The sequence below is a fragment of the Bacillus sp. ME78 genome, from assembly GCF_903970865.1.
GTDB lineage: Bacteria > Bacillota > Bacilli > Bacillales > Bacillaceae_G > Bacillus_A > Bacillus_A cereus.
In genome coordinates this window covers 229,341-287,011 of record NZ_CAJCKK010000001.1, presented here as the reverse complement: position 1 = coordinate 287,011, position 57,671 = coordinate 229,341, and the positions used below count along the sequence as shown (strand labels likewise).

The following is a 57,671-nucleotide window of genomic DNA, read 5'->3' as shown; positions in this document are numbered from 1 at the left end:
ATTGCTTCATGTGCCCCTTCTACAATCTTCTCCTGCGTTAACCATGCATATTTATCAATCGGTGCTTCTGAAATAATAGACTGTGAGCAATATCCACAATCTTCAGGACATAATCCAGATTTCGTATTAATAATCATATTCAATTTTACTTTCTTACCAAAGTGATGATGGCGAATAATGTAAGCCGCATTCATAATTTCTAAAACTTCTGTATCATCAGCTTCTAATATCGCTATTGCATCTTCTTTCGTAATCATCTTCTCTTCCACTACGTCGTATGCAAGTTTTTTCCAATCCCTTTTTGTTTGTACTTGTTTCATTTCATCTCTTCCCCTCTTTTGTTATATGTATAAATAAAGCATGATACGTTGCCATTATCCCTTCATTTCCCGTGAAGTCTCTTTCGTATATGCGTAGCATCGCACGAAAGAGTGAGGGACTTTGACAATATGATCCTTCATTGCTATTAGTCGCTCCTACTTTTCGAATAGAATGTAGAAATTCCTTAACTTCTGTAAAACTCTCTATGTAACATGTTTCAGAAACATGCACATCCCCTGTTTCTATCTTGCATATATGAAGCAACTGATCTTTCGAATAAAAACGTTGACCAATCGATGTTTCATTTTTTATATTTCTTTCTTCTTTCGCACGTTGGAACGAAGCATGCAATTCTTGAAATGTTTCATGTCCAAACGTTGAAAAGAGTAATATCCCATCTATAGACAAATGTTGAAATAAATTTCTTAACACTTGTTGTAAATTATTTAACCATTGAAATGTAGCATTTGAAATAATGACATCATATGATTCTTCTAATCGTAATCGCTCAATATCTTCACAGTGAAACGTTACATTTTTTACATTTTGTCTAGTTTGCGCAATTGCAATCATACTTTCAGCAAAATCAACTGCTGTAATATGTGCTTTCGGAAATAACTTTGATAATTGCTCTGTTACATACCCCGTCCCGCACCCCAGTTCTAAAATACGTATTGATGCCGTTTCACTATATCGTTCCTTTAAGATTGAAAGTAATGAATGTGCCATCTTTTTTTGTACATTTGCATATCGATCGTAAGATACGGCTGCCCCATTAAACCGTTTTTGTAGTAACGTTTTGTTGATCATGTCGTATCCCCTCTACAAATTGAATCATCTCATTTGCGCAATATTCAAAATTCGTTACACATAACGCATGCCCTGCATCACTTACTACTTTCAGCTCGCTGCTGCTATTCTCCGTCATACTACGTGCCGCAGACAATGGGCATATTACATCCTGTTCTCCGTGAATAAGTAGTATAGGTACTTTAATTTCTTTTAGTTCTTCTCTCATATCTGTTTCTATTAAATAATCCAAACCTAGTTGTAAAGACTGAATAGAATCACCTTTAAAACGGTCTACAATGTCTTCAAAGTTTTTATTCTCTTTTAACTCATCTTTCGTAAACATATTTTCATAAAACCGCTTGAGCGTATCTTCTTTCCTTCTCGCCAAATTCCTTTTCAGCCGTTCTACATGCAAAGCATTCCATCCGTTACTGTAATCGCTCGTATTTGTAAATTTAGCAGTACCACCAATTAATACGATGCCTTTTGCCTTAATCTTTTTATAAGCTTCAACTGCTGCTAACGCTCCTAGTGACCAACCAACTAAAATTACGTTGTCGTTATGCGCTACATCTATAATTCGTTCCACAAATTCACTTCGTTCGTTCACATTACGCCAATCTATGCATTGAACAGGATATCCTTTAAAATACGGAATTACTAAATCCCAAATATTCTCTTCCATTCCCCATCCGGGGATAAAAATAATCTTTAGCTCGTTCATACGAAAATCTCCTCTTCTTTCGCAATGTGAATAATTCGGTCAATAGCCCATTTTAAATCAGCTATTGTATGTTGCGATGTAACTGCAAAGCGAATTCGAGAACTATGAACCGGCACAGTTGGCGGACGAATTGCAATAGCCGCAATCCCTGCCTCTTGCAACCTTTTACTAAATCGTAAAGCATGTTCATTTGAACCGACTACAATCGGTACAATATGAGTTGAACTATTCCCAATATCAAAACCAGCATCCCTTAATTTAGTTCTGAAGTATTCTCCGTTTGCTATAAGGTTCTCTCTTCTTTCGTTATCTTCTTTTACAATTTCAATTGCTTTTTGCACTGCTCCTAACGTACTTGGTGGTAAAGCTGTAGTAAAAATAAAGCTTCTCATCATATTTTGTAAATACTCTATATAAATTTCATCACCTGTCAAATACGCACCATAACACCCTAAAGCCTTGCTAAACGTCCCCATATGTATATCAATTTTTTGAGCAAGATTTTTTTCTATATGAGATAACCCAGCTCCGCCGATTCCATATATTCCACTCGCATGTGCTTCATCGACTATAATGATTGCCCCGTATTTCTCTTTCAGCTGTACTAAATCTCTCAAATAAGCAGTATCACCATCCATACTAAAAATGGTATCAGTTACGATTAATTTCCGCTTTTCAGGTGACGCTGTTTTCAACAGCTTCTCTAAATGATCCAAATCATTATGACGATATCTTTTATGCTCTGCCCCGCTTAATATGATTCCATCAACAATACTTGCGTGATTTAACTTATCACTAAAAACAATATCGTGCCGAGAGGCTAAAGAAGATATGGCACCTATATTTGCCGTATACCCACTATTTACAATTAAAGCTCTTTCAGTACCTTTCCAGTCACATATGCTTCTCTCAACCTCTTCATATAATGGATGATTTCCTACAACGAGACGAGAGGCAGTCGCTCCAGTTCCATATCTTTTTGTACAGGCAATAGCAGCTTCTTTTAACCTTTCATCTCCAGCTAACCCTAAATAATTATTTGACGCTAAATTTAACATCCTTTTTTTATCTCGAATAAGCCAAGTCTCTTCTGCCTTCTCTGTTACATATAAATTTCGATACTGCCCTTGCTCATGTAATTGTTGTAATTTAGATTGAAGATGCGCCCGCCACGTTTGATTCATTTTGGATAAACTCCTCTAATTTTGAAATCATAATATGTTCTTTTGCAGATTCCAAGACTACTTCTTTTGTAAACTCACCTTCAAAGAATGGTAATAAGCCTAAAACCGGTACCCCGCTCAGCTCTTCAATCATTACTTTATTTTCTTGTACCCTTTCCATTTCGCATTCTTTGCAGCCAGATAAAATGACACCTGCTACTGTTAAGCCATATGCCTTTGCATAAGCAATGGTTAAAACTGTATGATTTACTGTTCCTAATGTAGGGCGTGCTACTACAATAAGGGGAAGCTGTAATTCTTTTGCAAAATCAATTACTAAAGCATCTTCTGTATATGGAACAGCAAGCCCACCTGCTCCTTCTACAAATAAGCTATTAAACTCTTTTAATAGTTCATTATAGCAATCAGTAATTTCTTTTAACTTTACTACTCTTCCAGCTCTTTTCATGGCAAGTCTCGGAGCAAGTGGTTCTTCAATAGAATAAGGGCAAATTTCATTTTCTTGTGTCGGTACACCTGATAGTACTTTTAATCTTGCCGCATCTCCCTCAGGGTTTGATGCAACATGCCCACTTTGCAACGGTTTATATACCCCTATGTTATATCCTAATTCTCTAAATACACCTGCTATAGCACCTGCAACTACTGTTTTTCCAACTTCAGTATCAGTTGCTGTTATGAAAAAACCACTCATTATTCTCCCTCCGTAACATCTGAGATTGCCTTATATAAAATGCGTAACATATCATCAATCTCTTCAAAAGTAGAAGCAAGTGGTGGCATAAATACAATCGTGTTACCTAGCGGTCGTAAAATCATACCCAGCTCTCTTGAGCGTTTACATACTTGAACACCGACTCTTTCTGTCCAGTCAAACGCTTCTTTCGTTTCCTTATTCTTCACAAGCTCAATACCAACCATTAATCCGCACTGACGAATATCACCTACATGTTTAAATGCAAAGAGCTCTTCTAATTGCGTCGCCACATATTCTGTTTTACGTGCCACTTCTTCTATTAAATTTGTTTTCTCGTATAGTTCTAGATTCGCAATTGCTACCGCACACCCTAACGGATTACCTGTATAACTATGACCGTGGAAAAACGTTTTTTGTTCTTCATATCCTCCTAAAAAGGCATTATAAATTTCATCTGTCGTTACGGTGATTGCAACTGGTAAATATCCGCCCGTTAAACCTTTTCCGGCTGTCAAAATATCCGGCGTTACATTTTCATGTTCACATGCAAACATTTTCCCAGTACGCCCAAACCCAGTCGCTACCTCATCTGTAATAAATAAAACGTTATATTTTGTACATAAATTACGTAGCCCTCTTAAGTATCCTTTTGGCATTGTAATCATACCGCCAGCACCTTGCATTAAAGGTTCCACAATAATCGCCGCAATTTCTTCATGTTTATCTTTCAGCAGCTCTTCCATTTCTTCTAAATGTTTTTTTACAATTTCGGCCTTATCATTTCCATAAGGAGAACGATATGTATATGGATAAGGCATTTTAATTGCCTCAAATAAAAGTGAATTATACACTTGGTGAAACAAGTCTATTGCTCCTACTGAAACAGCTCCAATTGTATCACCGTGATACGCTTCTTTTAATGTAACAAATCTTTGTTTCTTCGATTTTCCTTTATGCTGCCAATATTGAAATGCCATCTTAATTGCAATTTCAACAGCGCTAGAACCGGAGTCCGAATAGAATACTTTTTTCAAACCTTCTGGCACAACTTCAATTATTTTTTCGGCTAATAAAATAGATGGAACGTTAGCAAGTCCTAACATAGTAGAATGAGCAATTTTATTTAATTGCTCACGAATTGCTTCATCTAATTCCGGTACTTGATGTCCGTGAACATTTAACCATATAGATGAAACACCATCCCAATATTCATTACCATTTACATCGTATAGTTTTCTTCCCTCTCCACGTTCAATAATGACAGGATCTTCTTCTAAATAATCTTTCATTTGTGTAAATGGGTGCCATACGTAAGCTTTATTTTTCTCTGCTAATTCTTCATATGTATAAGATGATTTTTCAATCGTTCTACTATTTATTGTCACAACTGTCACCCCTAATGTTAACTTGTTTATAAATATAGTTAACATTAAATCCGAATGACTGTCAATTATTTTAAAATCAAATAGTTCTTAAAAAAGAACAACTTATCATACGATAAGTTGTTCTACTTTCCATGCTGTATCTTTCCAATTTCTAAAATAATTTCTTCATCTTTTTCCCCCTCTGTATCAATTCCAAGTTGCTTAGCGTGCTCAATTAATAAATCATGACGCTTCTCAAATCTAGCGGTATTTACTTCTTTCGTAACCTCTTCTTTTGTTTTCCCCTCAGTAGAAACTCCTAGTTTTTCTGCTGCTTTTTCCATTGATTTCTTCTCTTCTATTTCTTTTACTTTCTTCACTTCTGACTGTTGTATTTGCTTTTGTTTCAACTGCTCTGATTCAGCCGCAAAAGCTGTGTAAATTCCAGCACTTCCTCCAATAACTAATAAAGTGGTAAAAAGAATTATTTTTTTCTTCACTCTTTGCTCCCCCTTTCAAATTCATTATAACGTACATTTTTACAGCGTTAAAAACAATTATCCTTTATTTCCTTTAAAAAAAATTTAATATTTTTATTGACATGTAAGATGAAAATATGATAAAAATTTAACTAACATCATATGAATCGGCGTTGATAGGATTTAGTAGTATTTCGATTTCTGATTTCAGAGAGCTGGTGGTCGGTGCGAACCAGTACAGAGCGAATTATGAATTACCCCCTGGAGCTTCTTTTACGAAACGTGAGGAGTAGTGAAAGACGGTTATAGACCGTTATGTCTAAAGAGTGGTGAAACGACACTGTTTCACAATTTAGGGTGGTACCGCGAATTTTTCGTCCCTGCATATATTGCAGGGGCGTTTTTTATTTTATAAGCGCATATCATATGACCCTTTATTTTGTGACGCATTCATTTCACAAGCTAGGGTGGTACCGCGATTTCTTCGTCCCTGCATAATTATATGCAGGGACGTTTTTTTATCCAATCATTTCCGTATCATATAGAAGGACTAACAATTACCGATAATTTGTCACAAAATTCTAAATTTTAGAAGGAAATATACAATATTGGCGAATTTTATATAAAAAAGAGCTATTTTACATTACTTAGGAGGGGAAAACAATGGTTTCAAAAATTGAGTCTGTTCTTTTAACAATTTTTATCTTTTTCTGTATTGGTTTTAGTGTTATTCAATTAGAAGTTTCACCACACATCCCAATTTTATTTGGTATCGTTCTTTTATTAGCATTTGGATTCCTGAAGAGAATCTCTTGGTCTACTATGGAGAAAGGGATGATTAGTAGTATTTCAGCTGGTATTCCATCTATATTTATTTTCTTACTTGTAGGCGTATTAATTAGCGTTTGGATCGCAGCTGGAACTATTCCGACTTTAATGGTATACGGCTTCCAGCTTGTATCTCCAAAAATTTTCGTTCCAACTGTTTTTGTTGTTTGTGCAATTGTTGGAACGAGTATCGGTAGTGCTTTTACAACTGCTGCAACTGTAGGACTTGCTTTTATGGGAATGGGTACTGCCCTTGGATACGATCCAGCTCTTATTGCTGGTGCAATTATTTCTGGTGCATTCTTCGGAGATAAAATGTCTCCTTTATCTGATACAACAAACTTAGCGCCTGCTGTAACGGGTGTAGATTTATTTGAACATATTCGTAACATGCTTTGGACAACAGTGCCAGCTTTCATTATTGCATTTATCGCATTTTTCATTTTAGGAAGCGGATCTGGTGGAAACGTTGATTTCTCAGCATTTATTAACACATTAGAAAAAAATGCAACGATTTCTATCGTTACACTGATTCCTATTTTATTACTGTTCCTATTCGCATTTAAAAAGGTACCCGCAGTTCCAACATTACTTGCAGGAATTGTGGTAGGGATTATTATTCTCTTTATTTTTAAACCTAGCACTTCTTTAGCTGATTTAATGAAAATTATGCAAGACGGTTACGTTTCTAAAACTGGTATCAAAGACATTGATAGCTTATTATCTCGCGGTGGCCTGCAAAGTATGATGATGTCAATCGCTCTTATTTTCCTAGCTCTTTGTATGGGAGGATTATTACAAGGAATGGGTATTATAGCGCAGCTGATGAATATTATCTCTAGCTTCGTAAAAACTAGTACACGCTTAATTATTTCTACTGCTTCAACTGCAATCGGTGTAAACTTCTTACTTGGTGAGCAGTACTTATCCATCGTTTTAACAGGACAAGCATTTGCTAATAAATACGATGAAGTCGGTTTAGAACGTCGTAATTTATCACGAGTATTAGAAGATGCTGGTACAGTAATTAACCCACTCGTACCATGGGGTGTAAGTGGCGTATTCTTAACAAACGTTCTTAGCGTTCCAACATTCGATTACCTGCCATACGCAATCTTCTGTTTAGCATGTCCAGTCGTAACCATTATCGTCGGCTTTACTGGATTCGGTCTTTCATGGAAAAAAGAAAAAGCAGTACCAGTTTCATAATATAACAAAAAGGATTACCAAATCGGTAATCCTTTTTATATTTCTCGACTATCTATTCGCTTTCTTTCTTCTAAATAACATAAGTAATCCCGCTCCAACAAACGCAAGACCAGCTCCAATTGTAGAAGCAATACTTGCACCTGTTTTCGGTAAATCACGTTCATCTTTTTCAGCTTCTTTATTTTCACTTACAGTTGTTGTTGTTTCTTTTGTATTTTGATCATCTGTTGTAGTTTGTCCAGATCCGGTATTATTTCCATCTTGCTTTGGTTCATTACCATTATTACCTTCTTCTGTTGGTGGTGTTGGGTTTTCTCCATTACCTGTTGGCGGTGTCGTCGGGTTCTCTCCATCACCTTTCGGTGGTGTCGTTGGGTTTTCTCCATCACCTTTTGGTGGTATTGTTGGGTTTCCTCCACCATCGTTCTTCTTCGTTATATCAATTGCATATTTAGCAAATTCATTTTCAGATGGTCCAACATATGATATGTTCCCATCTTTCTTTATATACTTTTGTGCATTTGGTGAAGAATCAAATGTTGTATTTAATTTATCTGCAACAATCGGTTTAAACGTCCAATTTTGATCAGCTACTGGATCAATATCTTTTATTTTTTGCATATACTTCACAATGATTTGACGTGTTTCATCTTGTGATTGGTATACAACTTCCCCTTTACTTACACCCGGGAACGTTTGACTACTTCCACGATAGTTATTTGTAGCGACGATAAACTCTTGATCATCAGCTACTGGCTTACCTTCATATGTCATATTTACAATACGATTCGTATTTGCATTTACAACTTTTCCATCTTTATCGTATTTCGCCGGTTGTGTTACATCAATTTCATATTTTAAACCATCTATAATATCAAAGTTATATGTAGGATAGCCTATATTTACTAACGGCTGTTCTTCTGTTTTCTTTGGATCAATTTTATTAAACTGACCTGCAGACATTTCAAGCCATTCTTTCACTTGTGCCCCATTTACTTTTACAGCATATAACGTATTTGGATATACGTATAAATCTGCAACGTTTTTAATCGCTAACGTTCCAGCTGGAATATCCGTATAATATGTTGCACCGTTTCGGCCACCTGCTTTAAATGGTGCACCTGCAGATAAAACCGGAATATCTTTAATCTTTTCGTATTCTGGTTTTTTAAGTTCTTGTTCTACATACCATTTTTGCGCATTTGTCACAATTTGTACAGAAGGATCATCTTGTACTAATGAAAAATAACTATTAATTGGTGCTTTCGTTGTACCTACAGGTGTATTTACATATTCGATTGTCTTTTCATGTTCATCTTTAATTTCATTAACTAATTTTTGATCCGACTGTACTAACGGATTACCTTTACTATCAGCAATCTTACGAAGTGCTGGCTTAGGTTGATCCTTTTTTTGTACTTCCCATTTTCCGTTTACCTTTTTCAATTGCATATCAATAATACCTAAGTTACTGCCAAAAACGCCAGGCATTACAACTGGAACACCATTAAATATATCCTGCACTTCAGTATGTGAATGTCCCATTAATACTGCATCTACGTCAGGAACCTCTGTTAAATAATACGACGCGTTTTCCATACCAACGTTGTATCCACTTTTATCAACACCGGAATGAGCTAGTGCAACGATAACATCTGCACCTTCTGCTTTCATTTTTGGTACCATTTTCTTCGCTGTTTCAACTATATCTTTCGCTTTAACTTGTCCTTCTAAATTCGCTTTATCCCAATTCATAATTTGTGGTGGAACAAATCCCATTACACCAATTTTCACTATTTGTTTTTGGCCTGCTTCATCCACTACTTCTTTCTCTAAAATATGATATGGTTTATCAAAGTAATGCTTGTCATTCTCATCATTACCATCATGGTCATCTATATAGACATTCGAGTTAATAACCGGGAAATCCGTTTTTTTAATCACTTTTTTTAAATACTCTAAACCGTAGTTAAATTCATGATTCCCAAGAGAGATGACGTCATACTTCATTAAATTCATTACACGATATAATGGATGTGTATAACTAGGATCCACAGGATTCTTCGGATCTTTTATTTTATTTGCTACATAATCTCCAAGTGGTGTCCCTTGTAATGCATCCCCATCATCAAATAGGACAGAGTTCTTCACTTCTTCACGTGCTTTATTAACGAGTGTTGCCGTTTGTACGAGACCTACTTTATTATCTGTTTTCGTTTGATAATAATCGTAATTCATTAAGTTAACGTGAATATCTGATGTTTCCAGAATTCGTAAGTTAACTGTACTCTCCCCAGTGTTCTCATCTGCATGAGCTGTTGCTGGCATTACTTGCGGTGCTATAACACCAATCGCAAGAGTTGCTCCAGCTAGCATTTTTTTTGACTTTTTCACAAAAAATCCCCCTTATACAATTACCAGAAATAATGAAATGAATCCCTATCTGTCTCTAACCACATACCTTTTTTCTTCTATTAGAGACACAATTTTCATTTCACCCTGCGCTAACGAGTAGTCCCCTTAAACGCTCGATTGATGAAGACTAACAATTAATAGGAAATAAAGCTCCCACTAATTAAAATTTCACCTTATCTGACATTATCATATATAAAGTTCTTTCCTATCGTCAATATTTTTTGACAAACTTCAACAAATTTTCTGTAAAGTTATTATAAACTTTTCATAAACATATAATATGCCCTTACATTGCTAATACTGCTGAATATGATACAATTACCAATTACAAGGAGGATGAATTTATGAAAAAAGTCATCTTAACAATTGTTTGTCTCCTCCTTCTGATTATTTCTTATTCTTATTTTGAAAAGAACGACGAGACAAAACAAAATGAACCCGAAGAAAAAACAGAAAAAACATCTACTCCAAGTTGGATTGATAAGCAAACAAACGATTCATTTTATCATCTCGTACTAGGTGATTCGCTCGCCAAAGGATATGGATCAACACAAGGTGGATTTGCTGAATTAGCCTCTAAACAAATAGAAGCACAAATTCATAAACCAATTACTGTAGAAAACCTTGGGATAAACGGTCTTACAACAGATCGTCTCGCTAAAAAAGTTCAATCAGAAGATGTAAAGCAAAAAATTAGAGCAGCAAATATCATTACCATTAATATTGGAGGAAATAATTTATTTCGCTTAAATCGTGATGTCGGTGTTATAGACGGTATTAAAATGTTAAATAAAGAAAAAGCTCATTTTGAAGCGGATGTAAAAAATATTGTAAATACAGTCCGAGATCAAAATCCGGATGCTTTACTCATTCTTTCTGAACTCTATAACCCGTTACAACTCGATGACTCCATCGCAAGTTATGCAGATATGTTTTTAGACGGCTGGAATGAATCCGTTTATTCCATTGCAAAAGTGAATCAACCATCTATCGTTTTGCCAATTCGTAAATTAATATCGAATGATAAAAAAGATTTGCTCTTTGACCAAGTACACCCAAATGATAAAGGCTATACGATTATTGCCGATTCATTTACAAAAAAAGTGTTGGCCTACAAATATTAAAATTCCCATGAAACAATTCTATTTTTATAACATGTCTTTTTTGTTACAATGATAGTGGAAGGGGGCCTTTATATGGAATCACGCGAGTGGGAACGTATTGTTGATCATCTTCTTTCGCTAGTGCCTCTTTTTTATCGCAAATTTATGCTTCCTGGAGAATTTTCTTCTCAAAGACATATGCCGCCATCACATACACAAGTATTACTGCTTTTGCATGAAAACGGCACATTAGCAGTTTCCGAAATCGGCAAGCGGCTAGCGATTTCACGGCCTAACATGACACCTCTATTAAACAAACTTATTCAAGAAGAACTAATAGAGCGTCATTATAGCGAAAAAGATCGACGGGTCATTTTAATTTCTCTAACAGCTGAAGGGAAATTATTAGTAAATCAGTATCAGCAATTCATTTTAGACAAACTAAAAGAAAATTTCCAAACATTATCTGAGGAAGAGCGCGAAAAGCTCATTCATTCTCTTCAAACCATTCAAAATTTAATTTTGAAAACAAACGTATAAAGCTGCTTCTAAATAGAAGCAGCTTTATGATTCGTAATAATTACCATAGTACACATTGGAATATGGCCATGTTGTTAAATATGGTTTTTTTTCCTGTGTAGGCTGTTGTTGTGGTAATTGTGGTATTTGCTGTAATTGTTGTTGCCGATATAATTCGTATTGTCTACTCGTATTATAAACCGGATAATAATTTACATATGGATATACTTGAGGTACGTAATAATAATACATTATCCTCTCCTCCTTTTTCTTAAACATATTCAAAGGAGAAAATGAATGTGACATTGTTTATAATTGTACAAGTGGTTCTCTCACTCGTTTCTTCCTTTTCTTCAAGCGTAACTTACGGTTCTTTTCGTATAAATAATACACAACGAAATATGAAATGAGACCAAACACCACTCCTAAAATCGTCATTCCAATTAATACATACACTTCACTTTGTAATAAGCTCTTTAATATCGTAAAAATGTGACTTGAAAACAAGTCCGATATCGTAAATGGTTCATGATGAATTTTCTGTACATGAAATGGATAAATCATTTTTCCTAGCGCATACGCAAGCGGAAATAAAAATACTGGGAGAAACGATATTTTCCCAATAATATTGCCAATAACTGCCGCAGGAAAAGATCCCTTTGCTAACCTGACGATTGGATAAAATATTACATATACGAGCGATGCCGTATAAATGACTAACATTTCTAAGCCGAATCCTATAGCAAACCCTAACGATACTTTCTTTGCGCCTTCTGGCGATCGAAGCAACTTATAATATTGAAACTTTAATATTCTCCACATCCGCTGAAAAAACGAATATGTTTTCTTAGTTGTTTTCACCCTCATCATCTCTTTAACTATATTTTTATATGTAGTATGTCCTTACACACTCTGAAAAACAAATTTAGTTTTCTCTTTTATTATAAATGATATCGAAATGGTTAACTAAATATACATATGACATTTCACTATAAAAAAATACGTGTATCAACTTATTTCTACGCTGAAACCAAAAAAGCACTTGTTGCCTTTAATCGACAATCAAGTACTTTCAGTTCATATTGTTTTTAATTTGCACTAGATTTTATCTTAACCTTAAAACTTGTATATCTTGACAATTAATATCCATTTTCTTTTCTGTTCACTTCAAATATATTTTGCTCTGGCTGTATTAGTATTTATGTTTTTATAGCTGTACAGTAACAGACACTTAAAAAACATGATTGCATAAACTACCCCTTTAAAGCTAATATCTCTTCTCTATTATAGTCAATCATTACTAAAAAGTACTCGTCAAAATTCTCAAATCTATCTATTTCTTCACCCGCAAACCAAATTATTTCTCCTGGTCTAGAAGAATTAGGTAAACATAAAACAAATAAATCCCTATCAAATTCCGAAACTGCTATTGGTAATAGCTCCTGCCTTAAAACACCGCTTTCTTCTAAAACAACATCATCTATAGCTTCTAATAGTACCTGAGCATAATCCATTATAGCTGATTCCTTTAATTGCTCCGTACCAAATAAATCCACCGTTTGATAAAAAACTGCCCATCCATTGGCATATTGAAGAAATTCTCTATACATTAAATCAAGTTTATATCCCAATTCTTGTTCAATAATGCGAATAGATTTTTCATTTGCTCCCACCTCCGGAAAATGGTGTGGCCATATTTTTTCTACATCTTGTTTCATTAGCTCCTGCTTCACTAAAATCATTGTAGCTATCTTATCTTTCCAATTATTCATCGTCTACTCCTCCTCTACAAACTTAAATTTTGTAGGTTTATAACCAATTGAATATTTATTAGCCTGTCTACCTATGCTCATATTAACTTTTGGGTAAAGGTCTAACCAACTATGAGGATCCGGTTTCCCCATCCAAGTTGTATCAGGAACATGACCAACATATCCTTTGTATGTTTCTCCATTATCAGCAGCTCGCTTACCTTCTAGTCTTGCCGCACGTAAGTCTTCTTGTCTTAATTTACCTTTAGTTGATACCTTTCCTGTTGGCGATAAAGCACTAGCTTCAACCGTACCCTATGTTTTAACCTTAAAATAAAAAGCACTTGTTGTCTTTAATCGACACCCAGTGCTTTAAGTTCATCTGTTTTTAAATAGTATAGATTTTCAAGTTTTGTAGTAACAGTTTGACAGCCTTTATATGTCATGACAACTACTACGTTAAAACTTACGATTTTGTATGAGTTCATTAGTTTTATATCCATTCCATGTGTTTATATTCATCATCCAGTAAAATGTCATCTCGCCTAAGCTCGTACTTCGTTTTTCTATTCTATCATTGCACAAAGTACTCCATGATGGTACAACCATCATGGAGTATGTACTTTTTATTAGCTTATTCTTTCCACTCCAATAATAAATTCTTTTCTGTTACTTGGCCTTATGTACTTATATATCCTTTCAACTTTAAACATTAGATGCTCTTAATTACCTCATTAACAGATTCACTAAACATATCTGGGTCTTCATTTTTTATATCAATCAATAATTCTTTAATACTAATCGTAATTGATGGATCAAATCCCGAAAGTACTTTTCCATATGCTAATCTTACTTGAGGATGATTAAGAATTCTATAATGTAAAATTTCTACCCATTCTTGAGCTGAGCTAATCATCTTTGGAAAAGCTTTAGCAATACATACAAGTCCTTCTTCTATGTTATTTTTATATAAGCTCTCTATTCCATAAATCAAATCAAACATAACATCAAATTGCTCAGTCTCATCATCCAGAACTAAACATAAATCTGTAATAACAGAGACGTCGTTATACGCTATTACTTCCATTAATGACTCATTAAAATCTCGTATCTCATTCTCCCTTTCTAATAAACGATTATCGTATAATCTTTTTAAATGACTCTTTATATCCAAAGATAATCGTCCTTTCCATGTTTTATTTATCAAATAAATGTGGATAAAGCTCTTTGTTTCTTTTTATAACTCCTCGTAAACCTTCTCTTATCTCAGCAGTATATAAACCATCTTTTATATACATTCTTCGAGCATCCAAACTAGTATGAGCTAAAGTTTAAATACTCCTTTGATTTTATCTTGATAGACCATATACATTTCACGATATCTCCACCAGTTTCTTCATTTTAAAATGTTTCTTTTATCGTAATTCATTTATTTTCTTGCATAACTTAATCCTCTCGAACTAAATAGTTTTTATTCTTATCTTCCCAGTATCTATACTTATAGAGTACTTGTTCATCAAATCGCTGTAAATAACCTTTCCACTTATCCGGAATCAATATATTCTTCAAAAGATATTGATTCCGGATAAGTGGAATAAAAAATTAAACGATCAAAATCTATGAAGAAACATTGATTATAATCATAATAGGCTTCTTCTCTATTAGTTCTTAGTTCCCTTAAAAATTCTAACCTAATATCTTCTGTAAATCTTTCATATTTTTCTATTCTTTCTAAAAAATTAGCTATTGTAGTCTCATTTAAAATACGAATGCCTTTTCTTTCTTCTCGATATTCACTAGGAGCGTACCCAGCTTGATCATAATCTAAATACCATAAATCCGGTTCAGTTATATACCAACTATCGACTAATGGGGGGAGGTAATAAATACATATTTCCCAATGCATTGTCGTCATATTTGAATATTAATTTAAGATCATAAGTTTTTATGTGAAACTTTTTAGATTACTAAAAAACCTTGAAAGACATATAGCCAATCAAGGTTTCAATAGAATTTTACCCAATTCCATAGTATAGATTATTGATTCTTTTATTTTCTTAAAATATATACTTATATGCATAAAGTTTTATGCTAGTAGATATATAGCTGTACTAATCACTAAAATACCTTCTTAAAAATCTACTTTTTCTCCCGAATCAGTATAAACAAAATACTTTTTATTATTTTCATTTAGTAAAGTAATATCTGTGCCAATTGGCATATTAAAAATATTTATTACCGCTGGTTCTATTTCAATAATAGTTCCCCAATCACAAACTGACATATTTGATGCATCAGCAAGATATTCATCTGTATCTATTTCTGACAAAAATCTCCATCCATTATCGATAGCATTAACTGGTTGTTCTTTAATACACCATTTCACATTCCCTTTATTTTGTAAAATATTCTTAGATACAACGCTACCACCTAATCCACTACTCTTTTTCAAACAATCATCTCCAAAACTTTTTTCATATCATCTGTTCCACGTTCTTCAATTAAATCCCTTAATGAATATCCATATTTATTTTCATCATTAATATTCGGTCGTTTTCCCAAACATTTTACTATTAAATCATTTCCCTCCTTTGTTCTTTTTTTTAATACTTCTTGACATAAAGACCATATTGCAGAATTACCAAATTTTTTATCTTTTAAATTCAAATCTACCCCCATATCAACCAGCCTACAAGCTACTTCAACCGCACCTGGACAATTAATATTTGCTGCTAAATAGTGAAACTCATTACAGTCATCATTAGAAATTATATTAACCTTTGCACCATTATCCAATAGAAAGTTTGCTATATCAAACTTTCTACTAATTAATGATTTTTCAAGTAAACTAATACCATTTTTATCAATTGAATCTACAATCTCTTCAATACAGTTTCCCTCAATTTTTAGCTTCTCTAAAAATAATTTAAGATTCCCGAATTTTATAATAGTCCCATAATCAGCTTTATTAATATCCATTTATACTATCACCCTCTCATTCATACTTATGACTTCGGTTAGTACTTGGCAATTCCGGTCGATAGTTTTCAGGGTTTCTATACCACTTTAAGAACTCTTCTTTTGTAATAATCTCGTTCATATACAATTCATGCATATCAGAATATTTCTCTCCTGGTATATGCCCCATATCCCATTGACCACTTCTTGTTTTAGATTTATCCCAAATTATTTCTACACCTGATGGATCATAAACTTTCCCATCGATAGAATCTTTCGCATTTTCCCACACTTCTTCAACCTGACCTTTTCCATAACTAGGCCTGCTTTTACTATATGGTTTTTTAGTAACGATACTATCCTCTGTAGCTTTTACAGTATCCTTAACTCCATTGACTTTCTCCACAGGTACTTTTTTAGCTTTATTCACAGCCTCAGCAGCCTTAGCAGTCATTTTAACTCCTTTACCTACTTTAGCTATCTTTCCAAAGGGTGTAAGCCCTGCTACTGCCATTCCTCCAGCAAATACTCTATCCAAAGTAGATAGTTTTTCGCCAGTAGATGGATCAATCCCATCCCAAGCACGACGAATATCATACTCACCACTTATTTCACCTACTATATCCCTAGCAAGTTTTTCACCATCAAAATCCTCTTTTTCTGACGATAGTGGTCCACACATCGCTCCTTGTTCCATTGTAACATCTTGATTATCTGTATTGCGGAATTTTTCAGCAATTCTTTTCAAATCTTCCTCTACTTTTACAAGTGAATGAATAGATGCAAAAGCTTTTGGTCTCGCATCATTGAACAGTTGAATGAACTGTTGATTAGAGGCACCAATCCATTGAAAACACAACTGATCTATTTCATTACATAAATTATTATGTATAGATTCTAATGCGATTCGGGTATTACTTGCACGATTCGCAACTTCTTCTAGCATTTCAGGTGTTACTTTAATTTGAACCATTTTTTTCCTCCCTCTCCCCATTAAAATTATGAGACAAAAAGAAAAAAATGTAAATATAGAAATTTCAGAATATCTAAAAATCTTCATGTTACATAAAACCTACTTAACGGCAAACGAAGCCTATGTGTATGTGAAGTAAAGGGCCTTCCTGGTAAACTAGGCACAAATGGTTATACAAAAAATTTAGTAGCTGTTTCTCTAATAGATATCCTCCCTCTATCCATATAATTACGTACATTCAGTATATACTCAAAGTAATATCTTTTTACCGTATTTACTTTCTCTTCTAAAAAGAATTTAACCATAAAAAACACCCCAGTTTTTATTCGTATCTAGCAACTGGGGTGTACATCCTTTAGGAAAGCTCTTCTATATTTTTAAATAAACTCACTAATAATGCTTTTTGAGCATGCAATCGATTACCAGCTTGCTCAAAGACGATAGACTGTGGTCCATCTATAATTTCTCCTGTTACTTCTTCTTCACGATGGGCAGGTAAACAGTGTAAGAAACGATATGTTTGCTTCGCATGCTTAACAAGTTCGTTATTGATTTGGTAAGGTTGAAATAAAGAATATTTCTCTTCTTCGCCCTCTTGCCCCATGCTCATCCAAACGTCAGTATAAATGAAATCTGCTTCATTCACCGCTAATTCAGGATTATGCAAAACTTCAATTTCAGCTCCTGTTTCCTTGGCAATCGCTAACGCTTTTTTTACAATCTCTTCATTCGGTTCATATCCTACAGGCGTTGCAACAGTCATATGCATTCCGACTTTTGCACTCGCTAGCAACAATGAATGACATACATTATTTCCGTCACCTACGTAAGCTAATTTTATTCCTTTAAATGTATTTGTTTCTTCATATATCGTCATGAGGTCTGCCAATGCTTGACAAGGATGATGATCATCCGTTAAACCGTTAATAACAGGAATACTCGATTCTTTTGCAAGCTCTTCTACATCCGCGTGTGAGAATGTACGTATCATGATCCCGTCAATATACTGCGATAATACTTTCGCAGTATCTGAAACGGTTTCTCCTCTTCCCATTTGCATCTCTTTCCCACTTAAAAACATACCATGTCCCCCGAGTTGTACCATTCCCGCTTCAAAAGATACACGAGTACGAGTTGAATGCTTATCAAAAATAAGCCCTAATATTTTGCCTTGTAATAAAGGCTCTTGCTTATTCTTTTTTAAATATATAGCGAACTCAATTAAAGAAATAATTTCTTCTTTCGTTAATTCTTCTAGTGTTAAAAGATCTTTCGTATTTAATTTCGGTACTTGTACAGTTGACATGAAACTTCCCCCTTATATGATTGATACGTTTTTTGTACAAACTACTTTTTTTATTATATATACTGCCTGTTCTAACTCTTCATTCGTGACAATGAGTGGCGGTAATAGTCTTATAACATTAGGGCCTGCTTGTAATACGAGAAGTCCTTCGTTTTCTAGTTGTTCTATAAAACTTGCAACTTCATGCTTACACTCAATCCCAATCATAAGCCCCTTACCACGTATATTTTGAATACATTCGACATGCTGTAATTCCTCTTGCAACTTCTCTAATACGTACTCGCCTTTTTCTTGTACTTCTTTTAAAAACGATGGTTTTTTACTCACTTGCAATACTTCTTTCGCTGCAGCCATCGCGATGTAATTCCCGCCAAAAGTTGAACCGTGTGATCCTGCAGTAAACGACGTTCCGAGCTCTTTCCCGCCAATCATCGCTCCGACAGGAATCCCATTCCCAAGTGCCTTTGCAACGGTAACGATATCAGGCTCTATTCCCACTTGTTCATAAGCGAATAGTGTTCCAGTTCTTCCTATCCCCGTTTGTACTTCGTCTATAATAAATAAGGAACCGAACTTATTACATAATTTTTCAATCTCTTTCAAAAAAGATAGATCAGCAGGTATTACTCCTCCCTCTCCTTGAACAACTTCTACCATTACCGCCGCAACTTCTTCATTCATTACTTCCTCTAATGCTTTAATATCGTTAAAAGGGATATGTAAAAAAGATGGAAGTAATGGACCAAATCCTTCTTTCACCTTATCTTGGCCCGTTGCACTCATCGTTCCAAATGTTCTACCGTGAAAAGACTGCTGGCATGTTACGACGAGAGATTTTCCAGTATGCTTACGTGCTAACTTTAAAGCCGCTTCATTTGCCTCTGCCCCACTATTACAGAAAAACACATAATCTAATGCTCTATTTTCTGTTAATAATGACGCAACTTCTTCTTGTAAGCTGTTTGTAAACAGGTTAGATATATGCCATATATCATCAAGTTGCTCTTGTACACCTTTGAGAACAGTAGGGTGACAATGTCCTAAATTACATACGCCAATTCCTGATGTAAAATCTAAATATTGCTTACCTTTATTATCAATAACTTTCGTTCCAGTTCCCTTTACAAACTCAATAGTTCTTCTGCCATACGTTTGAAAAAGATGACTCGTCATGCAATACTCACACCTTTCGTTACCGTCGTTCCAATACACTCTCCCGTAACCTCAGTAAAATCTTTTGTACCATTCACAATACTTATCTTTTGCACTCCCATTTTTAATGATGCTAGTGCCGCCTGTACTTTCGGAATCATCCCACCTGTAATAACACCTGTTTCTATAAAAGTTGCAATTTCAGATTCATCCGTTTCCTTTACCAAATTCCCTTCATGTAATATTCCATCTACATCCGTAATAAAAATAAGCTCTTTTGCCCCTAACGCGGCCGCAATCCCAGCTGCAGCATTGTCCGCATTTATGTTATAAATTTCATTACCATTTACCCCGATTGGAGCAATAACAGGAATATACCCCATATTTATTAATCCTTTTAATAAGGCTGTTTCTACATAACTTACTTCTCCCACATATCCTATCTCCTCGCTGACAGGTTGAACTTGAAGTAAATTACCGTCACACCCCGAACAACCTACAGCAAGTAAATTATGCTTTTGTAAATTCATTACGAGTTTTTTATTCGTACTTCCGCATAGCACCATTTGAACAACATCCATAACTTCTTTTGGTGTTACGCGTAATCCATCTCTTTTTTCTACGTTGATGTTACAATCTTTTAATTTGGCATCAATTTCTGGCCCACCACCATGAACAATCACTACTTTATACTTCTGTTGCAATTTCTTTATACAATCAAAAAACACAGCATTTAATTGATTCAACATACTACCGCCGCATTTCACTACAATATAATCGCTCATCTTCTCTCTCCTTATGTACGATAACAAGCATTTATTTTCACATATTCATAGCTTAAGTCACAGCCCCAAGCTGATCCTGTCTCTTCACCTAAGTGTAAGTACACATTAATGACTATTTCATCTTCTTGTAATCTCTCTTTCATTTCTTCTTCAGAAAATATTTGAGGCTCACTATTTTTTAATACCGATATAGATTGAAGAGTAATGTCAATTGTGTTCGGATTAATAGCTACTTCACTTTGTCCAATACTGCTAATAATTCGCCCCCAGTTTGGGTCTTCACCATGTATTGCTGTTTTCACAAGACTCGAACCGACTATTTGCTTTGCAATTTTTTTTGCCTCTTCATTCGTTTGAGCTCCTAGCACATTTACTTCTATTAACTTCTTAGCTCCTTCACCATCTTGCGCAATTTTTTTCGCTAAATCTTCACATACCTTCTGTAAAGCACATACGAAAGTTTCCCAATCTGTATGTTCCATATTTATCGGTCTTGTTTCTGATAATCCACTTGCCATAACGATGACCATATCATTCGTAGAAGTATCTCCATCTACCGTAATTTGATTAAATGTATGATTCGTAATTTGGGATAACACTGTTTGCAATACGTCATGCTCTATATGAGCATCTGTCGTAATAAAACTAAGCATCGTTGCCATATTCGGATGAATCATCCCTGAACCTTTTGCAACACCCGCAATCGCCACTTTCTTCCCATCAATAATCATTTCATAGCAAGTTTCTTTCGTTATAAGATCCGTCGTTAAAATTGCTTCAGAAAAACAATATGCTTCACTTTCTTCCTTCGTTGGTATAAGAGTTGCAACTCCCTTTCGGATTATATCCATCGGCAGTGGAACACCAATTACACCTGTTGAAGCTACTGCAACGTAATTTTCTTTCATCCCAAAATGTTCCGCCCCTAATGCGCGCATCTCGTATGCGTCTTGTAATCCTTTCATTCCAGTACAAGCATTTGCATTTCCACTATTAACGATAATTGCTTGTAACTTCCCTTCTGCCGTTATACTATCCTTCGTTACTTGCAAAGGAGCTGCTTGTATTTGATTCGTTGTATACACAGCGGCACATGATGCAGGTACATCACAAACGATGGCACCTAAATCCTTTTTCTCCTTTTTTAAACCATTTGCAGTACCAATTGCAGAAAAGCCTTTCGGCGTTACAATTGAACCATTTTCTAATTTTGTAATAGACGCTACTTTAATCATCATGTCCCCCTTATAGATAAAGCGGCATATGTTGTAAACCTGTTGTCTCTTCTAGTCCCGCTATTATGTTTGCATTTTGAATCGCTTGCCCAGCCGCGCCTTTCATCATATTGTCTATAACAGAAACGACCGTAACTCTTTCAGCTCTTTCATCGTAAGCTATGCCAATATCACAATAATTTGAGCCTCTCACTTCTTTTGGACTTGGAAATTTCCCTTGCGTACAAATTCGGATGAAAGGCGATTGTTCATACGTTTCTTCATACAATTTTTGAATTTGCTTTATTTCCATCTTTTGTTTTACTTTTGCATAAAGTGTAATCATGATTCCTCGTGATATCGGTATTAAATGTGTGCTAAATGTAATTGGCTGTGATTCACTATTCCATTCTGTAAGCATTTGCTCAATCTCTGGAACGTGCTGATGCTCATTCACTTTATAAATGTGCAAGTTATCATATAGCTCAGGAAAATGAGTCATTGTTGTTGGTGTTTTACCTGCTCCTGATACCCCTGATTTCGCATCAATAATAATCGAATCTTCTTCAATCATGCCGCTACGTACTAACGGCGCTATCGCTAGCAATGTGGCTGTAGCAAAACATCCTGGGTTTGCAATTAAATTTGCCTTTTGAATCCCAGTCCTTTTCCATTCACTTAACCCATACACTGCTTTTCTAAGAATTTCTTCTTTCGCTGCTGGCCTTTTATACCACAGTTCATATGACGAAGGATCTATCATACGAAAGTCTCCAGATAGGTCAATTACTTTTAAACCTTCTGCTAATAACTTGGGAGTTAACTCCGCCGATACTCCTGCTGGGGTTGCTAGAAATACGATTTCTGCTTCTTTTCCTATCGTCTCCACATCAATTTCTTGTAACGTATGAAAAAGGACATTTCGAAGATGCGGATATACATTTGTTATACACTCACCAACTTGTGAAAAAGAATGGAGAGATGCTATCGAAAAATATGGATGTTGTTCTAATAAACGAATTAACTCAATGCCCCCATATCCAGTGGCTCCAATAATTGCGACTTTCATAAGTTCCTCCTCATATCGATTCTTTAAATTAAGTATGATTATAATATTGTATATTTATAGAGTCAATTAAATATTTATAAATTTTTAAATCTAAAAAAACTTAATTTTATTAGAAAAATAATATACTCAACCGAATTTTTATACAAAAATAGTGCATAGTAGTTTTTTTATTTCACTTCAAGTACAATAAAACAATACATACGTACATACAGGCGGGGAAAAATATGAACGAAAAATTAATTGAGAAAATGATTATAAAAAGTTTTCAACAATATCAATGCAGTCCAATATCAAAAGAAGATCAGGAAATGCTAGTGAAACATATTCAAACGGTGACTCATTCAAATATTGAAATTGATTTATACGAGGAAATTGAGGATATTGTTTATGATTATGTAACTGGAAAACAATAAAAAATAGGAGATTTCCATATGGAAATCTCCTATTTTTTACTTAATGATTTACCTGCTACACGTTCAAATAAACCTGGGAATAAAGCATAAAGTTTCGGGCCAATTCCCATCCACTTCGGTAAGTTTACTTCACGTTTTTTCGTGTGCATCGACTTTACGATTTGTTCTGCTACGTATGTTGGTTTTAACATGTAACGTCCCATATTCTTTACATATGTACCAGATTGATCCGCTATTTCAAAAAAGTTTGTATCTATCGGACCTGGATTAATTGCTGTAACATAAATATCTGTATTGGCTAATTCCATGCGTAAACTATTCGTAAATCCTAATACGGCATGTTTCGTTGCTGCATAAGCACTCGATTTCGGAGTTGCAATTTTTCCAGCAAGTGAAGCAATATTAATAATATGTCCTTCATTCTTGTTTACCATATAAGGTAGTACCGCTTTCGTACATGCTACTAATCCAAATACATTTACTTGGAACATATCTTTTACTTCACCCATTGACGCATCTTCAAACGTTTTAAAAATACCAAATCCCGCATTGTTTACTAATATATCAATACGTCCCACTTCTTGTAATACCTTTGAAAAAACAGACTGTACTTCCATCTCATCACTTACATCTAATACATAATAATAGCAAGGCGTATTATAAGTTTCTTTAATTTTGTCTACTAACGCTTGTAGTTTCTCTTCTGTTCGAGCCATTAATACTGGAGTCGCTCCCTGTGCTGCAACTTGCATTGCAACTTGCTCACCAATCCCACTAGAAGCACCTGTAATGACGATTACTTTATTTTGTAAACGTACTGTCATTGCTGTCACCTACTTTGCATAATAAATCAATTGTTGCGATGACTCATCAATCATCACTTGTTGATTATATGCTAAATAGTCCAATTGTCCAACCGTTTCTGAAATAGTAAGTGGTAATTGTTCTTTATATAATACCGGAAATAGTTTTACACATACTTCAAATGCTGTCATTGGTTTTTCCTTTAATAACTCAAGTACTTTAAAAGCACGTGTTTCTTGCTTTTGTAATCTCGTTTCAATAAGTTGTTTCACATTTAGAACATCTTCCCCATGCCCTGATAAAATGCGTGAAATATTCATTTCGCTTAAACGCTGTAATGTTTGATTATATTGTAGTAATGGGCGTGCCCGTTCTGTTTGCCCTTCATATGGTGGTTCTAGTATTGGATTCGAAGAAATATGACTAATGAGAGCATCTCCACCAATTAATATTCCATCAGATTCTCTATATAAAGAAATATGAGTAGAAGCATGACCTGGTGTTTCAAGCACTGTAAATCCAGGCAAAGAATTAATACGATCTCCTTCTCTCACAGTATGCGTTAACGATCTATTACAAGAATATTTAAGTGTCCTCGTCGTCAATAACGACTCGTCTTTCAAAAATGCTACTGGCACACCAAACTGTAAGGCCGTCTCTCTAAAAAATTCATGATACCGCTTTAAAAACTCTGGATTTTGTGTGATCCAAGGCTCATTCCAAGGATGTCCAATAATATTCGTCTTCTCAGAAAATATATTTAAAAGTCCACAATGATCTGCATGATGATGCGTAATGACTACTGTTTCAATATCTTCTATCGTATGTCCTAATGCACCTAATTGACTTTCTAACGCATTTCTTGCCTCTTCTGTATTCGTCCCTGTATCAATTAATGTTAATGTCTCCCCCTCAACTAAAAACACATTCACAGTTTCCACTGCAAATGGTACAGGAATCTCCATTCGGTGAATCGCCGTCATGCTTAGCCCCCCTGTCTCTTTCCGGTTCAAAAATGAATACTTCTTCAGTTTACAACTTCTATATATATTTGTCATTATTTTCAGATAAAAAGAGGTGTTTCCTATAAAAAAACGAATGTATGTACATTTATAAGAATTTCTAACCAAAATTAAAGGAGGAACATCATGTCTATTCAAAACATTTCCTTTCTCGGTGCAGGCTCTATTGCTGAAGCTATTATTGGTGGCTTGTTACATGCAAATGTTGTTAAATGTGAACAAATTACTGTAAGTAATCGTTCTAACGAGACAAGATTACAAGAGCTACATAAAAAATACGGTGTCAAAGGTACTCATAATAAAAAAGAATTACTTACTGATGCAAATATTCTTTTTCTAGCAATGAAACCAAAGGATGTTGCAGAGGCGCTTATCCCTTTTAAAGAATACATAAATAATAACGTGCTTATTATTTCATTACTAGCAGGTGTTTCTACTCACTCAATTAGAAAACTACTTCAAAAAGACGTTCCAATTATTCGTGCAATGCCAAATACATCCGCAGCCATTTTAAAATCAGCTACCGCTATCTCCCCTTCGAAACATGCAACAGCGGAACATATTCGCACTGCAACATCTTTATTTGAAACGATTGGTCTCGTCTCTGTTGTAGAGGAAGAAGATATGCATGCTGTCACTGCATTATCCGGAAGTGGACCTGCTTATATTTATTACGTAGTGGAAGCTATGGAAGAAGCTGCAAAAAAAATTGGTTTAAAAGAAGATGTTGCAAAATCACTTATTCTTCAAACGATGATTGGTGCTGCTGAAATGCTAAAAGCAAGTGACAAACACCCTTCTATTTTGCGAAAGGAAATTACTTCTCCTGGCGGAACTACCGAAGCAGGTATTGAAGTATTACAAGAACATAAATTTCAACAAGCACTTATTTCTTGTATTACACAGGCAACGGAACGATCACATAATCTTGGAAAAACATTAGAACAACTAACAAAAGAAAAATAAAAAAAGGAGCTCAAGTTTATTTGAGCTCCTTTTTCTATAATTACACTTAGTTATTGTTCTTCCCAAAAATCTCTTCTTGCAGGCGACGACCAGTCGGCGTTGCTGCAAGTCCACCTTCCGCTGTTTCACGAAGTGCTACTGGCATCGTTTGTCCGATTCTAAACATTGCCTCAATTACTTCATCACATGGAATTGTACTCGTTACACCAGCTAATGCTAAATCTGCTGAAATCATCGCATTTGCAGCTCCTGCTGCATTACGTTTTACACAAGGTACTTCTACAAGTCCTGCAACAGGATCACACACTAAACCAAGCATGTTCTTTAATGAAATTGCCATCGCTGTAGCTGCTTGATCTTGTGTTCCACCAGCCATCTCAACTGCAGCTGCAGCCGCCATTCCACTTGCTGAACCAACTTCAGCTTGGCATCCTCCTGCAGCACCAGAAATACAAGCGTTATTCGCAACAACCATACCGAAAGCTCCTGCTGTAAATAAGAATTCAATCATTTCTTCACGTGTAGGCTGCAATTTTTCTCTTAGCGCAAATAGTACACCTGGCACTGTTCCAGCAGACCCTGCTGTTGGTGTTGCACAAATAATTCCCATCGCTGCGTTTACTTCATTTGTTGCAACAGCTTTGCTTACTGCATCCAAAATCGTATCTCCAGATAAGCCTTTTCCACTCTTCATATACGCTTGAACTTTTACAGCATCTCCACCAGTTAAACCAGTTGGTGATTTCACGCCGCGAATACCACGTTCTACTGCTTGTTCCATCACGACTAAGTTCTTTTCCATACCAGCAATTACTTCTTCACGTGAAATACTTCTTGTTTCCATTTCACATTGAATCATAATTTCTGCGATTTTTACATTTTGTTCTTTAGCTTGCGCCACTAGTTCCGCTGCGTTCCGAAACATGGTGTGTCCCCCCTGCAATTAATCCATAATAGTTACTTGACAAATATTTTGTTGCGCTTTTATTTCTTCAATCACTTCATCTGCTAATAATTCATCTGTTTCAATAACCATAAGCGCTCTTCTTCCTTTTTCTTTACGAGAAACACTCATTGTACTAATGTTAATCTCGTTTGTAGCAAGGATTGAAGCTACTGCTGCAATAGCACCAAAGCGATCGTTATTTACAATAAGTAGTGCTGGACTTGTGCCTGATAATTGAAGATCGAATCCGTTTAATTCTACAACTTCAATTTTACCGCCACCAATTGAGCAAGCAACAACTTCAATTTCTTCTTCACCTTTATACAAACGAATTTTCGCTGTATTTGGGTGAGGTGCATTGGCATCTTCTTCAATGAATTCCACTTCAATTCCGCGCTCTTTTGCTATTTCTAGCGCCTCTGGAATACGTAAGTCATCTGTTTCAAATCCTAATATTCCACCGATTAGTGCTACATCCGTACCATGCCCTCGATACGTCTTTGCAAATGATCCATATAACGAAATGCTTACTCTTTCTGGTTCATGACGAAACAGCTGGCGAGCAACTTGCCCCATTCTTGCCGCGCCTGCTGTATGTGAACTTGATGGTCCAATCATAACTGGACCGATAATATCAAATACTGAGCGATACTTCATCATAACTCCCCCTAAACCTCTATGCAAAAATTTATTCTACTATTCTATTAACCTGCTACATCTGTCGCTTTTCCAGTTGTACCACGAATTTGTTCTGCTGTATGAATTGGATAATTTTTAAATAAAAGTAATCCAATATAACCTGAAATAATACCAGTTATAATAATACATAAGAATCTTAGCATTATTTTCATTAAAAAATGATATAAGATAATCCACAATAAAGTCTGGTAGCAATCCAAAGTTTAACACAGAAGCCATTGCAAGGATAGCATAAACAAGCGATATCTTTCCTATTATAATTCTCATGTTACTCTCTCATGGTTTAGTCAACTTCACTTGTTACGATAATAACTAAAAAGCATGTGACTTATCATAAATTATAATCTGCCCTCATTATAGCTTGTTTTTTATAAAACGCTTACTTTTGTTGAATTTTAAAAGTTCTGAATAAAAGTCCATTCCTGCTATTTGTATCACTTGTATGTCATCTGACTTATATAACAGTTTTTCTAAATAATCATTATTTCGTATTTTTATCGTATATATTCAAACCATTCTAATTTTCTGTATCATCCAAGTATAAGTATAAAATAATAACAGTTTTATTTTTAAATTTTTTTAGACATAAAAAAATGGTAACCCACCGTTACCATTTTTTACAAAATTATTATTTTTCTACTGGGAATGATTTCAAATCTGTCGCTATTTCTGTATTAGAAAACAACTCTCTTGCCTCTTTCAATAATTCCTTATATGTATCTCCTTGATAGCGAGAACTAATGTGAGTTAAGATTAATCGCTTCGCATTTGCCTGAAGTGCAATGCTCGCAGCTTGCTTAGATGTGGAATGAAAATAATCATGCGCTTGTTGCTCATCTTCTGCTGCGAAAGTCGCTTCATGGACAAGTACATCTGCATCTTGCGCAAGCTCCCTACTCGCTTCGCAATATCGCGTATCACCTAAGATAGTAATAATTCTTCCTTTTTGAGGTGGGCCGATAAACTCATTTCCATTTAATATCGTGCCATCCTCTAATTCAACTACTTCTCCATCCTTTAAACGTTTAAAGATTGGACCTGGTTTCACACCCATCTCAAGCAACTTATCAACTAAAAGAGCACCTTGTATATCTTTCTCTACAATACGATATCCAAAACATTCTATACCGTGTGACAATCTTTTCGTTTCTACATAAAATTCATTATCTTCAAATACGGTACCTTCTTCTGTTATCTCCACAACTTCAAGTGGATATTTCACATGTGTCGTACTTACCGATAATGCCACTTCAATAAATTGTTTAATTCCTTTCGGTCCATACACCGTTAAAGGCGTAGTTCCTCCTTGAAATGAACGGCTACCTAATAAACCAGGCAATCCAAAAATATGATCGCCATGTAAATGCGTAATAAATATTTTTTCAATGCGGCGCGGACGTACAGATGTATGTAATATTTGATGTTGCGTGGCCTCGCCACAATCAAATAACCAAGTTTGTCCTCGTTCTTCTAACAATTGTAAAGCAATTGCTGAAACGTTCCTTCCTTTTGAAGGAACACCTGCACCAGTTCCTAAAAATACAAATTCCACTTTCTTTCCTCCAGCTCTAAATATACTCTATCTCTCATCTTACGGAATGTTATTTCAAATGGCAAATTGAATTTACATAACCAATCATCTAGACAACTATATAACACGAACATTATACTTAAAAAATTTAGCAAACGTTCGTGTTTTGTGTTAAAATGATTATACTACATTTTAAGGGAGCGTTTTATTATGAAAGAAGTATTTCGTTTACAAACTGATTTTTCATCTTCATTTGATCGCTGGGTAAGTTCTTTCGTGTCTGATCACCCAGCACAATTAGAATGGACAACTTTAAAGGAATTAATCCATGAATATACAACATCACATACAAATGATACGTTACCAGCATATATTTCTTCAGCTTTAACATATTACGCCCAACGCGTTTCAACTACAAACAGTTCAGAGATTGTTATTTTTGAAAACCCTACAATCTCGTAATCTATAATAAAAAAGCACTGGTTACAGTGCTTTTTTATTTATACTTATTTAGCAAATGATTATATTCCGTCCAAAAGTCTGTATACATACTTTGATCAAACTCATCTAAAATTATCTTTTCACTTGATTTATTGAATAATTCTTTTGCTTGTAGCGCAAAAGAAACAATTTGTTTTCTATATTCATTTTCATTTACTTCTATATGAAGCCCTTCATAGTATATAGCCTTTTGATCAGTAGAAATAACTTTGATAAAATCCTTTAAAACCACATTTTCACCTATATGGTTTATAGTCCAATGAATTGAAATTGGGCATCCTAACATGAGCATAGTGCCACATCCGTGCAAAATAAGCCCCTCTTCATTTTCAATATCACAAATATATTCTTTATCTAAAGTTCGTAACAGAGCTAAAGCTGATTCACTTATTCCCCATTCCTCATCCATACCTGTTTGTGTAATAATCGTTCCATCCACATTTAAATAAATTTCCCCGTGAGAACATAAATCTTCCTGCTCATTAAACAACCACTTTTGATTCTCAATATTTATAATAAAATTTTGTGGTACCATTACAAATTCCCCTTTTATAAAAATACTTATTTTCCACATTATTTATAATTAATATCATGCATTTCATCCCATATATCTATTATAAATCCATTTAATATTTTAAAAACACAGATAAAAAAGATATTGACACTACGATTTTACAGTGCTAACATTCAACATGTAATTGAATATGGTCTCTGTTAGGTGAGGCTCCTGTATAGAGAAACGCTGCTGCCCAAAAATGTCGAGAGACGCCAATGGGTCAACAGGAAAGGTCGGAATGAAGGCCTTTTTTAACGTAGCTGGTTTCAGTACCTATGCTATACAGTGCTAAAACTCAACGAGGGAGAGGTGCATGTATTTTGTCATACACAAAAACTGTTTTTATTTATGTCTACTAGCAGTCTTTGTTGTGGACTCTTTTAACTGCGAATTCAGACCTTTACTCGTTTTGAGTAAAGGTCTTTTTACGTCTATATGCACCTTACTATGAAACAAACATAGCATATTCAGAAACTACTAAATTGTACGGAGGTGAGGAACAGTTGGCAATTGATGATTCGGCCCAGATACCCATACGTTTTACATTCATATTTCATCATGTAGGTAGGAAAGAAACTGTTCCTCACCATTTCAAATAGTTAGGTAACAGATTGTTTCCTCCTTCATGACAGAGGAGGAACTACCGATGTTTAATTTACAAAGACAAGAAACAAAGCATGCTTATGAGCAAGATAGCATGAAAACAAATAACGAATTATTAGTGGAGGTTGCAACACAAGATGTAATCTCTGCGTTAAAACTTCTAGAAACAACACAAGATGGATTATCTAAACAAGAAGTGGCTCGTAGACTTTCTTTATACGGTCCGAACGAAATAGCTCATAATAAAATGGCGCCGTGGTACATTCAATTTCTGCTGGCATTTAAAAATCCATTTATTTTCGTTTTATTAGCTCTTGGAGCACTCTCCTTTTTCACAGATGACATACAAGGAACAATTGTCGTATCTGCAATGGTACTACTTAGTGCAACGATTCGGTTTTCCCAAGAATTTCGTTCTCAAAAAGCTGCCGATAAGTTAAAGGCTATGGTTCGAACAACTGCGAGCGTATTTAGAATAAATGGATTTGTACATGAAACAAAAAATGTAACGAATTTAAATCGAAATTACACAACAGAAATTCCAATTGAAGAACTTGTACCTGGCGATATTATTTCCCTTTCAGCAGGTGATATCGTTCCAGCTGATGTGCGTGTTGTATCCGCTAAAGATTTATTTGTTAATCAATCTTCTTTGACAGGGGAAGCACTTCCTATAGAAAAATACGAACACTGCTACCATACAGAAAATAAGCATATCTTACCGAAAAACATGAAAAAAAATTACAATCCACTCGATATGGAAAACCTTTGCTTCATGGGAACAAATATTGTAAGTGGTAGCGCAAAAGCTGTTGTCATCTCAACAAGTACCGATACGTATTTCGGCTCTTTAACAAATAAGGTGATCGGAAAGCGTGTAGAAACAAGCTTTGATAAAGGTGTAAACAAAGTAAGCTGGCTCTTAATTACATTCATGCTTATTATGGCGCCTATCGTCCTTCTCATTAACGGATTGACAAAGGGAGATTGGCAAGAAGCTTTCTTCTTCGCTATTGCCGTTGCTGTTGGCCTTACACCTGAAATGTTACCAATGATTGTAACTGCTAATTTAGCTAAAGGTGCCGTTAACATGTCTAAACAAAAAGTAATTGTAAAACAGCTAAATTCTATTCAAAACTTAGGTGCTATGAACATTCTTTGTACAGATAAAACCGGAACTTTAACAGAAGATAAAGTTGTCCTTGTTCGTCACTTAGATTCTAATGGAAATAAATGCAATCGTGTCTTGCAATTTGCCTATTTAAATAGTTTCTATCAAACTGGATTGAAAAACTTAATAGATAAAGCTGTTATTAAGCATACAGAGGAAAACAATACATTTGACCCATCAGCTTTTCAAAAGCTAGATGAAATTCTATTCGATTTCGCCCGCCGGCGTATGTCAGTCATCGTAAAAGATATTTCAGGTGAACATACAATGGTTTGTAAAGGTGCCGTAGAAGAAATTTTATCAATTTGCAACTACACTGAAGTGGATAAAAAAATCGTTACACTCACTGAGGAAATACGCTCAAATGTCAAAAAACTAAGCGAGACATTGAATAGTGAAGGTATGCGGGTTATTGCTGTGGCTTATAAAAAAGATAGAAACATAAATGATAAAGAGTACGCAGTAAAAGACGAAACTGATATGATTCTCGCTGGATATATCGGCTTTTTAGATCCACCGAAACCATCTGCAGCAGCTGCAATTCAAGCATTACAAAAGCATGGTGTACAAGTAAAAATTTTAACTGGCGATAACGAAATTGTTACACGAAAAGTTTGTAAAGAAGTTGGATTAGATATCGGCGAACCAATCCTCGGTTACGAGATTGATTCTTTACCAGATAAAGCATTAGCAAAACTTGCTGAAGAAACGACTGTATTTGCGAAGCTTAATCCAATGCAAAAATCTCGCATTATACACGCATTACAAGGAAACGGACACACTGTAGGTTACATGGGAGATGGCATTAACGATGCTGTAGCATTACGTGAAGCTGATGTCGGAATATCTGTTGATACTGCTACTGATATTGCGAAAGAAGCTTCTGATATTATTCTACTCGAAAAAAGTTTAACTATATTAGAAGCCGGGATTGTAGAAGGACGTACTACATTCGGAAATATTTTAAAATATATTAAGATGACAGCTAGCTCTAACTTCGGTAATGTGTTTAGCGTGTTAGTAGCAAGTGCTTTCATTCCTTTTTTACCGATGCTTGCCATTCATCTTTTAATTCAAAACTTACTTTATGATATTTCACAACTTTCTATTCCATGGGACAAAATGGATAAAGAGTTTCTAGAAAAACCCCGAAAATGGGATACTGCAAACTTACGAAACTTCATTATTTGTATCGGCCCAATTAGTTCCATATTTGATATTATCACATACGTAGTCATGTGGAATGTATTTGGCGCAAATACACCGAGCGAGCAATCATTATTCCAGTCCGGTTGGTTTGTGGTTGGATTGTTAACACAAACTTTAATTGTTCACATGATACGAACACAGAAGATTCCATTTATTCAAAGTGCTGCATCAACACCCGTCGTTTTATTAACCGCTCTTATTATGGCAATCGGGATTTATATTCCATTCTCACCACTTGGTGCAGCCGTTGGTTTACAAGCATTGCCACTTAGCTACTTCCCTTGGTTAGTAGGAATACTATTAGGCTACGCTTTTTTAACACAATTCCTGAAAAAGCTTTATATTAAAAAGTTTCATAGCTGGTTGTAAAAATAAGAATGAGTGGGTATTCCCCGCTCATTCTAAAAGACATAACACATATTTATATATGGAGGTGACCATGATGGTATGGTACGATATTATATTCAGATTAGTTATAGCAATTATTGTAGGAGCTTGCATCGGAATGGAAAGACAATGGAGACATCGAATGGCTGGGTTACGGACAAATGCTCTCGTATCACTTGGTGCCTGTATATTTGTTTTATTATCCGTCATGCTTGATCATGATGCTAGCCCCTCACGCATTGCTGCTCAAGTCGTTAGTGGCATTGGTTTTTTAGGGGGTGGCGTTATTATCCGCGATGGTTTTAGTATTAGAGGGCTAAATACGGCAGCTACTTTATGGTGTGCAGCTGCTGTCGGTACTCTTACAGGCGCCGGTTTCCTCGTTGCAGCTATATTAGGTGCAGCCGGCGTGTTACTAGCAAATATACTTCTTCGCCCAATTGCTCTTTTTATGAATAAAAAATCAAAAGAAGAATCACCTGAACAAACGAACTACTTACTTTCCCTTACTTGTTCAGAAGAAACTGAAGCACATATTCGTTTTTTACTTATGCATATGGTAAGTACAGAAGGGCTCAGTTTAAAAGAGTTGTATAGTGAAGATGTAGATTCTAATCAAAAAGTTTGTATACAGGCTACATTACATTGCAAGACAAATGCAGCTATCTTAATTGAAAAAATAGTAAGTAGAATGCTATTAGAATCTGGCGTTACTGGAGCTGGATGGAAGACTTCTTTAGATTTAGAAGCGAGTTAAATAGGAAAGGTGTCATGATTTTTACTACTTCATGACACCTTCTACATAAATTTATTTTCTAACTTTTGTTGAAACGACTTCTCTTGCTTACGTAGTAGTTGACTACCTCGTTGTAAAAGCAGTGTTCCATACTTATCATTAATTTGATCAATGACAGCAAGTAGCGGTTCTTTTTTTGCATCCTCTTCAAATGAAAACAAATCTAATTGTTTCACCGATTCTGTCTTCCACTCTATTTCAGTAGCTGTAACACCTAGTAAACGAACGGAATCACCATCCCAATGTTGCTTCCATAAACGGGATGCTGCTTGAAAAATATCGCGTTCTTCCGAAATCGCATTTTTCAATTGCTTACTCCGTGTTACTGTTCGCCTATCATGGTATTTAATCATAATTTGAATATTATAGCTGACAAGGGTTCGCTTTTGTAACCTTTTACTCACTGACTTTGATAAACGTTCTAACATATCAAGTAATTCTTTCTCTTCATCCATATCCTTTGAAAAAGTCATCGAGTTACCGACACTTTTATGCTGTCCCATTTGACTCGGATCCACTTCCCTATCATCCATACCTTTTGCACGCCTTTGCAAATCAACACCGTGCTTGCCAATTTTAGCGCGAATGATATGCTCGTCTCCCTTTGCCAACTGTTCAATTGTCTGTATATGAATATCATTTAATTTTCCAGCTGTTTTCTCACCAATTCCATGCATTGCTCCAACTGGACGTGGCCAAATCAGTTCTGGAATATCGCGTTTTCGAAGCACGGTAATACCAAGTGGTTTTTTCATATCTGAAGCGGTCTTTGCTAGGAAAAGATTTGGAGCGATTCCAATACTACACGGAAGCTGCAACTCTGTTAATAGTGCTTGTTGAATCATCTTTGCTATTTCAAGAGGAGAACCAAGTGCGTAGCAATCTGTAATATCTAAATACCCTTCATCTATTGAGACTGGTTGTATCTTTTCTGTAAAACGGGAAAGGACTTGAAACATTTGAAATGAAGCTTCGCGATATAATGTGAAATTAGGACGCCTTACAACTAATTGCGGGCATAACCTTTTCGCTTCCCAAAGGGGCATCGTCGTACGTATTCCGTATTCTCTCGCCTCATAACTACATGTTATAATAATTCCTTTTCTCTCTTTTTCATTTCCAGCAACCGCTAATGGCTTTCCTTGTAATGATGGATCATGAGCAATTTCAACAGATGCGAAAAAGCAATTCATATCTACATGTAAAATTACACGACCATTTTTCGGATACATTTCTCGCATAGTACTCACTCCCTAATCAGAACGTTCGTTCTTTTATTATATCAAATTTTGCACAATAGTTATAATAATTACTTGTTCTTTTTTATAATCCATATAAAGAGGATACACATGTGAAAGAGGCTGATTATGGTGAAATTAACTATATGTTCCTTGTAGTTATATTAATCATCATAATTATTTACTCCTTCCAATTTTCAACATGAATACGTTTGGATTTTTCTCTCGTCTAATATTATATACTGCTATGATTTTTCTTGTATTGGCTTATACGCCTTGTAAAAACAATCGAATCAAAATAAAAAGCGTGTAAATCACAATTGATTTACACGCTTTTTCTATTCTATTACTTCGCTACTTCTTCAATAATTGCAACAACTAATTCTGCTGTTTTTGCTAACTCTTCAACAGGAATCTTCTCGTTTGTTGTATGAATTTCTTCATAACCAACTGCCAAGTTAACTGTTGGGATACCGTGTCCTGCAATTACGTTTGCATCACTTCCGCCACCACTTTGGTGAAGAGAAGGTGTACGACCAATTTTTTCAGCTGCACGTTTTGCAACTTCTACAACGTGATCGCCATCAGCAAATTTAAATCCTGGGTACATAACGTTTACTTCAACGTCTGCATGACCACCCATTTCTTTTGCAGTTGTTTCAAATGCTTCTTTCATTTTCGCAACTTGTGCTTCCATTTTCTCATTGATTAAAGAACGAGCTTCTGCAAAGATTTGTACATGATCGCAAACGATATTCGTTTGTGTACCACCTTCAAAACGTCCAATGTTTGCAGTCGTTTCAGAGTCAATGCGACCAAGTGGCATCTTCGCAATTGCTTTCGCTGCGATAGTAATTGCAGATACACCTTTCTCCGGTGCTACACCAGCGTGAGCTGTTTTCCCGCGAATAATTGCGTTCACTTTCGCTTGTGTTGGAGCTGCAACAACGATTTCACCAACTTTTCCATCGCTATCTAATGCGTAGCCATACTTCGCTGTAATACGCTCACGATCTAAAGCTTTTGCACCAACAAGACCTGATTCTTCTCCGACTGTAATAATAAATTCAATTTTACCGTGAGAGATATTTTTCTCTTTTAAAACACGGATTGCTTCGAACATTGATGCTAATCCAGCTTTATCATCCGCGCCCAAAATTGTTGTACCATCTGATACGATATATCCATCTTTAATAGAAGGCTTAATTCCATTACCAGGAACTACTGTATCCATATGAGAAGTAAAGTAAATTGTATCAACACCATCTTTTGTTGCTGGTAAAGTACAAATTAAGTTACCTGCACCATGACCAGTTACAGCCATTGTGTCATCTTCAAATACTTCTACACCTAAATCTGTAAATTTCTTCGTTAATACTTTGCAGATTTCTGCTTCAAATTTCGTTTCAGAATCTACTTGTACTAATTCCATAAATTCATTTACTAAACGTTCTTGATTAATCATAAGACTGCGCCTCCTGCACTACCATTATGTATGTAACACTATTAATTATAACAGAATTTCGCAAAAGTTTCGAAATACAAGACAAAAAACAGATGGTTTACATGTCTAGATAACCATCTGCTTTCTATTACTCATTTAACAATACCCAGCGCATATGATCCTCCCACACGCCATTTACCATTAACATCTTCCTAGACACGCCTTCATATTGAAAGCCTATCTTCGTCACTACTTGTATAGATGCTAAATTACGAGGCATAATCGGAGCTTCTATACGATGTAACTGAAATCCCTCAAAAGCAACTTGAATTGCTTTTCTAAGCGCTTCTGTCGTATACCCTTTGTTTAACTCTGCTTTATCTAATTTATAACCGAGTACACAAGATTGATAAATGCCACGAACGATTAAATTAAATGAAATACACCCAATTATTTTCGTATCATCACCCTTTTTAAAAATCCATAGTCTGATGATTTTCCCTTCTTCGAACTCTTTTCTATCCTTTTGCAACTTTTTCTTTTGATAATCTAGCGTAAAAAAATCATCCGGTCTATACTCTTCCCAAGCTTTTAAAAACTCACGATTTCTGTCGTAATATTGAAGAACTGTTTCAGCATACGACTCATCAATTTCCTTTAAATATAAACGATCTGTTTCGTATATTTTCATCATCGTATCTCCATTCTTCAGCTTGCCCAACTAAAAATTAACAATATACCCTTTTACTATATTCTCTACACACACTCAAATTTCCTGTTATATTTTGCAACCCCTTCCCGAATTTTGTCCTTACTCTCCCCTTGTCCATAATTTCATTTCTCGTTACAATGAAATTGTACTGATTTGCAAGGAGGTATAACGATGCATAAAAAAGCTCAAAAAATTATGGTTTATGTGATGCTAATTTCTATGCTTGTAACAACATTACTTGCTGGCGCGAGTATGTTTTGGTAAAAAGGGCGATGTGTTCGTCCTTTTTTTACTTTTTACACATGACAAAATAAACCATCTCGACATCGAGATGGTTTATTTTATATAAAACACAATCGCTACAATACTAAAGGAAAATGACATTACAAGTGCTATTACAAAACTTGTATATTGTTTCTGCTGAAATGCCCCAATAACAAAAGTGAGATTAAGTAATGCCATACATACAATCGCTACAAGATAAGAACATATATTAAAAGTTGCCAATATGAATGTAATAACAAATAGAAATCCCATAAAAAACTGCATATACGAAAGTTTTGGATTCAAGTACATATGAGCAACCCCTTTATCTAATTTTATCTTTCTATACTTTCATTAACGCATGGTTATGTACACATGTCAAGACAACTTATTACAATAGAAAAAGCCAACCTTTTCGTTGGCTTCTTCATATGCAACGGCTCCTTTTTCTTTTGCCAATTGCTGAAATGATTTTTTCGATTTCACAATCCATACTTTCGTTCCAATTGGAATACGATCAAACAAATATTCCACATCGTTTTTCTTCATTCTTATACATCCTTGTGAAATATACTTTCCAATTGAACTCGGTTGGTTTGTTCCATGTATTCCATATTTACTTCCATCAGTTCCTCTTGCATTAAATCCAATCCACCTTGATCCAAGTGGATTTTTTGGCGATCCACCTGGAATATCCTTCGCAATGTAATACGGATCCTTCGCTTTCATTACAACATCAAAAGTTCCTTCTGGAGTTAATTCATTCGTTTTCCCTGTCGCTACTGGAAAAACCTTTTGAATCTTTCCATCGTCAATGTAAGCTAATTTATTCGTTGCTTTATTTACAATAATAAAAGGATCTCCGGCACGTGGATTATCCCCAAGAGGCCAAATCGGTGATAAAGAAAGACATAATATGATAGAGAGAAGATACGGCATAGATAATTCCTACCTTCTATATAAGTTCTTTTATATTATCCTTTCCCTTAAAGCGACTTTTAATGAGTAAATATTGTTCCATTTCATACACAAGTTGGACAAGTTTCGCACGTATCTCAAATTCTTCGCGTGTAGCTGGCAATGGCATGTCTCTAAATAATTCCCTCATTTCTTGAAGCTGCCTTAAGGAAATAACGCCTGTACTCTCAGGGCTAATAGCATTACCAATGTTTTCAACAACATCTGCAATCATGTCAGCTTGTTCATACGTCCACGATAAAGAAGCTGCTAATGGTATCATTCGCTCTAAAATTTCGAATTGTTGCATACGCATATTAAAATAACGATAGTAATAATCATCTTCTCGCATAAATGCATTCTCAAGTTTTTTAAACGATAAATCTCTTGCTTCATTTAACATATTCTCGGTTTCAATGAGTTCTGCTCCACTCCAACTACTTTCTCGATTTCGTAAATACACAACCATTTCAAACAAAATCGTTTTAAAATTACTCTCTATTTTATCCTGATACTCTTTTAGCTTATTTTCACTACTCGGCATATACATATTTACTAATAACGCCACGCTAATTCCTATTGTTAATATAGCAATTTCATTTCCAACTATAAGCCATGTAATTTGCTTCAATGAATATAGATGCATAACAATAACTGAACTCGTGACAATACCTTCTTGAATTTTAAGCATTACTGCAGTCGGAATAAATGTAAGTAACAATATACTAATTGCAAGTGGTGTATAGCCGATCGTTTCAAAAATACAAAACGCGAATACCATTGATAATACACACGCTAGAAAACGATGTAACGACACTTGAAGCGATTTGCGCTTCGTATTTTGTACACATAAAATAACTAAAATACCTGCTGAACTATAAAATTCTAATCCTAATAACTGAGCAATAAAAACTGCCGCGCCTGTCCCTATTGCTGTTTTTACTGTACGGTATCCAATTTTGAACATATCATTGCTCCTATATGTATAAACGTATTTACAGCTAGTATAAAAAAAGGATGACACAATGTCATCCTTTTCTACTTATTATTCACATAACCTTTTCATATTACAATATTTTTTGTAAAAATTGTTGCGCACGTTCACTTTTCGGCGCTGCAAAAAATTCTTCTGGCGCACTATCTTCTACAAGCTTTCCTCCGTCCAAGAAAAGAACACGATCTGCCACTTCTTTTGCAAAGCCCATTTCATGTGTAACAATAGCCATCGTCATTCCTGTCGTAACTAACGATTTCATAACTTCTAACACTTCTTTCACCATCTCTGGATCTAGCGCCGATGTCGGTTCATCAAATAACATAACTTCCGGTTCCATCGCTAACGCTCTTGCAATTGCTACACGTTGCTTTTGTCCTCCCGACAAACGATTCGGATACGTATTTTTTTTATCTACTAATCCAACCTTTTCTAAAAGTTTCTCAGCTTTCTTTTCAGCTTCTTGCTTCGTTACCCCTTTTACATTGATAGGGGCATACGCAATATTTTCTAATACAGTCATATGAGGAAATAAGTGAAAATGCTGAAATACCATACCGACATTTTCACGAACATGCATAACATTCGTTTTCGGATTCGTTACTTCTTCCGTTCCAATCCAAATGTGACCATCCGTTGGTGCTTCTAACATATTCATACAACGTAAAAATGTTGATTTTCCTGATCCAGAAGGTCCTATAATTGCAACTACTTCCCCTTTTTCAATCGTTGTTGTAATTCCTTTTAATACTTCGTTTTTACCAAATGATTTATGAAGGTTTTCAATTTTAATCACTTTTCTTCATTCTCCCTTCAATTGCCTTCCCGACTAATGTAAGAATAATGACTAACATATAATAAATCAGTCCAACAAAAAGTAATGGTTCAAGATATTTAAATGTCTCACCACCTACAATGTAAGCACGACGCATTAAATCAGTCGCGCCTATTACTGTTACTACAGCTGATTCTTTCGTAAGTGTCGCAAATTCGTTCACAAGCGCTGGTAATATATTTTTTAATGCTTGAGGGAAAATAATATTTCTCATCATTTTTCCGTATGGTATCCCTAAAGCCATTGCTGCTTCTGTTTGTCCTTTATCAACTGCTTGAATACCAGCACGAATTACTTCTGACATGTATGCACCTGAATTCAAGCTAAATGCAAGTACAGCTGCTAAGAATGCTGGTATTTCATAACCAATTATTTGCGGGACACCGAAATAAATAATCATTAATTGCAATACAAGTGGTGTACCACGAAAAATTGATGTATAAAAATCTGCTGCTATATTTAATGCTCGTATTCTAGCAATTTTACAAAGTGCTAATAACGTTCCTAAAATAAATCCTGCTAAAGCTGATACCGCTACAATTTTCAAAGTAACTTCTAAACCTTTTAGTATATATGGTATCGAAGGCGTAATCGCCGAAAAATCTAAGTTCATTCTTTTCATTCCCCTCACAGAAAAGTGAAAGGCAGCTTATTTTCCGCTGCCAAACCATTTCTTCACTAATTTATCCATTTCTCCATTTTCTTGCATTTTTTTAATTACTTTATTAAATTCAGCTGTTTTATCACTGTTTTTCGGAAGGGCAATTGCTGCTCCAACTTCTTCTGGCGCTTCTTTAATTTCAATTCCTTGTAAATCTTTCATTTTCTCTAAATAATTTTTAGCAACTGTGTCTTCTATAATTGCAGCGTCAAAACGACCAGCTTTAATTTCTTGTACGATTTCTGGTATACGGTCACGTCCCTCAACTTGGAAATCTACTTGTTTTTTAAATTCTGCCGCTTTCTCTTCTTGAATAGATCCTGTTTGTACCCCTACTTTTTTCCCTTTTAAATCCTCTACAGATTTAATGTTAGAATCCTTTTTAGAAACAACCATATTTTTCGCAACAAAATAAATATCTGTAAAATCAACATTATTTTTACGCTCTGCAGTTGGCGTCATGCCTGCCATTACGAAATCAACTTTTCCTGAACTAAGAGATGCTAATAAACCACCAAAATCCATATCTTTCACTTTCACTTCATACCCAAGTTCTTTTCCGATATATTTAGCAACATCAACATCAAAACCAATAATTTCATCACTTTTTGAAGCTTCCACGTATTCATATGGTTTATAATCTGCTGAAGTCCCCATTACGAGTACTTTCTTATTTCCTTTTGTTTCTTTCGATTCCCCATTACTACAAGCGCTGAATATACTTACAATTAAAATAAGTGCAAACGATATTGATACTAACTTCTTCATCTTTCTTCCCCCTAATAATGTATATTTAAAAGTTTAATAGAATATTTATTCGATGTTTGTATTGTATCAGCACTTTTATTTTTATGCAATATATAAAATAAAAATAAATAATAAAACAATATAAATGCTATTTGTTATGTATAAAATAATGCATAAAATAACATAACTATGCATATCTCTGAAATTTTAATAATAAATAAAAAAGGCGGCACATCCACTTGATTGTGGACGTGCCGCCTTTTCTCTTATTTTTTATAGTTCTTCACAATTCTCTTCAAAATATGATTGTAGTTTCGCAATAACTTGCATCGGTTCATGACCTTCAATTTCATGACGCTCTACCATCGTTACAATTTTTCCATCTTTTAATAAAGCAAATGATGGAGAAGAAGGTGGGTACCCTTCGAAATATTCACGCGCTCTTGCTGTCGCTTCTTTATCTTGACCTGCAAACACCGTTACAAGGTGGTTAGGACGTTTATCATAATGTACGGAATGCGCAGCAGCAGGACGAGCAATACCACCTGCACAACCACATACAGAGTTTACCATTACAAGTGTTGTTCCATTTCTTTTAAACGCTTCTTCTACCGCTTCTGGCGTCGTCAATTCTGTATATCCAGCAGAGACAATCTCTTCACGCGCTTGGCGGACAACATCATTCATAAAAAAGTTAAAATTAATCACTCTTTTCCCTCCTCTAAAACTACCTATTTGTATCTTACCAGTTAATGTTTATGAAATACAAGTAAGTTTACTTGTATTTAAGTATAGAAAAGGTGTTAGAGCAATTGCTCTAACACCTTTTCTTTAATGACCACGATGTTTTTGCTTTGCTTTTTGTACTTTAATTAAACGTCTTCTTTCTTTTTCAGCTTCTCGCTTCTCCTTAGACTGCACTTTCTTTTCTTGTTTATGCAATTCATAAGATAAACTAATCGCCTCTTGCGCCTTAGTAAAACGTTTAACATTTGTTTCTTTTGCTGCTTGTCGTATGATACGCTTTATGTTTTTAGGACGCTGTTTTTCTTTAACTTCTACACCACATTTTGCAAAATGCTGAAAATGCTCTAAAAGTGAACTATTCACAAACATAAGCACTTCTTCATCTGACGGTTCCGCTCCAAAAATATACCTTGCTCCATACAATTTCCCTTGTTCTTTACATGTAATGATTCCAACAAAAAATTGGCCATCGTGATATACTGTCAACTCCATTGACAGCCCCTCCTTTAAAAAATTAGAAATACGGGACATCCCGGAGGGGAAGGTTACTGACATGAAATCATGCGTCTGGACTACCAACCAGAGCTGTGTTTTTGTATTTCTTTCACTTTTATTATATCTTTTTTTCCATAATCTTCATATATTCAACAATCATTTTTTTATGCGATCCTACAATATAGTCAGGTAGTTCTGTTACTGAAAAGAATTTAAGCTGAACAGCTTCTTCTTTATTCATAACAAAATCCCCTTCGTATTCATCCGTATAATAGGCGGTTGTTACAGATTGAAATTCATCACCATTTGCTAATTTTGTAAAGTAGTTCGCTCCAGAAAATACATTGATTAGTCGCAAGTTCTTCACTTTTATTCCTGTCTCTTCATATACTTCACGATAAGCTGTTTCTTCTGGTGATTCACTAAGCTCCATTAGCCCGCCAGGTAGCCCCCATTTTCCGTACGGCTCTGTCCGCTGCTGCAATAAAACATAACCATTTTCATCTATAACGAGTACAACAGCACCAACTAAAATTAAAGGGCGATGACCAACTATTTTTCGTAATTCTTCTACATATCCCACCGTATCGCCTCCTTTTTCGTTGTCCACACTATTGTATCATATGTACGAAACGACAAAATGCGTATATTTTTCATTTTTTTAACAAAATATTTATTTTATGTGATTCATCTACTGTAGCTAACATAATGGATTCTACTTCTGTACTCTCCTCTAGAAATTCTCTCGCCCACGCTTCTGTTTTTCCTAATAATGCAAGAACATCTTTCTGAATCCTCCCATCCTTTACTAATATAAAAGAAACTGGAGATTTTCTTCCCGCCACTTTAAGATCAAGCCGCGAAACTGCTTCATATTCTGGATACCGAAATATAGAAACGACACCGTTCGCTTCCCATAATGCTAATTTAATCGTTTGAATATCGCTCACATTTCGCATACGAAGTTCCGAAAACAAATATTCCACGGTAATTCTCGCCTTTTTCAAATTGCTAAAATCAATGGAACCATTATGTATAAGAATGATAGGTGCTGGCTCTAAAAAGCGTCTCCATCTATCCCATTTCAGCATTAAAACTGAGCTTATAATATGAAGTACAACGAGTATGAACGTTGTAATCATCGAGCCCAGTAACCCTACTTTTTCATCAGACAATGCGTTAGAAATATTCCCACCCAGCAATAACACTAATACAACATCTAAAAAACGAAGTTGTGCGATAGACCTTTGCCCCATTGCTTTCGCAACTAATATTAAAAATATGTATGCTATAATAGCCCGAATAACCCATTCACTATTAGAAAGATGCCGTGCTCCTTCAAAAATATGCATATGCATCACTTTGCACTCCTTACCCGTCTCAAACTGCTATCCTGTTTTAGTTTGCAACGTTTATGAGCATATATGTAAAAAAAGCTGGTTCGTTTAAAAACGAACCAGCTTTTTTTACTTAACTGAAAACATATATTTTTTATAAGTTTTCCGTACCGATAGTATTAGCCCCATCATAATCATATTCGAGAATAAGGAACTTCCCCCATACGATAAGAAAGGTAATGCAATACCTTTTACAGGCATTAACCCAACGATCATACCGATGTTTTGGAATATTTGAACTGTTAATATACCGATAGATCCAGCGCATAATAATGTACCAAATAAATTATCAGCGGAATAACCAATAATAATTGTTCGATATAGTAGCAACAGGAACAAGAAGACAACTAACGCTGCTACGATAAATCCACCTTCTTCGGCAATTGTAGCGAAAATAAAGTCAGTATGCTTCTCTGGGATATAGACGCTTCCTCCCCCAAACCCTTTACCTTCCATTCCTCCACTACCTACAGCTAAAATCGATTGTTGCGTTTGATAACCTTGATCTGCATTTTCAAATGGATTTAACCAACCTACAATACGCGACTGTTGGTGAGGTTTTAGTAAAGTAACTAAATTATTATAGAAAAAATCTTGATACTTAAAGAAAATAAATATTAAAGCAGATAATATGGTCAACGGAATAACTGTACATAATGCTATCAATTTCTTTTGAATACCTGACATAAATAAAATACATGCAATAGCAGCAGCATATAAGAACACCATACCTGTATCCGGTTGACTATATACAACCGCCATAGGTGGAAGTGACACTAGCATAATTTTACCTACTAGCTTTAAATCTGTTTGGAATGTCCTTGCCATATACTGTGCATTATGTTTTACTGCTATACTCGCTACTACAAGTAGCAATGCAATTTTGAAAAACTCAGACGGCTGAATTTGTCCAAATACTGGGAAAACAAACCATCTTTTTGCACCTAATTTTTCAGGTGTAAAACCTGATGGTGGTAATACTTTCAAAAGAATAAGTGAAGCAAACCCAGCAATATAAAGCGGCCAAGATAATTTTTGTAACTGATCTAAATCAATGCTTGCAACAAGAAGTAACAATACAACCCCAATTATGTAGTTAACACCTTGTTTCATAGCAAAGTTTGCAGCTCCATACTGTCCCGTTTGCTGACTGCTATATATAGCAGCTATACTCGTCACACATAGTGCACACAAAATTAAAATTAATTTTACATCTAAACTTTTTAGAAACTCGGTACTTCTTTTCATGACATCCTCCTGAAACATTGTTACGGCAAAAATAAAAAACCAGGAGTCAACATTCTTCATGTTTTGACGACTGATTACACATTATCTATAAAACACTTATATAGAATAACTCTCTTTTTCATACAATACAATATATTATACTACAGTTTCATCAGTAAGATTTGCCAAAAAAATTATTCTTTTCTTATTTTATATCCATATACCATATATCAGCAATGTATTTTCGTAAATTCCTAATACATAATCGTTTATTGTAAGATTACTGGGAAAGGTATTTATACATATAGTAGGATGTAGATGAAGAAATAAGATGATAAAAAGCTCGCATAAGCGAGCTTTTTATTAATATACAGATGTATTATTTTCTGACATGTTTTCTAAAATTTCTTTAACACGCCCTAAGAACTTACCACAAATTAAACCATCAAGTACGCGGTGATCAAGTGATAAACATAAGTTAACCATGTCACGAGCACCGAACATACCGTTATCCATAATTACTGGGCGTTTTACAATTGATTCAACTTGTAAAATAGCCGCTTGTGGGTAATTAATAATACCCATAGATTGAACAGAACCGAATGATCCTGTGTTATTAATTGTAAATGTTCCACCTTGCATTTCGTCTGCTTTTAACGATTTCGTGCGTACTTTTCCTGCAAGTTCTGTAATTTCACGAGCGATACCTTTAATTGTTTTCTCGTCCGCTTGCTTAATTACTGGTACAAATAGTTCTTCCTCTGTTGCAACAGCGATAGAAAGGTTAATATCTTTCTTCTGAACAATTTTATCGCCAGCCCACATTGAATTGATTTGAGGATACTCTTTTAACGCTTGTGCTACTGCTTTTACGAAGAAAGCAAAGAACGTTAAGTTAAAGCCTTCACGCTTCTTAAAGTCACCTTTGATTGAGTTACGGTATGACACAAGGTTTGTCACATCTACTTCAATCATCATCCAAGCATGTGGTGCTTCGTGTTTACTACGTAACATGTTCGCTGCGATTGCTTTACGCACACCTGTTACTGGAATTTCGATATCTCCAGGCATTGTAGGTACAGAAACTGGTTTCGCAGCTTCTACTTTTTGCGCTACTGGTGCTGCTTTTGGTGCTTCTGGGCGAGCTTCTACTACTGCCGCTACAGCTTCCTCTTTCTTCGCCGCACCTGCTTGCGGAATATTTCCAGATTCCACTAGCTTTAAAATATCTTTACGAGTGATACGGCCGTTTGCTCCCGTACCCTCTACTAGATCTAAATCAACGTTATGCTCACCCGCAAGTTTTAACACAGCTGGTGAAAAACGTGGTTTTCCATCAGTTGGTTGTTTTACTTTCGGTGCTTTTTCAGGCGTAATTGCTGCTGCCTTTGGTTCTTCTTTCGTTTTTTCCTCAACAGCTGTTGCTGCTACTTCGTCTGCGCCTTCTACTTGAATCACACAAACTACTTCACCTACAGCTAACGTATCACCTTCACCAGCGATTAACTCTTTCACAATACCAGTGAAAGAAGATGGTACTTCAGCATTTACTTTATCAGTCATTACTTCTGCAAGCGGATCATACTTGTTTACGTGATCGCCAACATTAACGAGCCATTTACTAATTGTGCCCTCTGTAACGCTCTCCCCGAGCTGAGGCATTGTAATATTTTCTACAGCCATGTATAGTCCCCCCGATTAAAATTCCGCAAGTTCACGCATTGCTTTTTCAACTTTATCTGGATTTACCATAAAGAATTTTTCCATTGTTGGTGCATATGGCATTGCTGGAACGTCTGGACCTGCAAGACGTGCGATTGGCGCATCTAAATCAAATAGACAGTTTTCAGCAATAATTGCTGCCACTTCACTCATAATGCTTCCTTCTTTATTGTCTTCTGTTACAAGAAGAACTTTACCTGTTTTAGAAGCTGCTTCAATGATTGCTTCTTTATCTAATGGATATACAGTACGTAAATCAAGAATGTGTGCAGAGATGCCATCTTGTGCTAACTTTTCAGCTGCTTGAAGAGCAAAATGAACACATAATCCGTACGTGATAACTGTAATATCATCACCTTCACGTTTTACATCTGCTTTTCCGATTGGTAATACGTAGTCATCCTCCGGCACTTCACCTTTAATTAAACGATATGCACGTTTATGTTCGAAGAATAATACTGGATCTTCATCACGAATGGCTGCTTTTAATAAGCCTTTTGCATCATATGGTGTAGAAGGGATAACGATTTTTAAACCTGGCTGGTTTGCAAACATCGCTTCTACAGATTGTGAATGATACAATGCACCGTGAACACCCCCACCAAATGGTGCACGGATTGTAACTGGACAAGTCCAATCATTATTAGAACGATAACGAATTTTTGCTGCCTCAGAAACAATTTGGTTTACTGCTGGCATGATGAAATCAGCAAACTGCATTTCAGCGATTGGACGCATACCATACATTGCTGCACCAATTGCTACCCCAGCAATTGCAGATTCTGCAAGCGGTGCATCAAGCGCACGATCTTCACCAAATTGATCATACAAACCGTGTGTCGCTTTAAACACGCCACCTTTTTTACCAACATCTTCTCCTAAAACGAATACTTTCTCATCGCGTTCCATTTCTTCGCGCATTGCTAATGTAATAGCATCAATATAAGACATTACAGCCATGAAACGTTCCCCCCTATTCTGCGTATACGTGCTTCAATGCATCTTCAGGTGCTGCATACGGAGCATTTTCTGCATATTCTGTTGCTTCATTTACGATATGCATAATTTCGTCTAACATTTGTTTTTCCGATTCCTCAGTTAACACACCAGCTTCTTTTAAATAAGCCGCGAATGTTATAATTGAATCTTTTTTCTTTGCTTCTTCTACTTCTTCTTTATCACGATAAACACGATCATCATCGTCACTAGAATGTGCTGTTAAACGATATGATACTGTTTCAATTAAAGTTGGGCCTTCACCACGACGACCGCGATCTGCTGCTTCTTTTACAGCTTTATATACTGCAAGCGGATCGTTTCCGTCTATTGTATATCCAGGCATACCATAACCAATTGCACGATCTGATACGTTTTTACATGCTAATTGTTTTTCAACCGGAATAGAGATTGCATATTTGTTATTTTCACACATAAAAATAACAGGTAGTTTGTGTACACCAGCAAAGTTTGCCCCTTCATGGAAGTCACCTTGGTTTGAAGAACCTTCTCCAAATGTAACGAACGTTACTAAATCTTTCTTCTCCATTTTTCCAGCTAGTGCAATACCAACTGCATGTGGTACTTGCGTTGTTACTGGAGATGAACCTGTAACAATACGATTTTTCTTTTGACCGAAGTGACCAGGCATTTGACGACCACCAGAGTTTGGATCTCCAGCTTTCGCGAAAGCAGACAACATAAGCTCTTTAGCTGTCATACCAAATGCTAGTACAACACCCATATCACGATAGTATGGTAATGCATAATCTTTCTCTCTATCAAGAGCGAACGCCGCTCCAACTTGTGCAGCCTCTTGTCCTTGACAAGAAATTACGAATGGAATTTTACCAGCGCGGTTTAATAACCACATACGTTCGTCGATTTTACGTGCAAGTAACATCGTACGGAACATTTCTAATACTTGCTCATCACTTAAGCCAAGCTCTTCATGGCGCTTTTCTTTTACTTCTGCCATTTTTCATAACCTCCTAAATCCACATTTTTATGCGTGTAACGCTCTTCCATCTACAGCAAGTGCTGCTTCACCAATCGCCTCAGATAATGATGGATGCGGATGAATTGTATGTGCTACTTCCCAAGGTGTTGCATCAAGTACTCTTGCAAGACCAGCTTCAGAAATCATATCTGTTACATGTGGTCCAATCATATGAACACCAAGAATGTCATTTGTCTCTTCATCAACTACAAGTTTTACGAAACCATCTGATTCTCCGTATACAAGTGCTTTTCCGATTGCGCGGAATGAGAACTTACCTACTTTTAACTTATAGCCTTTTTCTTTCGCTTCTTGTTCTGTTAAGCCAACAGAAGCAACTTCTGGACTGCTATATACGCATTTTGATACCATAGAGTAATCAATTGGTGTAACTTCTTTCCCTGCAATATGTTCTACTGCAGCAATTCCTTCATGAGAAGCAACGTGAGCAAGTTGCAGGCCACCGATTACATCTCCAATTGCGTAAATATGCGATTCTTTCGTTTGATAAAACTCATTTGTTTGAATGTATCCTTTTTCCACAACGATATCTGTGTTCTCTAAGCCAATATTTTGCGTATTCGCTTGTCTTCCTACAGATACAAGCATTTTTTCTGCTTTAAATTCTTTATTTTCACCGTTGTATTCAGCTTGGATTGTTACTCCATTATCTTTTACCAATGTTTCTGGTAATACTTTTGCACCAGTTACCACTTTAATACCTTTTTTCTTGAATAGACGTTGCATTTCTTTTGAAACGTCTTGATCTTCTAGTGGTAATATCGTTTTTGCATACTCTAATACTGTAACTTCTACACCGAAGTCAGCAAGCATAGATGCCCACTCAATACCGATTACACCGCCACCAACGATAATAATCGAACTAGGAAGCGTTTCCATTTTTAGGGCATGATCCGAAGACATTACGTATTCTCCATCTAATTCTAAACCTGGTAATGAATTTGGACGAGAACCTGTTGCAACAAGTACATTTTTTGGAATTAACATTTCATTCTCTTCTCCACTTGCAAGTTCAACTGAAATTGTCCCTGGCATAGGAGAGAAAATAGACGGGCCAAGAATACGACCAATACCTTCAAACACATCAATTTTACCTTGTTTCATTAAATGTTGAACGCCTTTATGAAGCTGCGTTACAATCTTCTCTTTACGCTCTTGTACTTTCGCAAAGTTTAGTTCTACATTGCTTGCAATAACTCCGAACTCTTCGCTTTTTTTAGCAGTTGCATATACTTCCGCACTACGTAAAAGAGCCTTACTAGGAATACATCCTTTGTGTAAACAAGTACCACCAAGATTTTCTTTTTCGACTAGTGCTGTTTTTAACCCTAATTGTGATGCACGAATTGCAGCAACATATCCACCAGTACCGCCGCCAACGATGACTAAATCATATTCTTTTGCCATTATCTCAACCCCTAGCTACCGTTTCTTTTTCACGTACAACGTATTCTTTTGGAGCTTCTTCTTCACGTAATACACGAAGTGCTCCTTCTGCTAACGCTTCTAACTCATCTTCGCCTGGATGTACGATAACATCTGCAATCCAGTCCACTCGCTCTTTTATTTCATCGACAAGAATTTTACTGTATGCCAATCCACCAGTTAATACGATTGCATCGATTTTCCCGTGAAGTACAGCGCTAGCTCCGCCAATCTCTTTTGCAACTTGATATGCCATTGCTTTATAAATAAGAGTTGCTTCAGGATCACCTTTTTCAACCATTTGCTCTACTTTAATCGCATCATTTGTACCGATTAAACTTACAAGTCCACCTTGTCCGACAAGTTTTTTAATCATTTCATCACGGTAATACTCACCAGAGAAACACATTTCTACTAGTTGCCCTACTGGTACTGTACCAGCGCGCTCTGGACTAAATGGTCCTTCTCCGTTTAAACCGTTATTCACATCGATTACTCTTCCTTTTTTATGAGCACCAACTGTAATACCGCCACCCATATGTGTAACTAATAAATTTAAATCCTCGTATTTGTGATTTAACTGTTCAGCTACTTTACGAGCAACTGCTTTTTGATTTAATGCATGGAAGATACTTTTGCGTTCCATACCAGCAATGCCACTTATACGAGCAACCGGCTCCATCTCATCTACAACGACAGGATCTACAATGAATGCAGGAATGTTTAATCCAGAAGCAATTTCATATGCTAAAATGCCTCCAAGGTTTGAAGCGTGATGACCGCTAAAGCCATTTTTCAAATCTTCTAACATCGCATCGTTTACTGTATACGTACCGCCTTCGATTGGACGAAGTAATCCACCACGCCCACAAACAGCGTTTAATTTTGAAATGTTAATACCATGAGAATGTAGAACTTCTAAAATCGTTTCTTTTCGAAACTCATATTGGTCGATAATTCTCTTATATTTTCCAATCTGTTCTACGTCATGACGAATCGTTTCTTCTAGAACGGGTCTTTCATTATCAAAAACACCAATTTTTGTGGATGTACTACCTGGGTTAATAACAAGAATTCGATTTACAGACAATGTTGCTACCTCCACTAATAAATTCAAAAGGAAGTGGAAACCTCATAAGAGGTAACCACACCTTTTGTAAAAGTTATATATGAATGATTAGCGACGGCTAATAATATCGTGACCGTTGCGTAAGTAAGTGCTACGAGAATTCTTCAAGCTTGCAATGCGCTCTTCAGCTAGACGATCTGCCGCTACATAAGTTGCTATGCCATCGCGTTTTGAAATTTCGATTACTTTTGCAATCGTGTCATAAATAGACTCAACACGTTTTAGTGCACGTTCTCTATTGTATCCATATAATTCGTCTGCTACGTTAATTACGCCACCTGCATTAATTACATAATCTGGTGCGTATACAATACCCATTTCATGAATGATGTCACCGTGACGATCTTCTTTTAATTGGTTATTTGCAGAACCTGCGATTACTTTTGCTTTAAGTTGTGGAATAGTTTCATCATTAACTGTTGCGCCTAATGCACATGGTGCGTAAATATCGCATTCCACACCGTAAATTTCATTTGGTTCAACTGCTGATGCACCGAATTCTTCTACAGCACGTTGTACAGCTTCTTTATTAATATCTGTAACGATTAATTTTGCTCCTTCAGCGTGTAAATGTTTGCATAGATGATATGCTACGTTACCAACGCCTTGAACAGCAATTACTTTTCCTTCTAAATTGTCAGTACCGAAAGCTTCTTTTGCAGCTGCTTTCATACCACGATAAACACCGTATGCAGTTACTGGAGATGGGTTACCAGAAGAACCGAATGATGGTGAGATACCTGTTACAAAGTCAGTTTCTTCGTGGATAATATCCATATCATCTACTGTTGTACCAACATCTTCAGCTGTAATGTATCGTCCGTTTAGTCCTTGGATATAACGTCCTAGTGCACGGAACATTGCTTCGCTCTTATCTTTACGAGGATCACCAATAATTACTGTTTTCGCACCACCTAAGTTTAAACCAGCTGCTGCGTTTTTGTATGTCATCCCTTTTGCAAGACGCAATGCATCTTCAATCGCCGCTTCTTCAGAATCATATGTCCACATTCTTGTTCCACCAAGAGCCGGTCCAAGTGTTGTATCATGAATTGCAATAATTGCTTTTAAACCAGATTCTTTATCTTGACAAAATACCACTTGCTCATAATCATATTTTTCTAAGTATTCGAAGATTTCTAATGTCATTGTCGTTTCCCCCTAATGTTTTACCCTTTTTGGTTTATTTTGAAGCAGTCGCAACTGCCAATGCTAATGAATATACTTTTGTTTCTGCTGAATCAGCACGAGATGTTAAAACAATCGGTGCTTTTGCGCCAGCAATCATTGCTCCTACTTTTGCATCCGCAAAGTATACGAGTGATTTATATAGCACATTTCCAGCTTCAATCGTTGGGACGAGTAAAATATCTGCCTTACCTGCTACATCACTTACTATGCCTTTATGCTCTGCTGCAATTTGTGATACTGCATTATCTAAAGCAAGTGGTCCATCAACGATACAATCTTTAATTTGTCCGCGGCGATTCATTTGTGTTAACATCGCTGCATCAATTGTCGCCTGCATCGCTGGATTCACAACTTCTACTGCTGCAATTGGTGCCACTTTTGGCAAGTCGATTCCTATTGCCCGGGCAACTTCTACAGTATTTTGTATAATAGCAGCTTTTTGTGTTACATCAGGTGCGATGTTCATCGCTGCATCTGTAACGAAAATAAGACGATCATAATTTGGAACTTCAAATGCTGCTACATGTGAAAGTACGCTACCTTTACGTAGGCCCCACTCTTTGTTTAACACAGCCTTCAAAATATTCGCTGTTGGGATGTTACCCTTCATAAGCACGTCTGCCTCACCATTTCTCACAGCTTTAACAGAAAGTTCTGCAGCCTCTGCATTAGACATTGCTGCAATCACTTCAACATGTTCTGAAGTTTGTAAACCATGTTCTTGTAGCATCCCCATTATTTTTTCTTGATTTCCATATAGACGAAATTGAGCTAGCTGTAATTTAATTGCTTTCGCTACAGCTTCAATTACTTCATGATCTTCAGCTACTGCTACAGCTACAGTTTTTTTAGGCTGTCCCGCTGCTTGATCAATTAAGTATTCTAACTTCATATTTTGTAATCAACCCTTTCCGTCGTCCCTCGTCTATTTATAAAGCAAATACCGTGCCAACTTTTAAAAGTGGTCTTACCAATAATGAAAACGCATTCAAAATGCAGTAAAATCAATACTTTGGAAAATAACGAAAGATTCTGTCTTATTTTGTCGCTTTTTGTATACCATGCAATAAATTGCACGGTACGCAATTTATTGCATGCTATTTTTTGCATGGTCATACTTTTCTAGCTTATAATATAAATTTCGAACGGAAATTCCTAACGCTTTTGCAGTTTGTGTTTTATTCCCATCAAATCTCTCCAAATATTCATGAATAATATTCCCTTCAAACTCTGTTACTAAATGTTCAAGTGGCTTTTCTTCTAATTCAGGTAATAAATGAGATTGCTTTGACTCCACCTGCTCTTCATTATGTAATGGTGGTAAATGTTGTACATCAATATAGATCTCGTTATAATTCATAAAAATAATAGCTCGTCCTAAAATATTTTCAAGTTCTCTCACATTTCCTGGCCATTCGTATGATTGTAAATATAAAATAGCTGAATCAGTGAGCCCTTCTACATTACGACCATAATCTTGATTAATTTTTTGAATCAACCTGTCCGCAATTTTCGGTATATCTCCTTTACGTTGACGAAGAGATGGAATTTGAATTGGAATTTTATTTAATCGATAATATAAATCCTCCCTAAACTTCCCTTCTAGAATAGCCTTTTCTAAATTCACATGTGTCGCTGCAATTACTCGAACATTAATGGGTATCGCTTTCGTCCCACCAACTTTTACAATTTCTTTTTCCTGCAATACACGAAGGAGTTTCGCTTGTGTATTTGCAGATAACTCCCCTATTTCATCTAAAAAAATACTACCGTTATTCGCTTCCTCAAAGAACCCACGTTTCCCGCCTCTTTTCGCTCCAGAAAACGCCCCTTCCTCATAACCAAATAATTCACTTTCTAACAACGTCTCCGAAATAGCCGCACAGTTTACACGGACGAATTTATTGTATTTTCGATTACTTCCATTATGGATTGCATGTGCAAACAATTCTTTACCAGTCCCAGATTCACCGCGTAACAGTACCGTTGCTGGTGTATTCGCTCCTAGCTTCGCCTGTTCGATAGCTGCCGTTGTTTCATCTGAATTTCCGACAATATCATCAAATGAATATTTTGCTTCTAATGTGCGAATAATTTGCCTTGCTCTATTCAATTCATTTGTTAACTTTTGAATTTCCGACACGTCACGGATAACGCCAACGCTTCCTTTCAATATTCCATCCACAATAACTGGCGCTACGTTTACAATTACATCGCGCTTTTTTTGCCCAATCTTCATATGTATTCCGCGCACCGCACGACGCGTTCGAAGTACTTTCATATGCATACTTTCGCCTTCTACAATATCAGTTGTAGCAGGCTTCCCAATAATATCTTCTTCTGTTAGACCCGTTAATTTCGTATATGCCGGGTTAATGACTAAACCTCTTCCTTTTTCATCCACAACCGAAATCGCTTCTTCAGATGAGTTGATAATTGCCTCTAATAGTGTTTGAATTTCTTTTAAGTCTGTAACTTCTTCCGCTAAATCTACAACTTCTGTTATATCTTTAAAAATTGCAAATGCCCCTTGTACCTCTCCGCCTTCTTTTAATATCGGTATACGCGTTGTAATAATTTTCTTTCCATTCTCTAATGTTAGTTCATAATTTACTTCTATTTGTTTCGTACGTATAATGCGAAGTAATTTACTAGTGGGAATGACTTCTAAAATATATTTTCCTATCGCCTCTTCTTTTTTATATCCGATAATACGCTCCGCACTTTTATTAAAAAGACGAACTTGTCCCTCTCGATCAATTACGATCATGCCGTCATGCGTAGAATTTAAAATTAATTCTCCTTGTTGCGTTTGTTCCTCTAACCGCCCAATTAACCCTTCCTTCTCATGCGCTAATCCTGTAACAATTTTTGCAATATCACCTGGTATAAGAAGAGTGTCTTTTTTCTTTTTTTCCAATAAAACTTTATGTACATCATCTTCACCTGTCATATCAAATATTACATCGATATGCATAGAAAGAAATGGAGTTACACTTTCTCCAATTGCAATTCCATATTCCTTAGCAATTTGTAATCCTTTTGCCAACGGATTTATATCAATAATCCCTATAATTTGAAATATATTCGAACTATGTAACAGATTCAGCAGTGCGCTCCCGCCTTCACCTGCACCAACAATTAATACTTTTTGTTTCATATATTACACTTCCTCTCGAAGTAACTCTGCAAATTTTTTCACACCCTTATCTTACTCGTTCAGCACCCTCTTGACAAACCCCCTTTCCGTATAACATCATTAAAATATACGAAATAATCTGAAAAGGAGAGTTATGTATGCAGCGTTACGTTGCTCTACTATTAGCACTCATCCCTATTTCATTAGCTGTGTTTGGTATAAAGTTAATGAGAGATACTGTATTCGGGATTCTATTTCCACCAATCTCTATACTGTGGTTACAATTTTTAATCGGTGCTCTCTGCTTCGGGCTCGGGTTTTATATCTTCGGTGGCTTCGTCTTGCACCGAGACCGTAAACGAAATAAAGTACAGGCTCGCTTTAGAAGATAGGAAGGCCCCACTATTTATAAATAAAAAAATGAGACCGTTACACGCGGTCTCATTTTTTTATTGGCAACAACGTTCTTGCCGTTTCAGGGTAATCAGTAATAATCGCCGATATATTCATATCAAAATATTTACGCATAAGCGTTTCTTCATTAATTGTATAAGGGCGAACCTCTACACCACTTTCCATCGTTAGTTCAGCAATAGCATCTTGAAGGTAACGATAATTCGGATGTACTGCTGTAGCCCCCATTTTTTTCGCGTATGCCCACGGACTATGCAAACCTTCGCGATATAAAATTGCTGTTTGAATATCAGGAGCCATCATATGACACCGTTTCATGCTGTAGTGATTAAACGAAGAAAATATAACACGATCCTCTAAACTAAATTTCCGTACAAGCGTTATAACTTCTTCCTCTAAACCTCTGTATGGAATTTTATTATTTTTAAGTTCAATATTAAGTAGCAAACTCGTTCGTTCAAGCCATTCT

General features: G+C 35.8%; 61 protein-coding genes, 1 pseudogene, 1 riboswitch and 1 other annotated feature (2 of these 64 cut by a window edge). Of the genes and pseudogenes, 10 read left to right on the top strand and 52 right to left on the bottom strand.

The window, feature by feature from the left end; all coding sequences use genetic code 11:
- From bioB to H6481_RS01560, 7 genes are all read right to left on the bottom strand, one after another.
- Window positions 1–320, bottom strand: partial view of a biotin synthase gene (gene bioB / locus H6481_RS01590; RefSeq protein ID WP_000815858.1) — the 5' end (the start) only. Its footprint begins 679 nt before the window's first position; 320 of the gene's 999 nt are visible here — the first part of the coding sequence; it begins with the start codon at window positions 318–320; its stop codon lies beyond the left edge, outside the window.
- Between the two features lies 1 nt (window position 321).
- A complete protein-coding gene (bioC, locus tag H6481_RS01585; protein WP_000608911.1) occupies window positions 322–1,131 on the bottom strand; it encodes a malonyl-ACP O-methyltransferase BioC in 810 nt (269 codons plus the stop codon).
- Window positions 1,097–1,837, bottom strand: a complete 741-nt coding sequence (locus tag H6481_RS01580) for an alpha/beta hydrolase (RefSeq protein WP_182810963.1) — start codon at window positions 1,835–1,837, stop codon at window positions 1,097–1,099. Before H6481_RS01580 ends, bioC begins: the two co-directional genes overlap by 35 nt.
- On the bottom strand, window positions 1,834–3,021 hold the full coding sequence (gene bioF, locus H6481_RS01575; RefSeq protein ID WP_089171735.1) for an 8-amino-7-oxononanoate synthase: 1,188 nt from the start codon (window positions 3,019–3,021) through the stop codon (window positions 1,834–1,836). The genes H6481_RS01580 and bioF overlap by 4 nt, the downstream gene beginning before the upstream one ends.
- Window positions 2,987–3,715, bottom strand: a complete 729-nt coding sequence (bioD, locus tag H6481_RS01570) for a dethiobiotin synthase (RefSeq protein WP_182810961.1) — start codon at window positions 3,713–3,715, stop codon at window positions 2,987–2,989. The genes bioF and bioD overlap by 35 nt, the downstream gene beginning before the upstream one ends.
- A complete protein-coding gene (gene bioA / locus H6481_RS01565; RefSeq protein ID WP_182810959.1) occupies window positions 3,715–5,148 on the bottom strand; it encodes an adenosylmethionine--8-amino-7-oxononanoate transaminase in 1,434 nt (477 codons plus the stop codon). The genes bioD and bioA overlap by 1 nt, the downstream gene beginning before the upstream one ends.
- Window positions 5,149–5,225: 77 nt before the next feature.
- Entirely contained in the window at window positions 5,226–5,582 is a 357-nt protein-coding gene (locus H6481_RS01560; RefSeq protein ID WP_182810957.1) for a hypothetical protein, read from the bottom strand.
- Between the two features lie 143 nt (window positions 5,583–5,725).
- Window positions 5,726–5,946, top strand: a binding site (T-box leader).
- 278 nt (window positions 5,947–6,224) lie between these two features.
- Between H6481_RS01560 and nhaC the strand changes: the two genes are divergently transcribed.
- Window positions 6,225–7,598, top strand: coding sequence for a Na+/H+ antiporter NhaC (gene nhaC, locus H6481_RS01555; protein ID WP_000253737.1), 1,374 nt, complete (start codon window positions 6,225–6,227; stop codon window positions 7,596–7,598).
- A 48-nt stretch (window positions 7,599–7,646) separates the two neighbouring features.
- On the opposite strand, the gene cpdB is transcribed toward nhaC, so the two are convergent.
- A complete protein-coding gene (cpdB, locus tag H6481_RS01550; RefSeq protein WP_182810955.1) occupies window positions 7,647–9,992 on the bottom strand; it encodes a bifunctional 2',3'-cyclic-nucleotide 2'-phosphodiesterase/3'-nucleotidase in 2,346 nt (781 codons plus the stop codon).
- 365 nt (window positions 9,993–10,357) lie between these two features.
- Between cpdB and H6481_RS01545 the strand changes: the two genes are divergently transcribed.
- Together H6481_RS01545 and H6481_RS01540 are read left to right on the top strand one after the other, a co-directional pair.
- A complete protein-coding gene (locus tag H6481_RS01545) occupies window positions 10,358–11,137 on the top strand; it encodes a GDSL-type esterase/lipase family protein (protein ID WP_182810953.1) in 780 nt (259 codons plus the stop codon).
- A 72-nt stretch (window positions 11,138–11,209) separates the two neighbouring features.
- A complete protein-coding gene (locus H6481_RS01540; RefSeq protein WP_000445819.1) occupies window positions 11,210–11,656 on the top strand; it encodes a MarR family transcriptional regulator in 447 nt (148 codons plus the stop codon).
- Between the two features lie 24 nt (window positions 11,657–11,680).
- On the opposite strand, the gene H6481_RS01535 is transcribed toward H6481_RS01540, so the two are convergent.
- The 14 genes and pseudogenes from H6481_RS01535 to argC all read right to left on the bottom strand — a co-directional run bounded on the left by H6481_RS01535 (window position 11,681) and on the right by argC (window position 22,843).
- Window positions 11,681–11,887 carry a hypothetical protein gene (locus tag H6481_RS01535; RefSeq protein ID WP_097960773.1) on the bottom strand — a complete coding sequence of 69 codons (207 nt, stop codon included), beginning with the start codon at window positions 11,885–11,887 and terminating at the stop codon, window positions 11,681–11,683.
- A 57-nt stretch (window positions 11,888–11,944) separates the two neighbouring features.
- Window positions 11,945–12,505 carry a DUF2062 domain-containing protein gene (locus H6481_RS01530; protein ID WP_003271548.1) on the bottom strand — a complete coding sequence of 187 codons (561 nt, stop codon included), beginning with the start codon at window positions 12,503–12,505 and terminating at the stop codon, window positions 11,945–11,947.
- Window positions 12,506–12,888: 383 nt separating this feature from the next.
- Window positions 12,889–13,407 carry an SMI1/KNR4 family protein gene (locus H6481_RS01525; protein WP_001067165.1) on the bottom strand — a complete coding sequence of 173 codons (519 nt, stop codon included), beginning with the start codon at window positions 13,405–13,407 and terminating at the stop codon, window positions 12,889–12,891.
- A gap of 332 nt (window positions 13,408–13,739) precedes the next feature.
- Window positions 13,740–13,874, bottom strand: a complete 135-nt coding sequence (locus tag H6481_RS28745) for a hypothetical protein (protein ID WP_003271546.1) — start codon at window positions 13,872–13,874, stop codon at window positions 13,740–13,742.
- Between the two features lie 224 nt (window positions 13,875–14,098).
- On the bottom strand, window positions 14,099–14,560 hold the full coding sequence (locus H6481_RS01520; RefSeq protein ID WP_000351980.1) for an Imm30 family immunity protein: 462 nt from the start codon (window positions 14,558–14,560) through the stop codon (window positions 14,099–14,101).
- Window positions 14,561–14,832: 272 nt separating this feature from the next.
- A pseudogene (locus tag H6481_RS01515) lies at window positions 14,833–15,292 on the bottom strand (hypothetical protein).
- Window positions 15,293–15,517: 225 nt separating this feature from the next.
- On the bottom strand, window positions 15,518–15,838 hold the full coding sequence (locus tag H6481_RS01510; RefSeq protein WP_182810951.1) for a DUF2185 domain-containing protein: 321 nt from the start codon (window positions 15,836–15,838) through the stop codon (window positions 15,518–15,520).
- On the bottom strand, window positions 15,835–16,365 hold the full coding sequence (locus H6481_RS01505) for an ankyrin repeat domain-containing protein (RefSeq protein ID WP_000353922.1): 531 nt from the start codon (window positions 16,363–16,365) through the stop codon (window positions 15,835–15,837). The genes H6481_RS01510 and H6481_RS01505 overlap by 4 nt, the downstream gene beginning before the upstream one ends.
- Before the next feature lie 16 nt (window positions 16,366–16,381).
- The gene (locus H6481_RS01500) at window positions 16,382–17,317 is read right to left on the bottom strand and encodes a WXG100 family type VII secretion target (protein WP_000249939.1); all 936 of its coding nucleotides are present in this window, start codon (window positions 17,315–17,317) and stop codon (window positions 16,382–16,384) included.
- A gap of 355 nt (window positions 17,318–17,672) precedes the next feature.
- Complete coding sequence (gene argF, locus H6481_RS01495; RefSeq protein ID WP_182810949.1) at window positions 17,673–18,623, bottom strand: ornithine carbamoyltransferase; 951 nt, start codon at window positions 18,621–18,623, stop codon at window positions 17,673–17,675.
- A gap of 12 nt (window positions 18,624–18,635) precedes the next feature.
- The gene (locus H6481_RS01490; RefSeq protein WP_071729706.1) at window positions 18,636–19,796 is read right to left on the bottom strand and encodes an acetylornithine transaminase; all 1,161 of its coding nucleotides are present in this window, start codon (window positions 19,794–19,796) and stop codon (window positions 18,636–18,638) included.
- The gene (gene argB / locus H6481_RS01485) at window positions 19,793–20,560 is read right to left on the bottom strand and encodes an acetylglutamate kinase (protein WP_001286792.1); all 768 of its coding nucleotides are present in this window, start codon (window positions 20,558–20,560) and stop codon (window positions 19,793–19,795) included. The genes H6481_RS01490 and argB overlap by 4 nt, the downstream gene beginning before the upstream one ends.
- An 11-nt stretch (window positions 20,561–20,571) precedes the next feature.
- Entirely contained in the window at window positions 20,572–21,795 is a 1,224-nt protein-coding gene (gene argJ / locus H6481_RS01480; RefSeq protein ID WP_050844495.1) for a bifunctional glutamate N-acetyltransferase/amino-acid acetyltransferase ArgJ, read from the bottom strand.
- A 10-nt stretch (window positions 21,796–21,805) separates the two neighbouring features.
- Entirely contained in the window at window positions 21,806–22,843 is a 1,038-nt protein-coding gene (argC, locus tag H6481_RS01475; protein WP_071729704.1) for an N-acetyl-gamma-glutamyl-phosphate reductase, read from the bottom strand.
- Between the two features lie 224 nt (window positions 22,844–23,067).
- Between argC and H6481_RS01470 the strand changes: the two genes are divergently transcribed.
- Window positions 23,068–23,256, top strand: coding sequence for a YqzH family protein (locus H6481_RS01470; RefSeq protein WP_001003222.1), 189 nt, complete (start codon window positions 23,068–23,070; stop codon window positions 23,254–23,256).
- A gap of 29 nt (window positions 23,257–23,285) precedes the next feature.
- On the opposite strand, the gene H6481_RS01465 is transcribed toward H6481_RS01470, so the two are convergent.
- Window positions 23,286–24,080, bottom strand: coding sequence for an SDR family oxidoreductase (locus H6481_RS01465; RefSeq protein ID WP_071729702.1), 795 nt, complete (start codon window positions 24,078–24,080; stop codon window positions 23,286–23,288).
- 9 nt (window positions 24,081–24,089) lie between these two features.
- Complete coding sequence (locus tag H6481_RS01460; RefSeq protein ID WP_016080348.1) at window positions 24,090–25,043, bottom strand: MBL fold metallo-hydrolase; 954 nt, start codon at window positions 25,041–25,043, stop codon at window positions 24,090–24,092.
- A gap of 165 nt (window positions 25,044–25,208) precedes the next feature.
- Between H6481_RS01460 and proI the strand changes: the two genes are divergently transcribed.
- A complete protein-coding gene (proI, locus tag H6481_RS01455; protein ID WP_000027242.1) occupies window positions 25,209–26,048 on the top strand; it encodes a pyrroline-5-carboxylate reductase ProI in 840 nt (279 codons plus the stop codon).
- A gap of 46 nt (window positions 26,049–26,094) precedes the next feature.
- On the opposite strand, the gene sdaAA is transcribed toward proI, so the two are convergent.
- From sdaAA to rnz, 4 genes are all read right to left on the bottom strand, one after another.
- Window positions 26,095–26,973, bottom strand: coding sequence for an L-serine ammonia-lyase, iron-sulfur-dependent, subunit alpha (gene sdaAA / locus H6481_RS01450; protein WP_000489461.1), 879 nt, complete (start codon window positions 26,971–26,973; stop codon window positions 26,095–26,097).
- Window positions 26,974–26,991: 18 nt separating this feature from the next.
- A complete protein-coding gene (gene sdaAB / locus H6481_RS01445) occupies window positions 26,992–27,651 on the bottom strand; it encodes an L-serine ammonia-lyase, iron-sulfur-dependent subunit beta (RefSeq protein ID WP_000877449.1) in 660 nt (219 codons plus the stop codon).
- Between the two features lie 47 nt (window positions 27,652–27,698).
- Window positions 27,699–27,836, bottom strand: coding sequence for a hypothetical protein (locus H6481_RS01440; protein WP_000943432.1), 138 nt, complete (start codon window positions 27,834–27,836; stop codon window positions 27,699–27,701).
- A gap of 485 nt (window positions 27,837–28,321) precedes the next feature.
- Window positions 28,322–29,245 carry a ribonuclease Z gene (rnz, locus tag H6481_RS01430; protein ID WP_000397454.1) on the bottom strand — a complete coding sequence of 308 codons (924 nt, stop codon included), beginning with the start codon at window positions 29,243–29,245 and terminating at the stop codon, window positions 28,322–28,324.
- Window positions 29,246–29,434: 189 nt separating this feature from the next.
- Between rnz and H6481_RS01425 the strand changes: the two genes are divergently transcribed.
- Window positions 29,435–29,686 carry a DUF3932 family protein gene (locus tag H6481_RS01425; RefSeq protein ID WP_000665709.1) on the top strand — a complete coding sequence of 84 codons (252 nt, stop codon included), beginning with the start codon at window positions 29,435–29,437 and terminating at the stop codon, window positions 29,684–29,686.
- A gap of 34 nt (window positions 29,687–29,720) precedes the next feature.
- Here the strand turns inward: H6481_RS01425 and H6481_RS01420 are convergent, their stop codons facing one another.
- Complete coding sequence (locus H6481_RS01420; RefSeq protein WP_098852217.1) at window positions 29,721–30,260, bottom strand: hypothetical protein; 540 nt, start codon at window positions 30,258–30,260, stop codon at window positions 29,721–29,723.
- A 168-nt stretch (window positions 30,261–30,428) separates the two neighbouring features.
- A riboswitch (M-box (ykoK) riboswitch) is annotated at window positions 30,429–30,596 on the top strand.
- A gap of 331 nt (window positions 30,597–30,927) precedes the next feature.
- Between H6481_RS01420 and mgtA the strand changes: the two genes are divergently transcribed.
- Entirely contained in the window at window positions 30,928–33,633 is a 2,706-nt protein-coding gene (gene mgtA, locus H6481_RS01415) for a magnesium-translocating P-type ATPase (protein WP_182810947.1), read from the top strand.
- A 73-nt stretch (window positions 33,634–33,706) separates the two neighbouring features.
- Entirely contained in the window at window positions 33,707–34,408 is a 702-nt protein-coding gene (locus H6481_RS01410; RefSeq protein ID WP_140155615.1) for an MgtC/SapB family protein, read from the top strand.
- Between the two features lie 41 nt (window positions 34,409–34,449).
- On the opposite strand, the gene H6481_RS01405 is transcribed toward H6481_RS01410, so the two are convergent.
- The 3 genes from H6481_RS01405 to H6481_RS01395 all read right to left on the bottom strand — a co-directional run bounded on the left by H6481_RS01405 (window position 34,450) and on the right by H6481_RS01395 (window position 37,823).
- On the bottom strand, window positions 34,450–35,688 hold the full coding sequence (locus tag H6481_RS01405) for a DNA polymerase IV (RefSeq protein ID WP_098852219.1): 1,239 nt from the start codon (window positions 35,686–35,688) through the stop codon (window positions 34,450–34,452).
- 343 nt (window positions 35,689–36,031) lie between these two features.
- On the bottom strand, window positions 36,032–37,150 hold the full coding sequence (locus H6481_RS01400; protein ID WP_000609816.1) for a tripeptidase T: 1,119 nt from the start codon (window positions 37,148–37,150) through the stop codon (window positions 36,032–36,034).
- A 127-nt stretch (window positions 37,151–37,277) separates the two neighbouring features.
- Window positions 37,278–37,823 (bottom strand): GNAT family protein, encoded by a 546-nt coding sequence (locus H6481_RS01395; protein WP_025118231.1) that lies wholly within the window; start codon window positions 37,821–37,823, stop codon window positions 37,278–37,280.
- Between the two features lie 189 nt (window positions 37,824–38,012).
- Between H6481_RS01395 and prli42 the strand changes: the two genes are divergently transcribed.
- The gene (prli42, locus tag H6481_RS01390; protein ID WP_000549037.1) at window positions 38,013–38,105 is read left to right on the top strand and encodes a stressosome-associated protein Prli42; all 93 of its coding nucleotides are present in this window, start codon (window positions 38,013–38,015) and stop codon (window positions 38,103–38,105) included.
- A gap of 72 nt (window positions 38,106–38,177) precedes the next feature.
- Here prli42 and H6481_RS01385 read toward each other — a convergent pair whose 3' ends face one another.
- The 19 genes from H6481_RS01385 to H6481_RS01295 form a co-directional block, all read right to left on the bottom strand.
- Window positions 38,178–38,417: a DUF3894 domain-containing protein gene (locus H6481_RS01385; RefSeq protein ID WP_000281167.1), complete on the bottom strand. Its 240-nt coding sequence runs from the start codon at window positions 38,415–38,417 to the stop codon at window positions 38,178–38,180.
- A 66-nt stretch (window positions 38,418–38,483) separates the two neighbouring features.
- Window positions 38,484–39,044 carry a L,D-transpeptidase gene (locus tag H6481_RS01380; protein ID WP_001146564.1) on the bottom strand — a complete coding sequence of 187 codons (561 nt, stop codon included), beginning with the start codon at window positions 39,042–39,044 and terminating at the stop codon, window positions 38,484–38,486.
- 16 nt (window positions 39,045–39,060) lie between these two features.
- A complete protein-coding gene (locus tag H6481_RS01375) occupies window positions 39,061–40,029 on the bottom strand; it encodes an aromatic acid exporter family protein (RefSeq protein WP_000472671.1) in 969 nt (322 codons plus the stop codon).
- 100 nt (window positions 40,030–40,129) lie between these two features.
- The gene (locus H6481_RS01370) at window positions 40,130–40,852 is read right to left on the bottom strand and encodes an amino acid ABC transporter ATP-binding protein (protein WP_071729693.1); all 723 of its coding nucleotides are present in this window, start codon (window positions 40,850–40,852) and stop codon (window positions 40,130–40,132) included.
- A complete protein-coding gene (locus H6481_RS01365; protein ID WP_001046915.1) occupies window positions 40,845–41,504 on the bottom strand; it encodes an amino acid ABC transporter permease in 660 nt (219 codons plus the stop codon). The genes H6481_RS01370 and H6481_RS01365 overlap by 8 nt, the downstream gene beginning before the upstream one ends.
- A 36-nt stretch (window positions 41,505–41,540) precedes the next feature.
- A complete protein-coding gene (locus H6481_RS01360; protein ID WP_000737678.1) occupies window positions 41,541–42,320 on the bottom strand; it encodes a transporter substrate-binding domain-containing protein in 780 nt (259 codons plus the stop codon).
- 252 nt (window positions 42,321–42,572) lie between these two features.
- Entirely contained in the window at window positions 42,573–42,986 is a 414-nt protein-coding gene (locus tag H6481_RS01355) for a BrxA/BrxB family bacilliredoxin (RefSeq protein WP_001979317.1), read from the bottom strand.
- 144 nt (window positions 42,987–43,130) lie between these two features.
- A complete protein-coding gene (locus tag H6481_RS01350; RefSeq protein WP_000424203.1) occupies window positions 43,131–43,538 on the bottom strand; it encodes a YjdF family protein in 408 nt (135 codons plus the stop codon).
- Between the two features lie 121 nt (window positions 43,539–43,659).
- Window positions 43,660–44,124: an NUDIX hydrolase gene (locus tag H6481_RS01345; RefSeq protein WP_065229330.1), complete on the bottom strand. Its 465-nt coding sequence runs from the start codon at window positions 44,122–44,124 to the stop codon at window positions 43,660–43,662.
- Between the two features lie 70 nt (window positions 44,125–44,194).
- Window positions 44,195–44,899 carry a YetF domain-containing protein gene (locus H6481_RS01340; protein ID WP_069356182.1) on the bottom strand — a complete coding sequence of 235 codons (705 nt, stop codon included), beginning with the start codon at window positions 44,897–44,899 and terminating at the stop codon, window positions 44,195–44,197.
- A gap of 108 nt (window positions 44,900–45,007) precedes the next feature.
- A complete protein-coding gene (locus H6481_RS01335) occupies window positions 45,008–46,186 on the bottom strand; it encodes an FtsW/RodA/SpoVE family cell cycle protein (RefSeq protein ID WP_000831181.1) in 1,179 nt (392 codons plus the stop codon).
- Window positions 46,187–46,528: 342 nt separating this feature from the next.
- Complete coding sequence (locus H6481_RS01330; RefSeq protein WP_070180493.1) at window positions 46,529–47,848, bottom strand: dihydrolipoamide acetyltransferase family protein; 1,320 nt, start codon at window positions 47,846–47,848, stop codon at window positions 46,529–46,531.
- Between the two features lie 15 nt (window positions 47,849–47,863).
- A complete protein-coding gene (gene bfmBAB, locus H6481_RS01325) occupies window positions 47,864–48,847 on the bottom strand; it encodes a 3-methyl-2-oxobutanoate dehydrogenase subunit beta (protein ID WP_000290071.1) in 984 nt (327 codons plus the stop codon).
- A 13-nt stretch (window positions 48,848–48,860) separates the two neighbouring features.
- The gene (bfmBAA, locus tag H6481_RS01320; RefSeq protein WP_000852551.1) at window positions 48,861–49,862 is read right to left on the bottom strand and encodes a 3-methyl-2-oxobutanoate dehydrogenase subunit alpha; all 1,002 of its coding nucleotides are present in this window, start codon (window positions 49,860–49,862) and stop codon (window positions 48,861–48,863) included.
- A 27-nt stretch (window positions 49,863–49,889) separates the two neighbouring features.
- Window positions 49,890–51,311, bottom strand: coding sequence for a dihydrolipoyl dehydrogenase (gene lpdA, locus H6481_RS01315; RefSeq protein WP_182810945.1), 1,422 nt, complete (start codon window positions 51,309–51,311; stop codon window positions 49,890–49,892).
- Between the two features lie 4 nt (window positions 51,312–51,315).
- The gene (gene buk, locus H6481_RS01310) at window positions 51,316–52,419 is read right to left on the bottom strand and encodes a butyrate kinase (RefSeq protein WP_000115781.1); all 1,104 of its coding nucleotides are present in this window, start codon (window positions 52,417–52,419) and stop codon (window positions 51,316–51,318) included.
- A gap of 87 nt (window positions 52,420–52,506) precedes the next feature.
- Window positions 52,507–53,607, bottom strand: a complete 1,101-nt coding sequence (locus H6481_RS01305; RefSeq protein ID WP_000171355.1) for a leucine dehydrogenase — start codon at window positions 53,605–53,607, stop codon at window positions 52,507–52,509.
- Window positions 53,608–53,641: 34 nt separating this feature from the next.
- Window positions 53,642–54,541, bottom strand: a complete 900-nt coding sequence (gene yqiS, locus H6481_RS01300; protein ID WP_000764675.1) for a phosphate butyryltransferase — start codon at window positions 54,539–54,541, stop codon at window positions 53,642–53,644.
- Between the two features lie 195 nt (window positions 54,542–54,736).
- Window positions 54,737–56,809, bottom strand: a complete 2,073-nt coding sequence (locus tag H6481_RS01295; protein WP_023522991.1) for a sigma-54-dependent Fis family transcriptional regulator — start codon at window positions 56,807–56,809, stop codon at window positions 54,737–54,739.
- A 137-nt stretch (window positions 56,810–56,946) separates the two neighbouring features.
- Between H6481_RS01295 and H6481_RS01290 the strand changes: the two genes are divergently transcribed.
- On the top strand, window positions 56,947–57,180 hold the full coding sequence (locus H6481_RS01290) for a DUF2627 domain-containing protein (protein WP_001190211.1): 234 nt from the start codon (window positions 56,947–56,949) through the stop codon (window positions 57,178–57,180).
- 49 nt (window positions 57,181–57,229) lie between these two features.
- Here H6481_RS01290 and H6481_RS01285 read toward each other — a convergent pair whose 3' ends face one another.
- On the bottom strand, window positions 57,230–57,671 hold the 3' portion of the coding sequence (locus tag H6481_RS01285) for a glycerophosphodiester phosphodiesterase (RefSeq protein ID WP_071729682.1). It continues 287 nt past the right edge of the window; 442 of the gene's 729 nt are visible here — the last part of the coding sequence; its start codon lies beyond the right edge, outside the window; its stop codon occupies window positions 57,230–57,232.

What these genes read in the sequence shown, in the direction of transcription:
- bioC (WP_000608911.1), bottom strand. Translation starts at nt 1,131, where the DNA reads ATGATCAACAAAACGTTACTACAAAAACGGTTTAATGGGGCAGCCGTA.
- H6481_RS01580 (WP_182810963.1), bottom strand. Translation starts at nt 1,837, where the DNA reads ATGAACGAGCTAAAGATTATTTTTATCCCCGGATGGGGAATGGAAGAG.
- bioF (WP_089171735.1), bottom strand. Translation starts at nt 3,021, where the DNA reads ATGAATCAAACGTGGCGGGCGCATCTTCAATCTAAATTACAACAATTA.
- bioD (WP_182810961.1), bottom strand. Translation starts at nt 3,715, where the DNA reads ATGAGTGGTTTTTTCATAACAGCAACTGATACTGAAGTTGGAAAAACA.
- bioA (WP_182810959.1), bottom strand. Translation starts at nt 5,148, where the DNA reads ATGTTAACTATATTTATAAACAAGTTAACATTAGGGGTGACAGTTGTG.
- nhaC (WP_000253737.1), top strand. Translation starts at nt 6,225, where the DNA reads ATGGTTTCAAAAATTGAGTCTGTTCTTTTAACAATTTTTATCTTTTTC.
- H6481_RS01545 (WP_182810953.1), top strand. Translation starts at nt 10,358, where the DNA reads ATGAAAAAAGTCATCTTAACAATTGTTTGTCTCCTCCTTCTGATTATT.
- H6481_RS01540 (WP_000445819.1), top strand. Translation starts at nt 11,210, where the DNA reads ATGGAATCACGCGAGTGGGAACGTATTGTTGATCATCTTCTTTCGCTA.
- H6481_RS01535 (WP_097960773.1), bottom strand. Translation starts at nt 11,887, where the DNA reads ATGTATTATTATTACGTACCTCAAGTATATCCATATGTAAATTATTAT.
- H6481_RS01530 (WP_003271548.1), bottom strand. Translation starts at nt 12,505, where the DNA reads ATGATGAGGGTGAAAACAACTAAGAAAACATATTCGTTTTTTCAGCGG.
- H6481_RS01525 (WP_001067165.1), bottom strand. Translation starts at nt 13,407, where the DNA reads ATGAATAATTGGAAAGATAAGATAGCTACAATGATTTTAGTGAAGCAG.
- H6481_RS28745 (WP_003271546.1), bottom strand. Translation starts at nt 13,874, where the DNA reads ATGAACTCATACAAAATCGTAAGTTTTAACGTAGTAGTTGTCATGACA.
- H6481_RS01505 (WP_000353922.1), bottom strand. Translation starts at nt 16,365, where the DNA reads ATGGATATTAATAAAGCTGATTATGGGACTATTATAAAATTCGGGAAT.
- H6481_RS01500 (WP_000249939.1), bottom strand. Translation starts at nt 17,317, where the DNA reads ATGGTTCAAATTAAAGTAACACCTGAAATGCTAGAAGAAGTTGCGAAT.
- argF (WP_182810949.1), bottom strand. Translation starts at nt 18,623, where the DNA reads ATGTCAACTGTACAAGTACCGAAATTAAATACGAAAGATCTTTTAACA.
- H6481_RS01490 (WP_071729706.1), bottom strand. Translation starts at nt 19,796, where the DNA reads ATGACGAGTCATCTTTTTCAAACGTATGGCAGAAGAACTATTGAGTTT.
- argB (WP_001286792.1), bottom strand. Translation starts at nt 20,560, where the DNA reads ATGAGCGATTATATTGTAGTGAAATGCGGCGGTAGTATGTTGAATCAA.
- argJ (WP_050844495.1), bottom strand. Translation starts at nt 21,795, where the DNA reads ATGATTAAAGTAGCGTCTATTACAAAATTAGAAAATGGTTCAATTGTA.
- argC (WP_071729704.1), bottom strand. Translation starts at nt 22,843, where the DNA reads ATGAAAGTCGCAATTATTGGAGCCACTGGATATGGGGGCATTGAGTTA.
- H6481_RS01470 (WP_001003222.1), top strand. Translation starts at nt 23,068, where the DNA reads ATGAACGAAAAATTAATTGAGAAAATGATTATAAAAAGTTTTCAACAA.
- H6481_RS01465 (WP_071729702.1), bottom strand. Translation starts at nt 24,080, where the DNA reads ATGACAGTACGTTTACAAAATAAAGTAATCGTCATTACAGGTGCTTCT.
- H6481_RS01460 (WP_016080348.1), bottom strand. Translation starts at nt 25,043, where the DNA reads ATGACGGCGATTCACCGAATGGAGATTCCTGTACCATTTGCAGTGGAA.
- proI (WP_000027242.1), top strand. Translation starts at nt 25,209, where the DNA reads ATGTCTATTCAAAACATTTCCTTTCTCGGTGCAGGCTCTATTGCTGAA.
- sdaAA (WP_000489461.1), bottom strand. Translation starts at nt 26,973, where the DNA reads ATGTTTCGGAACGCAGCGGAACTAGTGGCGCAAGCTAAAGAACAAAAT.
- sdaAB (WP_000877449.1), bottom strand. Translation starts at nt 27,651, where the DNA reads ATGAAGTATCGCTCAGTATTTGATATTATCGGTCCAGTTATGATTGGA.
- H6481_RS01440 (WP_000943432.1), bottom strand. Translation starts at nt 27,836, where the DNA reads ATGCTAAGATTCTTATGTATTATTATAACTGGTATTATTTCAGGTTAT.
- H6481_RS01425 (WP_000665709.1), top strand. Translation starts at nt 29,435, where the DNA reads ATGAAAGAAGTATTTCGTTTACAAACTGATTTTTCATCTTCATTTGAT.
- H6481_RS01420 (WP_098852217.1), bottom strand. Translation starts at nt 30,260, where the DNA reads ATGGTACCACAAAATTTTATTATAAATATTGAGAATCAAAAGTGGTTG.
- mgtA (WP_182810947.1), top strand. Translation starts at nt 30,928, where the DNA reads ATGTTTAATTTACAAAGACAAGAAACAAAGCATGCTTATGAGCAAGAT.
- H6481_RS01410 (WP_140155615.1), top strand. Translation starts at nt 33,707, where the DNA reads ATGGTATGGTACGATATTATATTCAGATTAGTTATAGCAATTATTGTA.
- H6481_RS01405 (WP_098852219.1), bottom strand. Translation starts at nt 35,688, where the DNA reads ATGCGAGAAATGTATCCGAAAAATGGTCGTGTAATTTTACATGTAGAT.
- H6481_RS01400 (WP_000609816.1), bottom strand. Translation starts at nt 37,150, where the DNA reads ATGATTAATCAAGAACGTTTAGTAAATGAATTTATGGAATTAGTACAA.
- H6481_RS01395 (WP_025118231.1), bottom strand. Translation starts at nt 37,823, where the DNA reads ATGATGAAAATATACGAAACAGATCGTTTATATTTAAAGGAAATTGAT.
- prli42 (WP_000549037.1), top strand. Translation starts at nt 38,013, where the DNA reads ATGCATAAAAAAGCTCAAAAAATTATGGTTTATGTGATGCTAATTTCT.
- H6481_RS01385 (WP_000281167.1), bottom strand. Translation starts at nt 38,417, where the DNA reads ATGTACTTGAATCCAAAACTTTCGTATATGCAGTTTTTTATGGGATTT.
- H6481_RS01380 (WP_001146564.1), bottom strand. Translation starts at nt 39,044, where the DNA reads ATGCCGTATCTTCTCTCTATCATATTATGTCTTTCTTTATCACCGATT.
- H6481_RS01375 (WP_000472671.1), bottom strand. Translation starts at nt 40,029, where the DNA reads ATGTTCAAAATTGGATACCGTACAGTAAAAACAGCAATAGGGACAGGC.
- H6481_RS01365 (WP_001046915.1), bottom strand. Translation starts at nt 41,504, where the DNA reads ATGAACTTAGATTTTTCGGCGATTACGCCTTCGATACCATATATACTA.
- H6481_RS01360 (WP_000737678.1), bottom strand. Translation starts at nt 42,320, where the DNA reads ATGAAGAAGTTAGTATCAATATCGTTTGCACTTATTTTAATTGTAAGT.
- H6481_RS01355 (WP_001979317.1), bottom strand. Translation starts at nt 42,986, where the DNA reads ATGAATGATGTTGTCCGCCAAGCGCGTGAAGAGATTGTCTCTGCTGGA.
- H6481_RS01350 (WP_000424203.1), bottom strand. Translation starts at nt 43,538, where the DNA reads ATGGAGTTGACAGTATATCACGATGGCCAATTTTTTGTTGGAATCATT.
- H6481_RS01340 (WP_069356182.1), bottom strand. Translation starts at nt 44,899, where the DNA reads ATGCATATGCATATTTTTGAAGGAGCACGGCATCTTTCTAATAGTGAA.
- H6481_RS01335 (WP_000831181.1), bottom strand. Translation starts at nt 46,186, where the DNA reads ATGAAAAGAAGTACCGAGTTTCTAAAAAGTTTAGATGTAAAATTAATT.
- H6481_RS01330 (WP_070180493.1), bottom strand. Translation starts at nt 47,848, where the DNA reads ATGGCTGTAGAAAATATTACAATGCCTCAGCTCGGGGAGAGCGTTACA.
- bfmBAB (WP_000290071.1), bottom strand. Translation starts at nt 48,847, where the DNA reads ATGGCTGTAATGTCTTATATTGATGCTATTACATTAGCAATGCGCGAA.
- bfmBAA (WP_000852551.1), bottom strand. Translation starts at nt 49,862, where the DNA reads ATGGCAGAAGTAAAAGAAAAGCGCCATGAAGAGCTTGGCTTAAGTGAT.
- lpdA (WP_182810945.1), bottom strand. Translation starts at nt 51,311, where the DNA reads ATGGCAAAAGAATATGATTTAGTCATCGTTGGCGGCGGTACTGGTGGA.
- H6481_RS01305 (WP_000171355.1), bottom strand. Translation starts at nt 53,607, where the DNA reads ATGACATTAGAAATCTTCGAATACTTAGAAAAATATGATTATGAGCAA.
- yqiS (WP_000764675.1), bottom strand. Translation starts at nt 54,541, where the DNA reads ATGAAGTTAGAATACTTAATTGATCAAGCAGCGGGACAGCCTAAAAAA.
- H6481_RS01295 (WP_023522991.1), bottom strand. Translation starts at nt 56,809, where the DNA reads ATGAAACAAAAAGTATTAATTGTTGGTGCAGGTGAAGGCGGGAGCGCA.
- H6481_RS01290 (WP_001190211.1), top strand. Translation starts at nt 56,947, where the DNA reads ATGCAGCGTTACGTTGCTCTACTATTAGCACTCATCCCTATTTCATTA.